The sequence below is a fragment of the Hamadaea sp. genome (assembly GCF_013362815.1).
Lineage (GTDB): Bacteria > Actinomycetota > Actinomycetes > Mycobacteriales > Micromonosporaceae > Hamadaea.
The window spans coordinates 1-57,671 of record NZ_JABFVK010000089.1 but is presented as its reverse complement, the minus strand read 5'-3'; the positions used below and the strand labels follow the sequence as shown (position 1 = coordinate 57,671).

Annotated in this window: 41 protein-coding genes and 2 pseudogenes (1 of these 43 running past the window's edge); 29 read left to right on the top strand and 14 right to left on the bottom strand. The window is 68.9% G+C overall.

The genetic code is table 11. From position 1 onward, the window contains the following. From HOV77_RS30640 to HOV77_RS30615, 6 genes are all read left to right on the top strand, one after another. On the top strand, nucleotides 1–94 hold the 3' portion of the coding sequence (locus HOV77_RS30640; protein ID WP_290868500.1) for an SDR family oxidoreductase. The gene continues 974 nt to the left of window position 1, outside the view; the window shows 94 of its 1,068 coding nt (coding positions 975–1,068); its start codon lies off the left edge, out of view; it ends in the stop codon at nucleotides 92–94. Then, on the top strand, nucleotides 94–1,257 hold the full coding sequence (locus tag HOV77_RS30635) for a class I SAM-dependent methyltransferase (protein WP_290868498.1): 1,164 nt from the start codon (nucleotides 94–96) through the stop codon (nucleotides 1,255–1,257). The genes HOV77_RS30640 and HOV77_RS30635 overlap by 1 nt, the downstream gene beginning before the upstream one ends. Before the next feature lie 49 nt (nucleotides 1,258–1,306). Then, the gene (locus tag HOV77_RS30630; RefSeq protein WP_290868495.1) at nucleotides 1,307–2,344 is read left to right on the top strand and encodes a hypothetical protein; all 1,038 of its coding nucleotides are present in this window, start codon (nucleotides 1,307–1,309) and stop codon (nucleotides 2,342–2,344) included. Beyond that, on the top strand, nucleotides 2,341–3,858 hold the full coding sequence (locus HOV77_RS30625) for an oligosaccharide flippase family protein (RefSeq protein WP_290868492.1): 1,518 nt from the start codon (nucleotides 2,341–2,343) through the stop codon (nucleotides 3,856–3,858). Before HOV77_RS30630 ends, HOV77_RS30625 begins: the two co-directional genes overlap by 4 nt. Nucleotides 3,859–4,301: 443 nt before the next feature. Continuing rightward, on the top strand, nucleotides 4,302–11,201 hold the full coding sequence (locus tag HOV77_RS30620; protein WP_290868490.1) for an RHS repeat-associated core domain-containing protein: 6,900 nt from the start codon (nucleotides 4,302–4,304) through the stop codon (nucleotides 11,199–11,201). Further along, nucleotides 11,186–11,494 (top strand): hypothetical protein, encoded by a 309-nt coding sequence (locus tag HOV77_RS30615; RefSeq protein ID WP_290868487.1) that lies wholly within the window; start codon nucleotides 11,186–11,188, stop codon nucleotides 11,492–11,494. Before HOV77_RS30620 ends, HOV77_RS30615 begins: the two co-directional genes overlap by 16 nt. A gap of 250 nt (nucleotides 11,495–11,744) precedes the next feature. Here the strand turns inward: HOV77_RS30615 and HOV77_RS30610 are convergent, their stop codons facing one another. Genes HOV77_RS30610 through HOV77_RS30600 form a run of 3 tightly spaced genes read right to left on the bottom strand, consistent with a single transcriptional unit; the run spans nucleotide 11,745 to nucleotide 15,282 of the window. After that, nucleotides 11,745–12,626: a glycosyltransferase family 2 protein gene (locus tag HOV77_RS30610; RefSeq protein ID WP_290868484.1), complete on the bottom strand. Its 882-nt coding sequence runs from the start codon at nucleotides 12,624–12,626 to the stop codon at nucleotides 11,745–11,747. Next, on the bottom strand, nucleotides 12,613–14,112 hold the full coding sequence (locus tag HOV77_RS30605; RefSeq protein WP_290868481.1) for an oligosaccharide flippase family protein: 1,500 nt from the start codon (nucleotides 14,110–14,112) through the stop codon (nucleotides 12,613–12,615). Before HOV77_RS30605 ends, HOV77_RS30610 begins: the two co-directional genes overlap by 14 nt. A gap of 57 nt (nucleotides 14,113–14,169) precedes the next feature. Then, nucleotides 14,170–15,282: a hypothetical protein gene (locus tag HOV77_RS30600; protein ID WP_290868478.1), complete on the bottom strand. Its 1,113-nt coding sequence runs from the start codon at nucleotides 15,280–15,282 to the stop codon at nucleotides 14,170–14,172. A 152-nt stretch (nucleotides 15,283–15,434) separates the two neighbouring features. Here HOV77_RS30600 and HOV77_RS30595 point away from each other — a divergent pair, with 152 nt between their 5' ends. Next, nucleotides 15,435–16,505, top strand: a complete 1,071-nt coding sequence (locus HOV77_RS30595) for a glycoside hydrolase family 16 protein (protein ID WP_290868475.1) — start codon at nucleotides 15,435–15,437, stop codon at nucleotides 16,503–16,505. Nucleotide 16,506: 1 nt separating this feature from the next. Here HOV77_RS30595 and HOV77_RS30590 read toward each other — a convergent pair whose 3' ends face one another. Genes HOV77_RS30590 through HOV77_RS30580 form a run of 3 tightly spaced genes read right to left on the bottom strand, consistent with a single transcriptional unit; the run spans nucleotide 16,507 to nucleotide 19,834 of the window. After that, complete coding sequence (locus HOV77_RS30590) at nucleotides 16,507–17,445, bottom strand: TIGR03621 family F420-dependent LLM class oxidoreductase (RefSeq protein ID WP_290868472.1); 939 nt, start codon at nucleotides 17,443–17,445, stop codon at nucleotides 16,507–16,509. Continuing rightward, entirely contained in the window at nucleotides 17,442–18,869 is a 1,428-nt protein-coding gene (locus HOV77_RS30585; RefSeq protein WP_290868469.1) for an O-antigen ligase family protein, read from the bottom strand. Before HOV77_RS30585 ends, HOV77_RS30590 begins: the two co-directional genes overlap by 4 nt. Beyond that, nucleotides 18,866–19,834, bottom strand: coding sequence for a hypothetical protein (locus HOV77_RS30580; RefSeq protein WP_290868465.1), 969 nt, complete (start codon nucleotides 19,832–19,834; stop codon nucleotides 18,866–18,868). Before HOV77_RS30580 ends, HOV77_RS30585 begins: the two co-directional genes overlap by 4 nt. Nucleotides 19,835–20,159: 325 nt before the next feature. Here HOV77_RS30580 and HOV77_RS30575 point away from each other — a divergent pair, with 325 nt between their 5' ends. Genes HOV77_RS30575 through HOV77_RS30555 form a run of 5 tightly spaced genes read left to right on the top strand, consistent with a single transcriptional unit; the run spans nucleotide 20,160 to nucleotide 25,669 of the window. Continuing rightward, nucleotides 20,160–20,900, top strand: a complete 741-nt coding sequence (locus HOV77_RS30575; RefSeq protein WP_363261250.1) for a polysaccharide deacetylase family protein — start codon at nucleotides 20,160–20,162, stop codon at nucleotides 20,898–20,900. Next, a complete protein-coding gene (locus tag HOV77_RS30570) occupies nucleotides 20,897–21,793 on the top strand; it encodes a glycosyltransferase family 2 protein (RefSeq protein ID WP_290868459.1) in 897 nt (298 codons plus the stop codon). The genes HOV77_RS30575 and HOV77_RS30570 overlap by 4 nt, the downstream gene beginning before the upstream one ends. 25 nt (nucleotides 21,794–21,818) lie before the next feature. Next, complete coding sequence (locus HOV77_RS30565; protein WP_290868456.1) at nucleotides 21,819–22,889, top strand: GNAT family N-acetyltransferase; 1,071 nt, start codon at nucleotides 21,819–21,821, stop codon at nucleotides 22,887–22,889. Between the two features lies 1 nt (nucleotide 22,890). Continuing rightward, on the top strand, nucleotides 22,891–24,207 hold the full coding sequence (locus HOV77_RS30560; RefSeq protein ID WP_290868453.1) for a nucleotide sugar dehydrogenase: 1,317 nt from the start codon (nucleotides 22,891–22,893) through the stop codon (nucleotides 24,205–24,207). Beyond that, entirely contained in the window at nucleotides 24,197–25,669 is a 1,473-nt protein-coding gene (locus tag HOV77_RS30555; protein ID WP_290868450.1) for a glycosyltransferase family 4 protein, read from the top strand. The genes HOV77_RS30560 and HOV77_RS30555 overlap by 11 nt, the downstream gene beginning before the upstream one ends. A gap of 207 nt (nucleotides 25,670–25,876) precedes the next feature. Here HOV77_RS30555 and HOV77_RS30550 read toward each other — a convergent pair. Continuing rightward, nucleotides 25,877–26,212, bottom strand: a pseudogene (locus HOV77_RS30550) (glycosyltransferase); the annotation flags it as partial. Nucleotides 26,213–26,323: 111 nt separating this feature from the next. Here HOV77_RS30550 and HOV77_RS30545 point away from each other — a divergent pair. Further along, nucleotides 26,324–27,499, top strand: coding sequence for an acyltransferase (locus HOV77_RS30545; RefSeq protein ID WP_290868448.1), 1,176 nt, complete (start codon nucleotides 26,324–26,326; stop codon nucleotides 27,497–27,499). A 196-nt stretch (nucleotides 27,500–27,695) separates the two neighbouring features. Here HOV77_RS30545 and HOV77_RS30540 read toward each other — a convergent pair. The 4 genes and pseudogenes from HOV77_RS30540 to ccrA all read right to left on the bottom strand — a co-directional run. Continuing rightward, nucleotides 27,696–28,136 (bottom strand): annotated as a pseudogene (locus HOV77_RS30540) (phosphatase PAP2 family protein); the annotation flags it as partial. A 140-nt stretch (nucleotides 28,137–28,276) separates the two neighbouring features. Then, nucleotides 28,277–29,776, bottom strand: coding sequence for a hypothetical protein (locus HOV77_RS30535; RefSeq protein WP_290868445.1), 1,500 nt, complete (start codon nucleotides 29,774–29,776; stop codon nucleotides 28,277–28,279). Nucleotides 29,777–29,932: 156 nt separating this feature from the next. Then, entirely contained in the window at nucleotides 29,933–31,156 is a 1,224-nt protein-coding gene (locus tag HOV77_RS30530) for a cell division protein DivIVA (protein WP_290868442.1), read from the bottom strand. A gap of 216 nt (nucleotides 31,157–31,372) precedes the next feature. Next, the gene (ccrA, locus tag HOV77_RS30525) at nucleotides 31,373–32,716 is read right to left on the bottom strand and encodes a crotonyl-CoA carboxylase/reductase (RefSeq protein WP_290868440.1); all 1,344 of its coding nucleotides are present in this window, start codon (nucleotides 32,714–32,716) and stop codon (nucleotides 31,373–31,375) included. 352 nt (nucleotides 32,717–33,068) lie between these two features. Between ccrA and HOV77_RS30520 the strand changes: the two genes are divergently transcribed. Next, nucleotides 33,069–33,971 carry a DUF559 domain-containing protein gene (locus HOV77_RS30520; protein WP_290868438.1) on the top strand — a complete coding sequence of 301 codons (903 nt, stop codon included), beginning with the start codon at nucleotides 33,069–33,071 and terminating at the stop codon, nucleotides 33,969–33,971. Nucleotides 33,972–34,088: 117 nt separating this feature from the next. Here the strand turns inward: HOV77_RS30520 and mce are convergent, their stop codons facing one another. Beyond that, complete coding sequence (mce, locus tag HOV77_RS30515) at nucleotides 34,089–34,547, bottom strand: methylmalonyl-CoA epimerase (protein ID WP_290868436.1); 459 nt, start codon at nucleotides 34,545–34,547, stop codon at nucleotides 34,089–34,091. Between the two features lie 50 nt (nucleotides 34,548–34,597). On the opposite strand from mce, the gene HOV77_RS30510 reads away from it, so the two are divergent. From HOV77_RS30510 to HOV77_RS30485, 6 genes are all read left to right on the top strand, one after another. Beyond that, the gene (locus HOV77_RS30510) at nucleotides 34,598–35,788 is read left to right on the top strand and encodes an acetyl-CoA C-acetyltransferase (protein WP_290868434.1); all 1,191 of its coding nucleotides are present in this window, start codon (nucleotides 34,598–34,600) and stop codon (nucleotides 35,786–35,788) included. A 23-nt stretch (nucleotides 35,789–35,811) separates the two neighbouring features. Beyond that, the gene (meaB, locus tag HOV77_RS30505) at nucleotides 35,812–36,774 is read left to right on the top strand and encodes a methylmalonyl Co-A mutase-associated GTPase MeaB (protein ID WP_290868433.1); all 963 of its coding nucleotides are present in this window, start codon (nucleotides 35,812–35,814) and stop codon (nucleotides 36,772–36,774) included. Nucleotides 36,775–36,861: 87 nt separating this feature from the next. After that, nucleotides 36,862–39,885, top strand: coding sequence for an FtsX-like permease family protein (locus HOV77_RS30500; RefSeq protein ID WP_290868432.1), 3,024 nt, complete (start codon nucleotides 36,862–36,864; stop codon nucleotides 39,883–39,885). Next, the gene (locus HOV77_RS30495; protein WP_363261244.1) at nucleotides 39,885–40,877 is read left to right on the top strand and encodes an ABC transporter ATP-binding protein; all 993 of its coding nucleotides are present in this window, start codon (nucleotides 39,885–39,887) and stop codon (nucleotides 40,875–40,877) included. Before HOV77_RS30500 ends, HOV77_RS30495 begins: the two co-directional genes overlap by 1 nt. Further along, nucleotides 40,877–41,530, top strand: coding sequence for an ATP-binding cassette domain-containing protein (locus tag HOV77_RS30490; protein ID WP_290868430.1), 654 nt, complete (start codon nucleotides 40,877–40,879; stop codon nucleotides 41,528–41,530). Before HOV77_RS30495 ends, HOV77_RS30490 begins: the two co-directional genes overlap by 1 nt. Nucleotides 41,531–41,690: 160 nt before the next feature. Next, nucleotides 41,691–42,320 (top strand): Asp23/Gls24 family envelope stress response protein, encoded by a 630-nt coding sequence (locus HOV77_RS30485; protein ID WP_290868428.1) that lies wholly within the window; start codon nucleotides 41,691–41,693, stop codon nucleotides 42,318–42,320. Between the two features lie 123 nt (nucleotides 42,321–42,443). Here HOV77_RS30485 and HOV77_RS30480 read toward each other — a convergent pair whose 3' ends face one another. Continuing rightward, a complete protein-coding gene (locus HOV77_RS30480) occupies nucleotides 42,444–44,120 on the bottom strand; it encodes a methylmalonyl-CoA mutase family protein (protein ID WP_290868426.1) in 1,677 nt (558 codons plus the stop codon). Nucleotides 44,121–44,346: 226 nt separating this feature from the next. Here HOV77_RS30480 and HOV77_RS30475 point away from each other — a divergent pair, with 226 nt between their 5' ends. The 9 genes from HOV77_RS30475 to HOV77_RS30435 all read left to right on the top strand — a co-directional run bounded on the left by HOV77_RS30475 (nucleotide 44,347) and on the right by HOV77_RS30435 (nucleotide 56,470). Beyond that, nucleotides 44,347–47,451, top strand: coding sequence for an FtsX-like permease family protein (locus HOV77_RS30475; RefSeq protein WP_290868425.1), 3,105 nt, complete (start codon nucleotides 44,347–44,349; stop codon nucleotides 47,449–47,451). Continuing rightward, nucleotides 47,448–50,318 carry a hypothetical protein gene (locus HOV77_RS30470; protein WP_290868422.1) on the top strand — a complete coding sequence of 957 codons (2,871 nt, stop codon included), beginning with the start codon at nucleotides 47,448–47,450 and terminating at the stop codon, nucleotides 50,316–50,318. Before HOV77_RS30475 ends, HOV77_RS30470 begins: the two co-directional genes overlap by 4 nt. Beyond that, nucleotides 50,315–51,157: an ATP-binding cassette domain-containing protein gene (locus HOV77_RS30465; protein WP_290868420.1), complete on the top strand. Its 843-nt coding sequence runs from the start codon at nucleotides 50,315–50,317 to the stop codon at nucleotides 51,155–51,157. Before HOV77_RS30470 ends, HOV77_RS30465 begins: the two co-directional genes overlap by 4 nt. Before the next feature lie 19 nt (nucleotides 51,158–51,176). Continuing rightward, nucleotides 51,177–52,094 carry a tetratricopeptide repeat protein gene (locus HOV77_RS30460; RefSeq protein ID WP_290868418.1) on the top strand — a complete coding sequence of 306 codons (918 nt, stop codon included), beginning with the start codon at nucleotides 51,177–51,179 and terminating at the stop codon, nucleotides 52,092–52,094. 89 nt (nucleotides 52,095–52,183) lie between these two features. After that, entirely contained in the window at nucleotides 52,184–53,167 is a 984-nt protein-coding gene (locus HOV77_RS30455) for an arginase family protein (RefSeq protein ID WP_290868416.1), read from the top strand. A gap of 206 nt (nucleotides 53,168–53,373) precedes the next feature. Continuing rightward, nucleotides 53,374–53,643 (top strand): SHOCT domain-containing protein, encoded by a 270-nt coding sequence (locus HOV77_RS30450; RefSeq protein ID WP_290868414.1) that lies wholly within the window; start codon nucleotides 53,374–53,376, stop codon nucleotides 53,641–53,643. 16 nt (nucleotides 53,644–53,659) lie between these two features. After that, the gene (locus tag HOV77_RS30445) at nucleotides 53,660–54,628 is read left to right on the top strand and encodes a histidine kinase (protein WP_290868412.1); all 969 of its coding nucleotides are present in this window, start codon (nucleotides 53,660–53,662) and stop codon (nucleotides 54,626–54,628) included. Further along, the gene (locus HOV77_RS30440; RefSeq protein WP_290868411.1) at nucleotides 54,625–55,293 is read left to right on the top strand and encodes a response regulator transcription factor; all 669 of its coding nucleotides are present in this window, start codon (nucleotides 54,625–54,627) and stop codon (nucleotides 55,291–55,293) included. Before HOV77_RS30445 ends, HOV77_RS30440 begins: the two co-directional genes overlap by 4 nt. A gap of 76 nt (nucleotides 55,294–55,369) precedes the next feature. After that, nucleotides 55,370–56,470, top strand: coding sequence for an N-acetylmuramoyl-L-alanine amidase (locus HOV77_RS30435; protein WP_290868408.1), 1,101 nt, complete (start codon nucleotides 55,370–55,372; stop codon nucleotides 56,468–56,470). A gap of 82 nt (nucleotides 56,471–56,552) precedes the next feature. Here HOV77_RS30435 and HOV77_RS30430 read toward each other — a convergent pair. Beyond that, a partial coding sequence (locus HOV77_RS30430) for a tetratricopeptide repeat protein (protein WP_290868406.1) occupies nucleotides 56,553–57,671 on the bottom strand: 1,119 nt, incomplete at its 5' end.

The window sequence follows — 57,671 nt, the reverse complement described above, 5'->3', positions numbered from 1 at the left end:
GGAGGCGTTCCGCGGCAAGTTCCAGCGGATCCGGCGCATCCAGCAGCTCACCGCGGACGGCCGGGTCGACGGCGAACTGCGGTGGAGCGCCTGATGACCGACTGCGTCGCGTGCGGCGCGGGCACCCTGGTCGAGTTCGCCGACCTGGGCGGGATTCCCGTCCTGTGCGGCGTGCACTATGCGACCCAGGACGAGGCGGTCGCCTCGCCGCTCGGCCGGATGCTCCTCGGCTACTGCGAGAACTGTGCGTACGTGCGCAACCTCGGCTTCGATCCGCAGATCATGGTCTACGACACCACGATGGACACGAATCTGCACCACTCGGCCGCGTTCCGCAGCTTCTCGACCGATCTGGTCGAGGGCCTCGCCGAGCGGCATGAGCTGGCCGGGCGCCGCATCCTCGACATCGGCTGCGGGCAGGGCGAGTTCCTACGCGAGCTGTGCGAGCACACCGGCGCGACCGGGTTCGGCTTCGATCCGATGTACGCCGGAACGCCCGGCTCCGACCCGTCGGGGGCGTTCTTCGTCTCCGGGCGGGCGCCGCTCGACGAGCCGGACCAGCTGCCGGACTTCGACTTCGTGACCTCCCGGCACTGGTTCGAGCACGAGGACGACCCGGGAACCTTCCTCTCGGCGCTGCGTGAGCGCGCCGGCGATCATGAGGTACGCGGCTACCTCGAGGTGCCCGATGCCGGATACGACCTGGCCACGGCGGGCTGGGAAGTGATCTACCCGCACGTGTCGTACTTCGACTCGGTGGCGCTCGCCGCGATCGTCGAACGGTCGGGCTGGCACGTGATCGCCGAGGGGACCTGGTTCAGCGGCATGTTCCGCTACATCGAGTTCTCGACCCGCCCGGGCGACTTCGCCACACCCGACCGCACGGCGGCCCGGGATCGGCAGCTCGTCGCGGTACGCGGCTTCGCCGAACGGCATCGCCAGGAGCTGGACCGCTGGCACTCGACCCTGGCGGCGCTCCGGGACGCCGGTCAGCGTCCGGTGCTGTGGGGTGCGGGTTCCCGGGGCGTGCAGTTCCTGACCCAGGTCGACCCCAAGGTGGAGCTGTCGGCGGTGGTCGACGTGAACCCCCGCAAGTGGGGGCGGTACCTGCCGGTCACTGGTCATCGGGTCGACCCGCCGGAGAGCCTGCGCGAGATCCGGCCGGGCGCGGTCGTCATCACCAACCCGGCGTACACCGCCGAGATCGCGCGGTCGCTGGCCGAGCTCGGTCTCGACGCCCAGATCCTCACCGCGTAGGCCGCCGTCGTCCTGCGCCCTAATGCCTTTCCAACCAAGGAGCGCCGCCATGCAGGCAAGCTCAGCCAGCACCGAGAAGACCACGGAATATCGGGTCGGCCAATGGGTCGAGGTGCGTACCGCCGAAGAGATCATGGCGACGCTGGACGACAAGGGTGACGTGGACGCCCTGCCGTTCATGCCGGAGATGCTCCAGTACTGCGGCCGCCGTCTCCGGGTGGGCAAGGTCGCCAACAAGGTCTGCGACACGATGACCCGGAGCGGGATGCGCCGCATGGAGAACGCGGTTCACTTGATGGGTGTCCGGTGCGACGGTTCCTCCCACAGTGGATGTCAGGCTGCGTGCCTCATCTACTGGAAGACCGATTGGATCAAGCCGGCCGACGGACCGGGCGACTCGGCAGAGCCGATCGAGGCCGATCACAAGGTCTTCGTGCAACTCACCGAGCGCGCTCAGGTGATCGCGCCGGACGGCAGTGACGTCTATCGTTGTCAAGCGACGGAGATCCTGCGCGCCGCGCCCGAAGTCCTCCCGTTGCTCGACTTCGGGCAGTACGCCCAGGACATCCGTACGGGCAACGCCGGAATCCGGGCGGTGAGCCGGGCGTTTCTGGTCGGGTTCTTCAACCGGTACCAGCAGTTCAGCGCGCGGAAGCTGCCGAAGTGGCTGCGGATTCGAGGCGGCCTCACGTGGGGCTTCCTGCGTGGTTCCGAGGGGCCCACGCCGACCGGGCGCACCGACCTCCAGCCCGGCGAGCTCGTCCGGGTGAAGTCGAAGGAGGAGATCATGAAGACGCTGAACACCGATCTCCTCAACCGCGGCCTGGGCTTCGATGCGGAGATGGCCCGGTTCTGCGGGCAGACCGCGCGAGTGCTGCGCCGGATCGACACCATCGTCGACGAGAACACCGGGAAGATGTTGCGGATGAAGAGTCCCTGCATCGTCTTGGAGGGCGTCGTCTGCGAGGGGGCGTTCAGCGCCAACTGTCCCCGGGCGATCACCGCGTACTGGCGCGAGATCTGGCTCGAGCGGGTGGAGCCGGCCGAGCCGGTCCGCGGGCTCGAGCGGGAGGCGGCGACGGCATGACCACGACGGTGTCCGAGCAAGAGCAGCCGGGCGGCCTGCGCCGCTTGGCTGGTAAGGGCCTGAGCTGGAGCCTGCTCGGCACCGTCGGCACGAAGATCGCGTCGTTCGGGGTGGGGCTGATCCTGGCCCGCCTGCTGACCCCGGCCGACTTCGGCGGATTCGCAGTCGCATCGGCCGTCGCGTTCTTCGCCACGCACATCAGCGACATGGGCATCATTGCCGCCGTCGTGCAATGGCGCGGCCTCAAGACCGATTCGACCCGGGACGAGCGCGCTCAGCTGCTTCAGGTCGCGCCCACCGCGACCAGCCTCGCCCTGCTGTTCAGCGTCGTGATCTACGGCGCGGTCTGGGTCGGCGCGCCCGCCCTCGGGGCCCTCGCCGGTGGCGACGTCGACGCGGCCAACCTCATCCGGCTGCTGAGCCTGGCCGTGCTGATCGACGGACTCACCGCCGTCCGGGCGGCTGCGCTGATGCGGCAGTTCCAGCAGGACAAGCTGACCAAGGCCAACTTCGCCGGCTTCGCCGCGTCGGCCGTGCTGTCGATCGTCCTGGCGCTCGCCGGGTCCGGGGCGTACGCCTTCGCCGTGGGGCAGGTCGTCGGAGCGGCGGTCACCGGCGTCATGGTGCTGGCGTACGCGAAGGTCGGCTACGGCATCGGGTTCGACCGGAAGATCGTCGGCGCGTTGATGAAGTTCGGCCTGCCGTTGACCGCCAGCATGGGCGTGGAAGCCGTCGTCACGAACGCCGACTACATCATCGTCGGCCGATACCTCGGTGGTGTCGCGCTCGGGTACTACCTGCTGGCCTTCAACATCTCAGGCTGGGCGCAGGGGATCGTCGGCTCGGCGATCCGCTACGTTTCCATCGCGGCGTTCTCCCGGTTGGCCGGTCGCGGCGACGACTCGTTCGCGCGAGGAGTGCAGAAGTCGTTGCGGCTGCTGATCCTCGGCGTGATCCCGATCTGCGTACTGATGGCAGTGCTCGCGCCGCAACTCGTGCACGTCCTGTACGGGCCGAAGTGGCTGCCCGCCGTCATCGTGCTGCAGTTCCTCACCGTTCTCACCGGCGTACGCCTCGTGACGTCGTTCGCGCTGGACTCGCTGGCCGGAGCCGGCATCAGCCGCTCGGCCCTCTGGGTCAACCTGGGCTGGACCGTCGCCCTCGTCCCGACGTTGATCATCGCCACGCAACTCGGGGGCACCCGGGGAACGGCGATCGCCCATGGGGTGGTCAGCGTGCTGGTGGCCCTGCCCTTGTGCGCGATCGCCCTCCGCAAAGCCGGCGTACGCGTCTGGCCGGTGATCCGCTCGGCCGGCCGGCCGCTGCTGGCCGGGGCCATCGCCGGGCTCGCCGCGCACGCCGTCGTCGCGACGACCGGGTTCCAGCCCGTCGTCGACCTGATCGCCGCCGGGATCGCCGGCCTCACCTCCTACGTCGCCGTCGCGATCGCGCCCAGCACGCTGCGGCGATGGGCCCTGCGCCTGTCCCGGAAGACGGCACCAGCCGTCAGTTAGCTCCGTTCCCTGGTGTTCGGCCGTATCTCGGCCCGCGCTCTGACGCCGATCTGCTCAAGAGTCGGTGACCTCCCGTGCTTCGTAACACAGCAAAGATCTCTAAACGTCACTGTCTGGAACCCGACAGTCCGTCTCGTACGAATGGATGATCGCCATAGAGATTGGCATCCATCAAGATCTCTACCACATATTTGAATACTCACGGGGAGGTCGCTGTGTTACACAGCCCTGTCGTTGTCGTATCCGCAGGTAGACGGTCGAGGTGGCGCGGGGCTCTGGCTGCCGCGATGTCTTTGGCCCTGACGGTTTCGCTGGGCGTGTGGGTGCCTGAGCAAGCGAAAGCCGTAAACGCTTCCGCACCGAAGAAAGAGTGTCCAGTGTCGCGGCCGGATGAGGCAGCCGCGCATGCTACGGCCAACGTTTGTGGCGGCAAGGTGGAGATCTTGTCGTTGACGTCGGAGACGCAGCGGGTGTGGGCGAATCCGGACGGCTCACGGTCGGTGGAGCAGACGGCGGTGCCGGTACGCACCCAGAAGCCGGACGGCTCGTGGGCCGACATCGATCTGACCCTCGTCGCGGGCGCGGATGGGACGGTCGCGCCTCGGGTGCATCCCGGTGATCTGCGGATCACGGGTTCTCAGCCGGCGGGGGAGCACACCCTCGCCGCGTCGGGCAAGGGCGACGACCGGGTGGCGATGCTGTACACCGGGGCGCTGACGACACCGACCCTGGAAGCGAATCGGGCCACCTACGCCGATGTCCGCCCCGGGATTGATCTGGTGGTGGAGGCGACCCGGACCGGGTTCGAGCAGCTGTTCGTGGTGCACGACCGGGCCGCCTTGGCCGAGGTGGCCAGCCTGTCACTCCCGGTGGTCGGGGCTGGCCTGGCGTCGCACAAGCTGCGCGCCGACGGCGTGACCGAGCTGCGGAACAAGGCGGGCAAGGTGTTCGCGACGGTGCCGCCGGCGCGGATGTGGGACGCCGCGACGGACGCACGTGGGCTGCCGAAGAACGAGAAGGTCGTAGCGACCAGCGTGTCGAAGCGGGTGGCGGGCAAGCGGGCCGGTGCCGGCGATCAAGCGCTGACTGCCAAATCCGGCCTGGCGTTGGGGCTGAAGCCCGATGCTGCTTGGCTGGCTGACAACTCCCGCCAGTTCCCGATCACGATCGACCCGTCGCTGTCGTTGCAGTACCCGTCCAGTGACCTGTTCTGGGTCGAGGGTTCGTCGACCGCGCACACCGGGGACAACAATCTGCAGGTCGGGTTCCTTGACACCGATTCGAAGATCCGCCGGTCAGGGATCGCCTGGTCGTCGTCGGCGTGGACGCACTCGTACATCACCGGGGCGACGATGTCGCTGTACAACTACTGGTCCGGTGCCTGCGCCGCCGCCTCGTGGGAGGTGTGGCGGCTGACCGGCGCCTTCGGCACAACCTGGGCGACGATGCCGACGTGGTCGTCGCTGGAAACGTCGTCCACTCTCACGCGTGGCTATGACCCCGCGTGCGCCAACGGGGCGGACGGCTATGTGACCGTGGACGTGAAGTCGTTCTTCCAGAAGGCCGCCAACGCCGGTGAGACCACTGCGTACATGGGTTTGAAGGCCACCAACGAGACCAGCGTCTCGGCCTGGAAGCAGTACCGGTCCACCGAATGGTCGGCGTCGTCGGCCTGGCCCTACATCAACATCACCTACTGGCCGCTGTCGAAGGTCGCCGCGATGGGCACCACCCCGTCGACCGCGTGCGCCACGTCCGGCACCCTGCCGCGGGTCAACACCCTGACCCCGACCCTCGCCGCGACGATCAGCAACCCGAACGGCGGCAGCATGTACGGCCGGTTCGAGGTCCAGACCGCCGACGGCACCAGCACCGTGATCCCGACCGTGACCACTGCCCCGGCAACCTCGGGCGCCACCGTCACCTACGCAATTCCAGCAGGCAAGCTGACTGAAGGAGCATCCTATCGGTGGCATGCCGCTGGCGACGACAACCACATCTGGTCCGGTGACGGTCTCACACCGCAAACCTGGTCCGCGTGGTGCGCGTTCACCGTCGACACCACACCCCCATCCAGCGTGTCCGTCACGAGCACCAGCCACGCGTCGCCAGCCAACTGGTACGCCGCCAGCACGTTCGCGGGCACGGCATCAGCGTCGGACGCCTCGGCGATCGCCGGATACTCGATCGTCTGGGACAAGGTTGCCACCACCCTGCCCGGCACGACCGTGACGCAGACCTCGGCGAGCATCACCAAGACAGGTCTGACCGACGGCACGAACTACGTCCACGTCCGGGCGATCGATGCGGCCGGGAACTGGTCGGCGACCGCGGCGCACTTCGCGGTCAACGTCGACACCACCGCTCCCGGCGTACCCGGATCGCTGGCCTCGTCGACGCATCCGATCGCGACCCAGTGGTACAACTCCCGGACTGTGACAGCTACGTGGACCGCGCCGACCGACACGTCGGGCATCAACGCGTACGCGGTCACGATCGACCAGAACGCCACGACGATCCCGTCCTCGACCGGCTCCGGATCCACCCTTCTCGGCTCCGGTACGCGGACGTTCACCAACACGGTGGCCTCTGACGGTGTCTGGTACGTGCACGTGCGGGCCAAGGACAACGCCGGAACCTGGTCGGCGTCCGCAGCTCATTTGAAGGTGCAGATCGACACCGCTTCCTTGTTGGGTGCGGTGATCACCTCCAGCACCCACCCGGACCAGACCGCGGCCTACGACGCGACCAGCTTCACCGGCTCGTGGACACCGCCCAGCGGCACCATCGTGGGCTACTCGGTCGCGATCGACCAGACCGTCGGCACCGTCCCGGGCACCACCGTCACGCAGACGGGCACCAGCTACACCGGCACCTACGCCAGCGGAACCTGGTATCTGCACGTGCGCGCCAAGACTTCGGCGGGCAACTGGGGCGTGACCTCGACGTTCATGTTCACAGTGGACACCGTCGCTCCGGTCGCCCCGACGATCACCTCCGACACCGTGACCGCCAACGCCTGGACTGGCGGCGCCGGCGAAACGGGCACGTTCACCGCAGCCCCCGGCACATCGACCGACGTCATCCACTACTACTACGGCCTCGACACCGACCCGTCCGGTACGCCGGTCGACGTGTCCACCGGTGAATCAGGAACGATCACCCTCGCGGGGTTGACCATAGGCGAACACGTCCTGAAGGTCGTCTCCGTCGACAGGGCCGGCCACTGGTCACCCGTCACCTCGTACGGGTTCGCGATCGGCTCACCGGGCACCGTCACGTCCCCGACAACCTCCACCACCACGGCGGGAACCACGCTGGTCAAGGTGACCGGAGACGCGGCGACAACCGGGCTGACCCTGCAATGGCGGCGTGCCGACGCCGACACGTGGCAGACGGTCCCCGCCACCGACGTACGCCTCAACACCGGTGGCACAGCGGTGACCTGGCCGGTCGCCACCACCGGAAGCGGCGCTTACCCGGCGTTGAAATGGGACCTCGCCGCCACCGTCAACGCAGCAGAAACCGGAACGGATCCAGTCGACGGCCCGCTTCAAGTACGCGCCCTGTTGACCACCGCGGCCGGAAACACCGGGGGCAGTGATGGCGTCAAGTTCGCGCTGGATCAGGCGATGGGCGACGCGGCCAGCGCGTCCGTCGGACCGGCCTCGGTCAACCTACTCACTGGCAACGCCACACTCTCTGGTGCCGACGTGTCGCTTGCTGGCTTGGGTGTGACCCGGTCCTTCAACACTCGTAAGGCGTCTCTCGCCGACGGGACTGGCATGTTCGGTCCGGGGTGGACCGCTGGGTTCGGCACGATGTCCGCTCCCTATACCGACCTGTCGCGCAACGGTTCCATGGTCACGGTGACGCTGCCGGACGCCACGACCTTCGCGTTTACCGAGAAGTCAGACGGCACCGGCTACGCTCCGCAGCTCGGCTACGAGAACCTCTCGCTGACCTACGACAGCGCCGCCAACACTTACACGATCACCGACAAGTCCACAGCGATCACCGTGTTCAAGCGGCAGACGCCCGACCCGGCCGACACCTGGTACCCATACGTGGTCACGCCAGCTGGATCGAAGGACACGGTCAGCTATTCGTGGGAGAAGACCACGGTCGACTCCGCCACCGTGGTCCGCCCGACGCGGCTGCTAGGCCCGATCCCCGGCAACATCGCCTGTGACGCAACCTTGACCGCCGCGTCGAACCGGGGCTGCCGAGCAATCTGGTTCACCTACGCCACCTCCACGACGGCCACGTCCACGAGCGAGTCGGGCTGGGGCGACTACACCGGCCGGGTCAAGAACATCAGCTTCACCGCCTGGGACCCGGCGACTTCCGCAATGGTCACCGTCGAAGTCGTCCACTACACGTACGATTCCAACGGACGCCTGCGTGTCGCCTACGACCCCCGACTGGACCACGACGGCGGCCAGCACCTGGTCACCAAGTACGGCTACGACGGCGATGGGATCCTCAACCAGATCACACCTGTCGCTCAGGAACCGTGGAACCTCGCCTTCACTACGCTGCCGGGCGACTCCGGCAAGGGCCGTCTCGCCTCGGTCTCCCGCAGCGCGCTGACGGCCGGCACCGCGGTGTCGACGATCGTCTACCGGGTGCCCACCTCGGGCAGCGGTGCACCCTACGACCTGTCCTACGACCAAACCAAGCGCTGGGCACAGGACATTCCGCCGGTCGCCGCGACCGCGGTCTACCCACCCACCCAGACTCCCAGCGGCAACCAAGCCAGCGGGACAATGCCCGGCTCCTACGAGCGCGCCACCATCACCTACATGGACGCCGACGGCCGAGAGGTCAACACTGCGGAGCCCGGCGGCGGAATCTCTACTACCTGGTACAACGCAAAGTGGGGCGCGGTTTCGGCGGAGTTGACTGCGGGCAACCGGCAGGCTGCTCTCGACGCCTCGCCTTATGATGACGCGACCAGCGAGTATTGGCAGGCGATCTTCCGGCAGACGATCAACGAGTACGATGACTTCACCGGATGGCATGTCTCGGAGATTCAGCCTCGTCACTGGGTGCTGCTGACCAACGGTACTCTGGTGTGGGAAAACGTCCGTACTCACGACACCCATCAGTATGAGTTGTTGGTCGAGCAGCGGACGGCGGTCATGCAGTGGGACGCCAGCGGCTACCACGAATATGACGCCCGTATCAACACTACGGACTACGACTGGGCGCTCAAGCAGCCGATCAGTCAGGTCACGGATCCGGACGGGCTCGCACTGACGACCCGCTACTCCTACGACAGCGCTGGCCGGGTCGTGTCCCAGACGAACCCCGCTGGAGGGTCGTCTGATACGACGCCATCCACGCGGATCACCGTTTACTACACCGCGATCGACAATGAGACCTACCCCCAGTGCGGCGGCCACGCCGAATGGGACGGCCTAGTCTGCATCACAAAGACCGGCGGACAGCCTGCTTCGGGCCCCGAGTTGCCGATCACGACCACTACCTACAACTTCTACGGCAGCCCCGTAACGACAACCGAGTCGACCAATGGCGGGACGTTGCGTACTGCGACGGTCGTCTATGACACCGCTGGCCGGGCGGTCGACACCACAATTAGCGCACCGGGTCTCGGCCAGGCTCTGGAGAAGCGCCGCGCGGTCTACGACGCATACAGCGGACAGGCGGTCCGCAGCCAGACCCTGGACGGCTCGGGAACAGTGACGGCGCAGATCATCCGCACTTTCGACACCCTCGGGCGTCAGACGTCATACACCGATGCCGACGGCAACCTGTCTACAACCACCTACGACATCGCGTCCCGAGTCGCTACGACCAACGATGGGCTTGCAACGCGGGCCTACACCTACGACGGCGGTTCGGAGCGCAGGGGTCTGCCGACACAGGTCGTCGACTCGCTTGCTGGGACCTTTAGCGCCGCCTATGACGCCGATGGCAAGGTGACGAGTCAAACCTGGCCGAATGGGGTGCTTGTCGAGACCGTCTACAACGAGGTGGGAGACGGAACCGGAATGACCTACAGACTGCCTAGCTGCGGCACATCCAACTGCACCCTCTACGCGGAGTCTGTACAGCCCGGCGTCCATGGCCAATGGCTGTCCCGCAGTTCTACCCTCTCTAACCAGGATTTCGCGTACGACGTTGCCGGCCGACTCGTTCAGGTAAAGGACACCGTGAGCGGGCAATGCACCGTGCGGGCATACTCCTATGGTGCGGGAACGAACCGTACGGGCCTGACAACCTATGGCCCCGGTTCGAATGGAGAGTGCCAGACTTCGACCGCGGCTGGAACAACTAATTGGAATTACGACGCGGCCGACCGGCTCGGCACCAACGGCTATGCGTACGACGATCTCGGTCGGACAACGACGATGCCCGGCGTTGACACGGCCATCCCAAATCAGGGATCTGCGACCATGACCTACTACGTGAACGACATGACTCACACAGTCGGCCAGGGCAACCGTACGACCACCTATACGCTCGACGTCGTCTCCAACCGGATCAGGTCCTGGACTGATGACGTTGCAGGGACGATAACAGCGAAAGGTAACCACTATTCAGAGGATGGCGATCGTCCTATCTGGACTGACGAGGGTAATGGCTCGATGTCACGAATCCTGGTCAGCATCGGCGGAATGGTCGGTACGCAAAGCAGCAGCGTCAACCGAACCTGGATGATTTCCAGTTTGCACGGTGACCTCGTGGCTGGCATTGCCGAGGGCGCCGTCGGGTTGACCTACACCGGAGAATACGATGAATCGGGGAAGCCGAGGAACGCCAGCGATGCTGGGACCCGGCGCTATGGCTGGCTGGGATCGGCACAGCGCGCAGCCGATAACCCTGCTGGTCTCGTGCAGATGGGCGCGCGATTGTATGCGCCAGGCAGTGGACGCTTCCTGTCGACCGACCCGATATTCGGAGGAAACGCAAACCCCTACGAGTACTGCGCGGGTGACTCATTGAACTGTGCGGATACATCTGGTAAGTGGAGATATCTCTACAAGCACAAGCACTGGTACTGGGTGCCGTTCTTCGGTTGGGCGGGCTATGGCGATGTGGCCATCAAGCTTACCAAGAAGGAGACGTTCGAGGTCTACGACTGGGGTCAGGTCACTCTGTTCTGGCTTGGCGTGATCGGCGGATTGGTCGGGGCATTCACGGCAGGTATCGGAGCTATCATCTACACGATGATCATGGGTATGCTCGGCTGGATCTGGACGGTTGCCTGGTACGCACAGAAGCGTGGCAAATGCGAAGTAATCTGGGCCTACGGAGCCAAGGCTCCGGCTAATGCGGCCGTCTATGGTGGAGGCGCCTGGTGGACGAGCTGCTGATTCGCGGGCCAATCCTGCTCGCCGGGTTCATGGGCGTGATTGGCGTGGTCGTCGGCGCGGTGGCGATTGTACTCGGGCGTACGCCGCGGGTTCCCTCTCGCCTGGGTCAGCCAACCCCGCGACAATTCGGCACGGCTGTGATCCTGTTCGGCGGTGGAGTCGCGGTTCAGTCCGTCGCATTCACTGTTGTTCCTCGCGAATCCGTTGCGGTTGTCCTGATGTGGCTGGTCGGAATAGCTGCGATCGTGGCTGCTCTGGCGGTGATTTCGGTGAAGTGGGGCAACCGCGTGTAAGGAGACCGCTGCTCGGTTCACGCCTTGGGTGAGAACCGAGCAGCGGCATTGAGCTTCCCGGCCGATGCAAAGCGGGGCGCGCCGATGGATTGCGGCGCGCCCCGCTGCTCGCGGCGGTGATCGCACGGCACCGATTCCTTGCGGATCGACAGTGTTGGGTTCCGTCTCCTGCTGCACAGGCAGCGGATTAGTGACGGAGCGTAGCGACGCGAGGCATGCTTGACAGAGCTCGGCGGTACGCGTCCTCCTATCAGCGGAGTTGGGCGAGGCGTACGAGCTTGCGGCTTCGGCGGCCCCAGTCGTTCCGCTGCCGCCCGGCGTACCAGCGATAAACCAGAGCACGGGCGCGCCGGCGCTGGTCCGGCTCGAGGTCGTCGAGGGAGTTGACCCACCGCATCAGTTCGACGCCCTGCAACGTCGTTGCTGCGTGCGCCGTCCATCCGGGTACGCCAAGACGGCGCGCCAACACCCGGCGGCTTTCGCCTCGCCAGCCTCGTCGTGCCAGTACCTCGCGAGTGTGGCCCCACGGCCCGGCGAGCGCCATTTTCGAGGCGAAGACTTCGTCCTCACGGAGCATGTTCCGGCGCGGAATCGGGATGATGGCTTCGCGGCGCATTAGCCCGTACAACGGGTCGATCAGCTGATAACCGCTGTTGAGGAGCCTCAGCATTTCGGCCAGGCGCTCGATCGGGTCGTCGGAGGTCAGTGCGGTGCCGTGGTAGGGCGTCGTCTCGCTCGCGCCGTTCTCGAGATCGTAGAGCACGCCCATCGTGACAAGGACCAGCCGATCATCGGCTTCGAAGACCTTCAGGCACGAGGAGAGGCAGTTGGGCGCGAGCCAGTCGTCGTCACCGACCCAGCGGAAGTAGGTGCCACGGGCCTGACGTCCGGCGAACACGAAGTTGTTGAGTAGGCCGATGTTCTCCGGCTGGCGGAAGTAGCGGATGCGGTCATCGGCCGAAGCCAGATCACGGCAGACACTCTCGGTGTCGTCGGTCGAGGCGTTGTCGGTGATGACCAGCTCAAGGTCGGAGTGATCCTGGGCCAGGATCGAGTCCACTACTGCCGTGATGCGCTCGGCCCCATTGCGGACGGGCAGGCATACCGAGATCAGCGTGCTACTCGGCGGCATGAGCTTCCTTTCCGGAGGCGGGGCGCAGCATGCGGCGTACCTGGCTGAGGTCGACCGCTGTCACGGCGTACGCGATCAGGCCGGCGATGCCGCCGACGAGGAGTGCGACCAGCGGAACGCCGAGGAAGTGTGTGGCGAGCCAGGCCAGCACTCCGGCGAGGAGACCGCCGAGCACCGGACGAACCAGTTTGGGCAGGACCGGTCGCAGGCGTACGCCGAGTCGGTGCAAGGCGATGATCGTTGTCGGCAGGGCGACGAGCACGGCCGCGGCGGCTTGCGCGATCGCAGCGCCGGCGATTCCACCGCGATCGGTCGCGAGAAGGAGAACCGGGATCAACGCGGTTGCCCAGATCAAGTAGAGGCGCAGCGCCGCCTTGGTCGCGCCCGAGCCGATCAGGATGTCCAACGCGAATCCGGTCAGCACCCGGACCACAGTGAGGACCATCAGGAAGGGCAGCACCGGAGCGGCGGCGGACCATTTCACGCCGTACAGGACGGCGATCAGCGGGTTGGCGAGAATCGCCATGAGCACCGCGACCGGCACGAGGACCGTGACCAGAATCGGCAGCGACGCCTGTACGCCGGCCGAGAGAGTCTCGGTGTCCACTTCGGATAGACGGGAGAAGCCGGCGACCGAGACGTATCGGACAGCGGTGCTGAGGATGCTCAAGGCCCAGGTCGAGATGTTGAAGGCGAGCAGGTAATAGCCGAGCTCGGTGGCCCCGGTGATGTGGCCGACGATGATGTACGCCGCGTTGATCAAGATAGCTTCGACGCCGAGGCTGGCCGCGAGCGGCAGGCCGAACGCCAGGAGCTTCCGGGCGATGGCGCGGTCGAAGCCGATCCGCAGTGGCAAGGCTGTCCACACGAAGACGAGTACGCCGGTGATGGCGGTGCCGGCGACGAGGCCTCCGGCGAAGGCGTACGCCCCGGCCCCCGACACGGCGAGTGCGATCGCGACAGCTGCGTTGACGAGCATTCCAACGAGGTTCGCCTGGATGAGCTTGTCCTGCCGGAAGGTACGCATCAAAGCCGCGCTGCGGACGGCGGTGGCTCCGTCAATGAGGATGACGACCGTGAGCAACCGGATCACGCCTGTTGCTTGAGGAACGGCGGACACCTCGGCGATCACCGGCGCGGCAAGCCAGAATCCCAGATAGATCACCGCGCTGAACGCAATCGCCATGGTCGTCGCGGTCGCCGAGATCTCCTCCAGCTCTCCGCGCCATTGCACAGTGGCCGCGATGAGGCCGACATCGTTGATGACCATGACCAGCTGCATCGTGGCGAAGGCGACCGCGAAGACGCCGAAGTCGGCCGGGGCCAGCAGCCGTGCGAGGGCCAGTCCCAGTGCGAAGGAACCGGCCTTGTTCAGCAAGGTCCCGGCCAGGCTCCACTTCAACCCGCGCGTCGCCTGCCGTCCGATCGATTGGGTGGCGGATTCGGCGGTTTCAGTATCCTCAGCGGCGATGTCTGCGGTAGTCATAGCGTCGCAATTCTCCCGGGCCAGTCGCTCCGGCCGTCCGGACTGACGGATGTGCGACTAGTTCTGCGGCGGAACCGGGCTGCCGTCATCCCATTTGTTGTTGGCCCACCGATTTCCGGTGCCGTTGACGTTGAAGCCGGTGACCGCGCCGTAGGCGGCGCACTTGCGATTCGGGCCGCGTTGAAAAACGTTGTTGGTGATGACGACGTACGTGGCGCGTGGGTACGGCTTGCTGGGCGCGTCGCCGCCGTAGAGGCAGTAGGACGAGGTCTTACTCCACGGGAAGTAGTTGCTGTCGATCACGACGTCGGTGATGGGGCCGAAGTCGCCCAGGAGAGCTAGATCGGCCGTGCAGCCTTCCCCGGGGGGAGCGGTCGGCGGATCGCAGGCGATCGTGTTGTGCCTGATCCGGATGTTGCGGCCGCCGTTGGAGAGGAAGCCGTCGAGGTGCCAATTGGCGTTGTCGGGGATGAGCTGGCTGTGCAACCACGAGTCCTCGACGGTGCAGCTGATCGCATGTTCGCCGCACTGCACGCTGGCCCCGCCGCCGCGTACCTCGGTGCGGATGACCTTCATGTTGCCGTAGCTCACCGCGGGATACTGCCGCAATCCGGCGTCGACCTCGGAGTCGACCAACGTGTACGACCATTTGCTCGATCCGGAGGCGTCAGTGTCGAGGCTTACGGCACCGTTGATCTTACTGCGCTTGATGGTCACGTTCGCGGCGCGAATGTCGAGGCTGTCGCAGTTCACGGTCTTCGCGTCGATGACGGTTCCCGCCGACGTGATCGTGCACGGGCCGGTGTAGGTGGTGAGCTTGGTGCCGCTGGGAACCCCGGTGTTGGCGGCATTGGGCCAGGGTCCGCCCGCTGCCGGGGGAACCGCCGACGAAGGGCTGGGCTTCGGCGTGGCGGTAGCGGAGAGTGACGAAGACGCGGAGGGGGCTGGTGTCGCTGAGGCCGACGATGGGTCGGACCCTGCGCCAGAGGAAGCCGGACCAGATGCGGAGGCGCCGGTGTCCGCTCCCGTGTCGTCGTCCGGCCGTTGGACGGCGTACGCGACGCCGATCACCCCGATCACGACGAGCGTGATGCCACCGGCCAGAACCGCTCGGCGGTACCGATCGAACCAGCGGATACGACGATGGGGTGGCGGTTGCGGCGGGCGCACGGCGGCCACGATATCCCCCCGGCAGATCGACGACGCCGGACTGCTTGTCCGGCGACTTAGGAAACTACATCGCAGGCTTCGGGGTACACGTCCAGCCGAAATCCGACAGGAAAGAATGATCATGATGAATTGCTGGTACGGTCGGCGACGTCATGTCACCCCTTAAGCCGCAGCGGACTCCGCGCCGTCTTTGGTGGGCGGTTGCTGCCGCCACCGCTGGGACGCTGCTCCTCGGCGCTGGCGCATACGCGCTCACGCGTTCGTCGTCCGGCCTGGAGGCCTCGCCGTCGACCTCAGCAGCGGCCAGCGATCCGGCGATCTCGCCGTTGTCACCGCCGTCGCCGAGTATCAGCGCGAGTCCGTCCCTCACGGGAGCACCGTCTCGATCACCATCGAAGTCTTCGGCCGCGAAGCCAGTGGGGCCTCCGGTTGCGGCGGCCGCGGGCAAGTCCTGGCGGCTGGCCTTCAGTGAGGAGTTCACGGGATCTGACTACGACCACGGCAAGCTGAGTCCGTGCTTCGACTGGAACACCGGCGACTGCACGTCGACCTTCAACAACGGCCGTGAGCACTATCAGCCGTCGCAGGTGACGGTCTCCAACGGGACGGCCAAGCTGACCGCCGCTCCGCTTTCCCCGGCGTTCGCTGATGACGCGTGCCAGAGCGGGAAGTGCACGTACAAAGCGGGTCTGTTGTCGACGGCCCGGCCGAGCGCCCAGAACGGAGCGAAGTACCTCTACGCCTTCACCTACGGCTACGTCGAGGCGCGGATCAAATTCCCGGCGACTCAAGGCTTCTTCACAGCCTTCTGGATGCTGCCCGCGAAGACCGACTACCAGTATCAGACCGAGCTCGACATCCTCGAACTGCTGGGCGACGACCCGTCGACGATGTACATGACCTACCACTACGCCGGTCGTGATACGTCGTACACGCCGAATTCCGGCAAGCACAACAACGGTGCCTGCGCGGTCAAGGACTACTCCAAGAACTTCGTCCGGATGGGCGTCGACTGGCAGCCTGACCACATCGCCTGGTACATCGACGGAAAGAAATGCGGGCAGTTCACGAACAAGGCGCAGATCGCCAAGGAGCCGATGCAGCTCATCTTGCACATGATGGTGGACAACGACTGGCAACGACGCTGGAATGTCGGCCTGAAGGACCCGACCCTGACCCGGCGGCTGGAGGTCGACTACATCCGGGTCTTCCAGCAGGTTTGAGCTAGAGCCGAGCGAGGACGGCGGCGGCGGCGATCGGGTCGCCCCCGAGGTGGAACTGGTTCAGGCCCAGCACTTCCCGCCATTTGTGCAGCTGCTCCGCGCAGTACGCGGCCGGCCCGTGCAGGACCGCGGGACTGGCCGCCAAGACCTGGGGATCGACCCCCTGTGCGAGGCTGGACGTCCACCGTTGGGCACCCGGTACGTCGGTGACGTCGAGCGACAGCACGCTGAGCTGGAAGTCCAGTTCGGACGGATCGCGACCGGCGGCGACCGCGCCCGCGCGGGCCCACGCGATCTTCTCCGCGACGCGATCCTCGGTCAGGTCGAGCACAGCGGCACCGGGAGCGGCCTCCGGCTTCAGACTCGGGTTCACCCCGACGATGTCGGCCAGCCGCCCGGCCAACCCCAGTACGCGACGGCTCCCGCCGCCGATCAGGATCGGCGGATGCGGCTGTTGCACAGGTTTGGGCAATCCGTCGAGGTCGGTGATGCGGTAATGCTCCCCGGTGAAGGTCAGCGGTTCCACGCCGAAGAGCCCCTTGACGACCTGCACCGACTCGGCCAGCCGCGCTATGCGTACCCCTGGGGCGTCGAGCGGAAGACCCGCGGCCTGATAGTCGCCCGGGAGCCAGCCCGCCCCGAGGCCGATCTCCACCCGCCCGCCGGACAGGACGTCGAGCGTGGCCATGGCCTTGTGCAGCAGCACGGGATGGCGGTAGTCGTTGCCGAGCACAAGGCTTAGCACGCGCAAGGTGGTTGTGGCCTCGGCCGCCGCGGTCATCGCGACGATCGGCTCCATCAGCCACCCCTGGGTGAAGTGATCGGAGACAGCGACTGTGTGAAAGCCCAGGTCCTCCAGGCGGCGCAGCTCGTCGCGCCAGTGCGGCGGAGCAACAGTGAGGCGCGGCATGGGGGCGAGGAAACGGAACGGGCGGGTCACCGCGTCACCTCCGACCGGTACGCGCCGCCGAGGAACCAGCGCGGCGTCGACGTCCTGATCTGCGGTTCGGGATGGGTGAGTCGCCAGGCGGCGCCGCAGAAGCCAAGCGAGAGAGCCATGATCACCGCATAGGTCGTGAATCCGAGTGAGTCGAACGTCCCAGCGACGAGCAGCGCCATGAGCTGCGTGGACAGCGCGACCGTGCTGAAGTGTCTGTACTCGTCGGTGGTCGCGCGCTTGAGCGCCCGATATGCCAGGACCATTCCGGTGATGTGGAGAGTGGCCAGTGCCACCACCCCGAGGACCCCGTTGGTCAGAAGCGTGACCAGCCATTGGTTGTCGAGGATTTGATACTGCGGAGGCAGCCACGTGCCGGTGCCTCTACCAAGCCATGGATGTTGCCCGACGTATGCGAAGACCATGGGATAGCGCTCATAGCGGGCGGAGACCGACGTATCGGTCCCGGCATCGGAGAACATCGCGAAAATGCTGCGATAGAGTCCCGGGCTCACCGCCGCCAGAACGCCGAGCATGATGACGCTGAGCACGGCCACGTTGAAGCGCATTCGCCAGTTCCAGACCGGGAACAGGCACAGGAACATGACGCCGATCGCGAGGATTCCGGTACGCGAGATCGTCGTCCCGACGCCGGCGGCGATGACTCCTGCCGCCAAGAGTGCCAGCTGGCGATGGCGGCGGCGCTCGGCGAACCGGGCCACGTGCACGGCGTAGGGGAGGACGAAGGCGAGCACTGTCGCGAGCTCGATGTAGTGCGCGGTCGTGCTGGCGACCCGGTAACTGCTGCCTCGTGCCATGAAGCCGAGCGCATCAAGCTTCGACTGCAATCCCGGTATAGCGATGTACTGGGTGACATCCAGATGGAACACGTACTGCATCAGCCCGATGATCGCCATCACGGTGGCGACGAAGACGAGCACGTTCACGACGACTCGGATGCGTTGCCAGTTCGGCAGGCCATCGGCGGTCATCAGGATGACTCCCGCCAGTGCGCAGAAGAAGAGCAGCGCTCGGTCGGCGCCGTTCGCCTCGATCGTGGTCAACCCGCGGATGAAGCCGACGGCGTAGGAGATCAGCACGCTCATCATGAAGAAAAGCAACGCCCAGCGCAGCGGTTGCGGTCCTCGCATGGACAGATGCGTGGTGAACCGGGAGATGAACCACCAGCCGAACAATCCCAAGGCCACGATGATGCCCGGTCGCCCGAGGTCGGTCATGCCGGGCACGATCAGGTTGAACGGGATGAGCCCGATCGTCACGATCACGAGGCAGAGGACCAGCGCGGCGTCCACCTTGCCGACCCGGCGGCGAGTGGCGTACGTGCGCCGGGAGACGAGCGACGGTTCCAGATCCGCTCGGTGGCCGGCGACGTCGGTCACTTGCCGCTCGGCCAGGCCGTCGGTCACTCTTTGCTCGGCCAGGCCGACGGGCGCGGGATCTCCACTCCGTTCACGGGAGTGAACGACGGAAGCACCAGCGTCGCGTCTTCGACCTCGGGCTTCTCCTCGTCCTCAGTGGCCTCCGCGATGTCGGCCGGCTCGATCACCTGGTCGACGGTCCGGTAGACCACCGTTTGATCGGCGCCCGACCAGGCGGACCCGTCCTCCGGCGGAGAACCGCCGGACGGTCCGGCCGTTGTGATGGCGCGGGGTCGGTAGAGCGTGCCGACGCTGCTCAGCCGAACGCCGGAGGCCATGCCGACGGCGCGTTCCCGGGCTGCGGCCAGGTCGGCGGCCGACATCGTCCCGGCCCGGCGGCGAGCCCGCGAGCGCAGCAGCGCGTCGAAGCCGACGGTGGCGGCCACGGTCAGCATCAGACCGGCGACGAACACCGCGACCAGTGCGCGCTTGACGTTGGAGTTCGACTTCTCGACGTTCGTCCCCCGGTCGAGGCGACGGGCGGCGATGAGGTCGGCGTCGATCACGCGCTCGTTCTTCTGCAGCGTGGTGACGCTCTCGGTGTAGCGGGCGACCAGCTCGTCGGCGGTGCTGGAGGCCTGCGCCTTCGACTTGCCGACGGCCTCGATCTTCACCATCGGGCTGTCGCCGCCCATTTCGAAGGTGAAGGAATCGGTGTAACCCGCGGCCTTCATCGACTCCACGACGGACTGTTCCTGCACAGTCACGATGGCGGCGTTGCCGAGCGTCTGCAGACCCTGGCCCAGCCACGGATTCACCTGTACGCGAGCCGGTTCGCCGACCTTGGCCGGCACGGGCGTCGCCGGCGGCACGAGCTGGACGAAGGCGGTGGCGACGTAGTCGGGCTTGATCGCGCTGAAGGTCAGAACCGTCAGCCCCGTGGTCAGCAGCAGCATCGGCACGGCGACAACCCAGTTCCGGAAGAGCACCTTCGCGAGGTCCCAGAAGTCCACCGTCTTCCTTCCATAGATCGGCATAGATTGAATCAGGTCGCATCCGCGAGCGGCGCTGCTTGCGTCTTGGGTCGCGGCCGAGGTGAGCGGGTGTTCAGCAGCTCGATCGTAGATGAGCGGGGCCCATGATGGCATGGCCCGACCAGGCGTGAGGCAATCTTGGCCGTGTCGGCTTGCGGACATTCGGTCCGCCCGATTCGCCGATGGCCCGTTGAGACGACGAAACCCCACGATCTAACGGTCCCGGTCGGCTGTGGCCCGACCTGAGCGAAGAACGATAGGCGATTCATTGCACAGCTCAGATGCCCTCGATGCATCGATCACCATGATTAACGTGCACGGTGTCGGGCCGACCGACCGCGTCCTCGCGCCCGGCGAGGACCGCACGTGGGTGAGCGTGGCGCAGTTCGAGCAGATGCTCGACCTGGCGGTTCAGCGTGAGCACGTCCGGATCACCTTCGACGACGGCAACGCGTCCGATCTGGAGATCGCGCTGCCGCGGTTGCTCGAACGCGGGCTGACCGCCGAGTTCTTCGTGCTCGCCGGGTTGCTGGGCGAACCGGGCCGGCTCGACGCCGACGGCGTACGCGAGCTGGCCAAGGCCGGGATGCCGATCGGCTCGCACGGCTGGGCGCATCGGGACTGGCGGCGCATCGACGACGTCCAGGCGCAGGAGGAGTTCACCGAGGCCCACCGGGTCATCGGCGAGATCGTGGGCGAGCCGGTGACGACGGTGGCCATCCCGTTCGGCTCCTACGATCGGCGGGTTCTGCGGCGACTGCGGCAGACCGGGGTGAATCGCGTACTCACCAGTGACGGCGGAACGGCGCGGACCTCGGCGTGGTTGCAGCCGCGCAACAGTCTTCGGCACGACATGGACGCCGTTTGGCTTACCTCTGTCATCGACGGTCGGCCAGCTTTTCAACAGCGCGCGCGTTCCTTCGCGGCGCGTGCGGTGAAGAGGCTGCGCGGCGGGCCTCCCATGATCAGAGTCAATTCTGCGGTGCCATCACCCCACGAAACTGACTCTGATCATGAAGGTGTCAGCGAGAAGAGCGCCCGATGAGGATCGCCGTCGTCATCGTCACGTACAACAGCGCAGACGTCCTCGCGGGCTGCCTGCGCTCGCTCGAACACCAGCGGGGTGTCGAGATCGTTTCCGTGGTGGTCGCCGACAACGCCTCCCGGGACGACTCGCTGGCCGTCGCGAAGGACGCCGATCTGCCGGTCATTCCGCTCGCGGTGGGCCGTAACGGGGGGTTCGCCGCCGGGATCAACGCGGGTGTCGCCGCAGTGGACGCCGCGTACGACGCGGTCATGGTGCTGAACCCGGACTGCCGGCTGCGGCCGGACACCCTCGCCCGGCTCGCCGCGACGTTGCAGCGCGCCTCCTGCGGGATCGCCGTGCCGAAGCTGCTGAACTCCGACGGCTCGTTCCAGCCGTCCCTGCGGTACGCGCCCACCCTGCGAAGGGCGTTCGGTGAGGCGTTCCTAGGCCGGGCGGCCAGCCGTCTGCCCGGGTTCGGCGAGCTGATCACCGATCCGCGTGAGCGCGACCTGCCCGGCGCGTACGCGTGGGCGACCGGAGCGGCGATGCTCATCTCGGCGTCGACGCTGCGCGAGGTAGGTCCCTGGGACGAGAGCTTCCTCCTCTACAGCGAGGAGACCGACTTCGCGTTGCGCGCCGCCGACCACGGCTGGACCCTCTGGTACGAGCCGTCCGCCGAGATCACTCACATCGGCGGTGAGCAGCAGGTCAATCCCACCCTCAACGCGCTCAGCGTGGTGAACAAGGTGAAGCTCTACCGCCGTCGCCACTCGGCGCTGGCCGGTGGGGCGTACTTCCTGATCGTGCTCGCGGGTGAGGCGATGCGAGCCGCCCTCGGCCGGCGGCGTGCGTGGGCGGCTGTCGTCGCCCTGGTGCGGCCGTCCCGCCGACTTCGAGCGCTCGCCACCTGACCGGGCAGATCTGGGGGGAACGGAAATGCCGATCACGAATCTGAGCTTCGACGAGCTGACCGCGCGGCAGCTCGACGCCTGGCATGCCTTGCGGGCGGCGAATCCACGGTTGGACAGCCCGTACTTCCATCCGGGTTTCGCGGCGGCGGTGCACGCTGCGGGCGTACCGGTGCGGGTCAGCGTCGTCATGGACGCGTCCGGCGAGGTGCAGGCATTGCTGCCCGCGCATCGGGACGGCGCGGAATTGCGGCCCGTCGGCTGGCCCGGTGCGGACTTCCAGGGCCCGATCCACGCGCCCGGCTTCCGGTTCGCGCCGCTCGATCTGCTCACCGATGGGGTACGCGGATACGCGTTCGACCATCTCCTGGAGTCCGGTGACGAGTTCACGCCGTGGATCGAGTCCCGGCGTCCGTCGCCGTTCCTCGACGTCACCGGTGGTCTCGACGGTTACCTGGGCCGGGTGTCCAGCAGCGGCAAGAGCAACATGGGGCAGGCACGCCGGCACACCGCGAAGGCGGAGAAGGCGTACGGGACGGTGCGGTTCACCGCCGACGTCGTCGACGATGCGGCTCTCGACCAGCTCATCGAGCTCAAACGCGGTCAGTACGCCGCCACCGGCGCACCCGACTACTTCGCGGATCCGCGCCGGGTGGAGCTGTTGCGGTCGTTGATGCGTACGCGGACCCCGGAGTTCTCCGGCGTTTTGTCGACTTTGCACGCCGGGCAACGCTTGGTGGCAGCGCATTTCGGACTGCGTTCGCCCGGCGTACTGCACTGGTGGTTCCCGGTCTACGACCCCGAGTTCGCCCGGCTGGCCCCCGGCTGGATGTTGCTGCGCGAACTGGTGGCCGCCGCGCCCGGCCTCGGCGTCGACCGCATCGACCTCGGCCGGGGTGAGGACGAGTACAAACGCCGGGCCAAGACCGGCGAAGTCTTCGTCGCCCAAGGTCTCGTCACCCGAAGTTCGGCCCGCCGCGCGCTGCGCCGCCTGCACGGCACCGTCGTCGGCGCCGCCAAGTCGTCTCCGCTCGCTCCCGGTCTGCGCCGCGCCGTCCGGGCTTTCAAAGGGACTGCCGTCTCGAAGGAAGGCAAGTGATATGAGGATCAGCGTCATCGGCCTGGGCTACGTGGGCAGCGTCTCCGCCGCCTGCCTGGCCGCGCGGGGCCACGAGGTGGTGGGCGTCGACGTCAGCCCCGTGAAGGTGGAGCTCATCAGCCGGGGCCAGGCGCCGGTCGTCGAGGAACGGATCGGTGAGCTGACCGCCGAGGTGGTGGCCTCCGGGGCGCTGCGGGCGACGGTGGACCTCGCGTCGGCGATCCGGGCGACCGACGTGTCGCTGATCTGCGTCGGTACGCCGTCCGCGCCCAGCGGCAGCCTCTCGACGGAGTACCTCGAACGAGTGTCGACGGAGATCGGCGAGGCGCTCGCCGAGCTGGACCGCTGGCACACCGTCGTCTTCCGCAGCACGATGTTGCCGGGTACCTGTGAGTCGCTGCTCGTCCCGCTGCTGGAGAAGTTCTCCGGACTTACCGCCGGGGTCGACTTCGGCGTCGCGTACAACCCGGAATTCCTGCGCGAGGGCTCGAGCGTCAAAGACTTCCTGGACCCGCCGAAGACCGTGATCGGCGAGTACGACACGGTGAGCGGCGACGTGGTCGTGGCGCTCTACGAGGGTCTGCCCGGCGAGGTCTTCCGGGTGCCGGTGGCGGTGGCCGAGATGGCCAAGTACGCGGACAACTCGTTCCACGGCCTGAAGATCGCCTTCGCCAACGAGATGGGCGCGATCTGCCGGGCGCTGGGCGTCGACTCGCACCGGATGATGGACGTCTTCCTCGCCGACCGCAAGCTCAACATCAGCCCGGCCTACCTGCGCCCGGGGTTCGCGTTCGGCGGGTCCTGCCTGCCGAAGGACCTCCGGGGCCTGGTGTACGCCGCCCGCCGGGCCGACGTCGCGGTCCCGCTGCTCTCGCACGTGCTCCCGTCGAACGAGGAGCACCTGAAGCGGGCGGTGGAACTGGTCATGAGCACGGGGAAGCGCAAGGTCGGACTGTTCGGGCTGTCGTTCAAGCCGGGCACCGACGACCTGCGCGAGAGCCCGCTCGTCGAACTGGCCGAGCGGCTCGTCGGCAAGGGCTACGAGCTGCGGATCTACGACGCGAACGTGGCTCTTTCCCGGCTCGTGGGAGCCAACCGCGAATACATCGACAGCCACCTGCCGCACCTGGGTGAGCTGCTGAGCGACTCCGCCGACGACGTCCTCGACTTCGCCGAGGTGTGCGTCGTCGGCTTCGCCGACCCGGCGCTGAGTCCGGTCCTCGACCGGGCCGGCGACCGGCCGATCATCGACCTCGTCCGCCTTCCCGACGCGGAGACGCGCCGGGCGCACCCGGGATACGTGGGCCTTGGCTGGTAAAGCGCTCATCCTCGTCGAGAACCTGTCCGTGCCGTTCGACCGGCGCGTGTGGCAGGAGTGTTGTGCCCTGCGTGACGCGGGCTGGACCGTGAGCGTGATCTGCCCGATGGGCACCGGCCGCGACACAGAGTCCTATGTGGAGCTGGACGGCGTACGCATCCACCGGTACCCGTTGAAGGCGGCGACCGGGGGACCGCAGGGCTACTTGCGGGAGTACGGCGCGGCCTTGTGGCATACCTTCAAACTGGCGCGCAAGGTCGGCCCGGTCGACGTGGTGCACGCGTGCAACCCACCGGACCTGTTCTTCCTGCTCGCCAAGCGGTTCAAGCGGCGGGGCGCCCGGTTCGTCTTCGACCAGCACGACCTCGTTCCGGAGCTCTACGAGTCCCGGTTCGGCCGGGGCCGCGACTTCCTCTACCGGGTGGTGTGCTGGCTCGAACGGCGTACCTATCGGGCGGCCGACATCGTGATCGCCACCAACGAGAGCTACCGGCAGGCGGCGCTCACCCGCGGCGGCAAGCGCGAGGACCAGGTCTTCGTCGTCCGCAGCGCGCCCAAGGTCGAGCGGTTCCACCAGGTGCCGGCCGAGCCGGAGCTGCGCAAGGGCAAGCCGTACCTGCTGTGCTACCTCGGCGTCATGGGACCGCAGGACGGCGTCGACTACGCCCTGCGGGCACTGGCGAAGCTACGCGACGAACAGGGGCGGACCGACTGGCACGCCGCCTTCGTCGGCGGCGGCGACACCTTCGAGGCCATGAAGGAGCTGGCGGTCGAGCTGGGCCTGGCCGACGACGTGACGTTCACCGGCCGGATCAGTGACGAAGACCTGCTGCGTTATCTGTCCACTGCGGACGTATGTCTTTCGCCCGACCCGCTCAACCCGTTGAACGACGTCTCCACGATGAACAAGATCATGGAGTACATGGCGATGTCCCGCCCGATCGTCTCGTTCGAACTCCGCGAGGCGCGGGTGTCGGCCGGTGACGCGGCGGTCTACGCCCCGGCCAACGACGAGTCGGAGTTCGCCAAGCTCACGGCGTACCTCCTCGACTCGCCGGAGGACCGCGAGCGGATGGGCGAGATCGGCCGGGCCCGGGTCGCCGGTCCGCTGTCGTGGGAGCAGTCGAAGATCTCGCTGCTCGCCGCGTATGAAGCGGCGGTGGCGGGGCTAACCGTTCCCCGTCCCCGGGTGCACGCGACTGCTGAGATCCAGACCCCACGTCGTTCCGCCTCGCCGGCCGCGCAGGATCGTCCAGCCCCGGTCGAGGAGCAGGACGGCCAGGTAGCAGCCGGCATCCAGCGGGCGTACCTCGCGTCGCGCAACGAGCGAGAGCAGGGCTCGCGGTCCGAGACGGCCCTCGGCGGCGACTCGGCCCAGCTCGGCGAGCTGCCGGTTGCCGGCCCGGACGCGGACCCGGCGACGCAGGTACGCGGAGACGGTCCGGGCCGGGCGCACGAATGAGCGCGCCTGCCGCACCACGACGCGTTCGCCGGGAGTGAAGCTGTTATGGACGTAACCATCGTCGGAGAGCACCTCCGGCATCGGGAAGACCCGGGCGTGGCCCGCCTCGGTCAGCACGTAACAGCCCGCTCCGGCGAGCGCCCGGGTCGGCGCCATCAGCCGGTCGTGCACCGTATGCACCCGGCGCATCACGAAACCCGTCCCGTTCAGGTCGAACTCCGGGGCGGGGGCGCAGGCGAGCACACCCTCCTCGGCGCAGGCCGCGACGAGTGCGCGGACGGAGTCGGCGGTCAGGCGTACGTCGGCGTCGAGGTAGATCCGGGGAAACGTCCGGCACTCCCGATCGGCGAGGCCGATGGCGTGCACCTTGCCCGGCACGGGCGTCTCGACGACGCGTACGCCGGCCCGCCGGGCCGCAGCGGCGGTCTCGTCGGCGCACGCGTTCGGGACGACGATGACGTCGAACTCGCCCGGGGCCGAGTCGCCCAGGAGGATCCGCAGGTTCTCCTCGATCACGGCCGCCTCGTTGTGGGCCGGGATCACGATGCTCACAACCGCTTCGCTCACGCACCGAGGATAGGGGCCTAGCCCGGCCCGCCGCGCCGCCCGGAACCGTCGGCAACCCGTCAGTCCGCCAGCAGAGGAGATCGCGAGATGACCGCGCAGTCCGTGCGCACCGTGCCCGCTTCCGACGCCGGGCCCGAGGCCGCCGACCGGCCGCGCCGGGACCGGCTGTCCGGGCTCGACGGCATCCGTGGTCTCGCCGCTCTCTTCGTCGTGCTGCACCATTGCTACCTGGTCAGCTTCGGGGGCTATCCGAAGATCACCGGGCCGGGTTGGGCAGGCTGGCTCATCTACGGTCATTTCGCGGTGGTGGTGTTCATCGTGCTCTCCGGCTTCTCGCTGGCCGTCTCGCCCGCCCGCCACGATTGGCAGCTCGGAGGCAAGGCCCGGTTCGCCTTCCGCCGAGCCTGGCGCATCCTGCCGCCGTACTGGGCCGCGCTGGCGTTCAGCCTGCTCATCGCGTGGACGATCGTGCCGCAGCCGGGGGAGGGCGAGCCGACCGCCAAGTCGGTCGCGGTCTTCGGCCTGCTACTCCAGGACGTCGTCGGATCGCCCAGTCCCAACGGCGCGTTCTGGTCCATCGCCGTCGAAGCCCAGCTCTACCTCGTGCTCCCGATCCTGCTCGTGATCATCCGCAAGGCGGGGACCGCCACCATGCTCGCGGCGGTCGCGGTCCCGGTCCTGCTCGTGGGCATCTTCGCGCCGAGCGTCTCGCTCGTCGCCAAACTCACGCGCTTCACGCCCCAGTTCGCGATCCTGTTCGCGGCGGGTGTCGCGGCCGCGGGGGTCATTGCAGCTTCTGATCGTGTACGCCGAATGCCGTGGCACTGGTTCGCGGGTGTGGCCGCACTTCCCGTCATCGGCATGATCGTCGTCAAGGGTTCGGAGTGGACGGTCGAGCACTTCTTCTGGGTGGACGTCTCGTTCGGCCCGGCGACCGCGATGTTGCTGGCGGCGGTGGCCGTCCGGCGTCCCCGGCCGTTGGTACGTTTCCTCGACACCCCACCCGTACGCGGACTGGGCTCGTTCTCCTACAGCCTTTACCTGATCCACGCCCCGATCGTGGTGGCCGTCGCCGATCAGGTGGTCGATCCGCACATCGCGCCCGGAGTGCCGTCGTTCCTCGTCACGCTGGCGGTAGCGGCTCCGTTGTCGGTGCTGAGCGCGTGGATCTTTGCGTCGGTGTTCGAGATCCCGTTCCAGCGTCATCGGGGCTGGCAGGAGCTGAAGGCGGCGTACTCGGGTCGAGATCGACTCCGTCCATGAGGGCGAGCAGCGTCGTCAGTGTCCCGACGGCGGCGGCGAAGACAAGCGCCCGGCTGATGCTGAATCCCGAAATCCCGGTGATCAGCAGACCGACGATCACCGCGGCGACCAGCACGCCACCCGCCACCGCCACGACGCGTACGCCGCGGGGCCGGGTCGTCTGGCGTACCCGGCCGGTCCGGGCGAGCAGGAAGACGGCGGCACCGGCGTAGGCGAGCACGATCAAGTCGCTGCCCAGGGTGTCGCTCGGCCGGTGCCATCCGGCGGTGACGGTGGCGACCCCCATTCCGAGCGACCACGGGGCGAGCACGACGGCGGCCATCAGCCGATATCGGGCCGGCACGACGAGCACCACTCCGGCAAGAATCGCCATTGCCGTCGCGGTGTGCCCGCTCGGAAAGCTCTGGTCCTCTCGGCGTACGCCCCCGGCCAGCAGCACCGGCCGGGACACCACCTTCTGCAGCACCTCCGTCGTCAGCGCCGACGCGGCGATCACTGCGGCTGCGAGCCCGCCGAGACGCGTACGCCCCCGGACCACCCCGAGGACGAAGACGCCGACCAGAGCCACCGCCAGCGTCTTGAGGCCGACCGTGCTGAGCAGGCGGATGGCCAGCGCGGCCTGATCGGTGCCGGGCATCTTGGCGGCGGCCGCCCCGAGGACGGCGTCTTCCAGCGACTGTCCAGTGTGTGTCCACAGTGCTGTCAGGTAGACCAGGCCGAGCAGCGCGGTGCAGGTCAACCCGACGATCGCCGAGCGTCGGGCGAGCCTGCCGTCCACTAGCGCGGCGCCGGTGCGGCGGCCTCGGTGTCGGCCGCCTCCGCTTCGGCCTTCGGCTCCGCCTTCAGCTCGGCTTTCGCGTCGGACTTCTTCTCCGCCTGCTTGTCCAGCTGAGGTGGCGCCGACTTCTTCGGCGTCTTCGAGGCCAGGTCGACCGTCTGCTCGGCTTCTGCCGCAGCGGTCGTGATGACGGTCGTGGTCTCCGGCTCGTCCGCCTTCGCGGGTGCGGACTCGGCCGTCGGCACTCGGAGGACCGTCGTCTCCTCCGGGTCGGCTTGCGGCTGAGCCACCGCAGGCTGGGCCACCGCAGGCTGGGCCACTGCAGGCTGGGCCACTGCAGGCTGTGCCGCCTCAGGCTGTGCCGCCTCAGGCTGTGCCGCCTCAGGCTGTGCCGCCTCAGGCTGTGCCGCCTCAGGCTGTGCCGCCTCAGGTTCTGCCACCGCAGGCTGGGCCAGCTCGATCCGAGTGGTCTCCTCGATCTTGGCGGCTTCGAGTTCGGCGGCTTCGGCGCGGGTGGCGGCCAGCCGGCTCTCCGCCTCAGCGGCGGCGCGTTCGGCGTTCTCGGCGTTCTGCTTGGCCGCCTTGGCGTTCTGATACGCGTCGTGCAGCTGCCGGCGCGCGCCTTCCAACTCGGTCTGGGTCTCGGTGAGACGGGCCGTCGTGTGGTCGGCTTCGGCGCGGGCGGCGGCGATCTTCTGCTCCAGCTCGACGAGCGTGGCCTGCGCGGCGGTGGCGGCCTGACGTTCCGCCTCGGCCAGCTGCGCTGCGCGTACCCTCTCCTGTTCGGCAGCCTCGGCGCGCGACTTCGCCTCCGCGACCTCGCGCTCGGCGGCCTCGCGAGCTGCGCGGACGTCTTGCGCGGCGGCCTCCTTGAGCGCCGTGATCTCCTGCGTGGCCTGAGTCCGCAGCGCGGCGAGCTCCTGCTCCACGGCCGCGCGCTGGTCCGCCGCCTCCTTCGCCGCACGATCGCGGAGGTTGGTGGCCTCCTGCTGGGCGGCCGCGAGCGCCCGGGCTGACGCGGTCCGTCGTTCCTCGTCAGCGCGCTGCTCGTCGGCTCGCCGGGCCGACAACGCGGTCTCGAAGTCGCGGATCGCGGCGGCGGCGCGCTCGCGGGCGTCGGCCAGTACGCGCTCCGCCTCGCCATGGACGTCGGCGGTCTGCCGGTGCGCCATGCGCGTGATCTCTTCGGCCTGCTCCTCGGCGAGTTCCAGGATTTGCCCCACCCGAATGCCGAGATGCTTGAAGGAGACCTGAGCCGGTAGCTGCGACTTGCGACGGAGGTCGGCGAGCTCGTCCTGCAGCAGCTGGACCTGTCCGGCCAGCGCCTGGACCTGCTGGTACGCCTGCTCGCGTTCGGCGGCCAGGGTGGCGATCTCCGCCTCGGCCTGCGCGACGTAGTCGTTGACCTGGCTCTTCTTGTAGCCCTTCAGCGCATCGTCGAAACTGGGCTGACTGGCTACGCCCTCACCGAGCGCGAAAAGATCTCCGCCTTGCGACATGTGCCCCATCCTCACATGTCTCGTCCGCTCTCGCACCACGCCCCACCGCAGTCACAGCAGATCCGCAGGAAACCCTTGAGCCACAGTGGATACGTTTGATCGGGCCCGCCGGACGAGAATCGCCTGACGGACCCGATGTGCCCCGGTTGTTCAGGATCAGGCCGAAGCCTTCTCCTCCTCGGACTTCTTGCCCTTGTCGGCCGGCGCCTGCACCGGCACGATGCCGGCCAGACCGGACAGCATCTGACCGAGCTGCGAGGTGACCGCGTCCTTCTGGCGGGTCAGCTCGTCGACCTCGCGGCGGGCCGCAGTCGTGGTGAGCTCGGCCTCGTTGCGGGCCTCGGTGACCATGCGGTGCGCCTCGGCCTTGGCCTCGCCGACGGCCTTCTCGGCCGCAGCCTTCGCCTTCTCGACGGTCTCGGTCGCGCTGCGCTCGGACTCGATGCGGCGGGTCTCCGCGCGCTGCTCGATCTCCTTGGCGCGGTCCTCGGCAGCGCGAGCGCGCTCCTCGGCCTCGTTGACCATCTTCTGCGTCGCGGCGACCTGAGCGGCGTGCCGCGCAGACTCCTCGCGCTCGGTCTTCTCGCGACGCTCGGCCAGCTCGAGCTGCAGCGCCTGGAGGTCCTTGTCGCGCTTGTCGCGGGCGTCGGCGAGCATCTTGGACGCCTCGGCGCGCTTCTCCTCGGCCTCGCGGGACGCCTTCGCCCGCAGCTGGGTGATCTCCCGCTCGGCGGTGGCCCGGAGGGTCGCGACCTCGCGCTCGACGGTGGCCTTCAGCTCGGCGACCTCGTGCGCGGTGGCGGTACGCAGCGCCTTGGTCTCCCGCTCGGCGTCCGCGCGCAGCGTGTCGGCCTCGCGGCGAGCCTGCACCCGAACCTCGGCGGCCTCCCGCTCGGCGGCGGTACGCACGTTGCCGGCCTCGCGCTCGGCGGTCGCCTTCATCGCGGCGGCCTCGGCGCGGGCCTTGTCGGTGATCTCGCGTGCTTCCAGCCGAGCGGCGGACAGGATGCCCTCGGACTCCCGCTTGGCCTCGCCGCGGTGGTCGTTGGCCTGCTCCTCGGCGAGCCGCAGGATCTGCTCGACGCGAGTGCCCAGGCCCGACAGGGTCGGCCGGCTGTTCTCCTCGAGCTGCTTGTTCGTGTCGGTCAGCTTCTGCTCGACCGAGTTGAGGCGCTGCTCGGCCTGGCGAAGCCGGCGCTGCGCGTCGTTCATCCGCTGCTCGGCCTCGGTGCGGGCCTGCTCGGACTGGATCAGCTGCGCGTTGATACGGCCCAGATGGGCCGTGACCTGCTCACGGTCGAAACCGCGGAGCACGACCGTGAAGTCTGCTTGAGTGTTCGCGCCGTCGAAGAAGGCGACGTCAGATTGCGGCTGGGGCATTGGGACATCCTGACAGACGTACCCCGGTGCTTCGCAAGAGCATGGGGCCTGTTTCGCCGACAAAGGCATGGTCAACTTGCGGGGCTTGCTGTATTGGCGGCGTTTATTCCGATTTGTAGCAACTTGCTAGGGACTCACGGGTGACGAAAAGCGGCGCAGGCGCGCCGTTGCGCCTGCGCCGGGTCACCCGCTCGGAGGAGGTCACGCTGGTGTGGTTTACGCGCCACGGAAGCGGTTGATCGCTTCTTCGTGCCGTGACCGCTTCTCCGAGTCGTAGATCCCGAGCCCCTCTTGGGGAGCCAGAGCGAGTACGCCCACCTTGCCCTGATGCGTGTTGCGATGCACCTCGTACGCCGCCTGCCCGGTCTGCTCAAGAGTGAACACCTTGGACAGTGTCGGGTGCACGAGACCTCTATCGATCAAGCGGTTCGCCTCCCACGCCTCGCGATAGTTCGCGAAATGGCTGCCGACGATCCGCTTGAGGTGCATCCAGAGGTATCGGTTGTCGTAGTGGTGATCGAACCCGCTGGTCGACGCACAGGTCACGATCGTGCCGCCGCGCTTGGCGACGAAGACGCTGGCCCCGAAGGTCTCCCGGCCGGGGTGCTCGAAGACGATGTCAGGGTCGTCGCCGCCGGTCAGTTCGCGGATGCGCGCGCCGAACCGCTTCCACTCGTTCGGGTCAGGAGTGTTCTCGTCCTGCCAGAACTGGTATCCCTCGGCGCTGCGATCGATGACCAGCTCCGCGCCCATCCGCCGGCACAGCTCGGCCTTCTGCGGGCTGGAGACGACGCACACGGGGATCGCTCCGCCGTTGACCGCCATCTGGGTGGCGTAGCTGCCGAGGCCGCCGCTGGCTCCCCAGATCAGCACGACGTCGCCCTGCTTCATATCGGCGCCGTGATGCGACACGAGTTGCCGGTACGCCGTCGAGTTCACCAATCCCGGTGACGCCGCCTCCTCCCAACTCAAATGGGCCGGCTTCGGCATGAGCTGGTTCGCCTTGACCACGGCCAGCTCGGCGAGCCCGCCGAAGTTGGTCTCGAACCCCCAGATCCGCTGCTGAGGATCGAGCATGGTGTCGTCGTGCCCGGCCGCGTCCTCCAGCTCGACGCTGAGGCAGTGCGCCACGACCTGGTCACCGGGCTGCCACTTCGTCACCCCCGGACCGGTACGCAGCACGACGCCGGCGGCGTCCGACCCCACCACGTGGTACGGCAGATCATGCCGCTTGGTCAGCTCGGACAACTTGCCGTACCGCTGGAGGAAGCCGAACGTGGACATCGGCTCGAAGATGGACGTCCACACGGTGTTGTAGTTGATCGCACTCGCCATGACCGCGATCAGCGCCTCGCCCGGACCCAGCTCCGGAGTGGCGACTTCCTGCACATGCAAGGACTTACGCGGATCCTTGTCCTTCGTCGGAATGTCGTCGAACATCGTCGCCTCGTCGGCGCGTACGACCACGCCGCGGTAACTCTCCGGGACGGCGAGCTGCCCGAACCCCTCGATCCGGCCCGCGCCCTCGGCCGCGTTGATCGCTTCCAGGATGTGGTCCATCTCCCGCTCCTTCGCCTGACTACCGGGGATGCTCCCGGGTGGGCCGTGCCGGATCTATGTGGGTCACCCCCTGAACGACCGTTGAGGCGGTGTTGTGCGGAGGTTACTGCCCAGTAGCTTCGGCCGGGAACGCTTCTGTGAAATAGTCCACCGGCTTTCGGCATACCGTGCTCGTCCGTGCTCGGTGGCGCGCTCCCGTGGGCGCTTTCGCGCTCCCGGCCCTTCCGCGCTCGGGGCGCTTCGGTCGGTGGTGCGCCATCGACGTGATCATGGCGGCGATAGGTGCATGGCGTACCACTCGGTTATCCACAGCCCCTGTCGCGCGGAGCCGCCGGCGCGCATCGTTGGCGGAATGCCGCGTCCAGCTCGCATCCCGCAAGCGCTCGCCGTCGCACCGTTTCGCGGGAGCGACGCGGTCCGGGCCGGGTTGCTGACCCACCGCCAACTGTCCGGCCCGACGTGGACCCGGCTGTTCCCCGATGTCTATCTGCTCGCCGAGAACCCGGTGGATCACCGCGTTCTCTGCGAGGCGGCAGCTCTACTGCTTCCCGAGGGCGGCGCTATCGGTGGGCTCAGCGCCTTACGTCTCTGGGGTCTTGCGCCGCTCGGCGAGCCTGACGCCGTGACGTTGCTGGTTCCTCGTGGACAGCACATGAGGCGCCACGACGGACTGGACGTCCGGCGTGGTCGGCTGGCTTCCGACGAGGTCACTGGAGTACTCGGGCCACCCGTGACCACGTCGTTGCGGACCGCCTTCGACATCGCGCGCCTCCAGCCACGGACGCATGCGCTGATCTGCCTCGACTCCATGCTCAAGCAGAAGAAGGTCTACCTGGACGGGCTGACGGCCTTCTTCGCAGCGCATCCAGGCTGGCCCGGGCGACGTCGAGCCGACGCGCTGTTGACCGAGGTGGAGCCGCTCACCGAATCCCCCATGGAGACCCGGCTTCGACTGCTCATCCTGGATGCGGGTCTGCCCCGCCCGGCCGCGCAGTACAAGATCATGAACGGAAAGCGGTTCGTCGCCCGGGTCGATTTCGCGTACCCGCAGTACCGGATCGCGATCGAGTACGACGGGGACCACCATCGTGAGCTGGTGACGCATCGCTTCGACATGGAACGGCAGAACGAGCTGAGCGCCCTGGGCTGGACCGTGCTCCGGTTCCACGCCGACGACGTCCTCCGCCGACCAGCCGAGACGGCCGCCAAGATCCGGGCCGTCGTGGAACGGACCGCGCGGAAGGCATCCCGCTAGAGGGTGTCGGTGGTACGCCATAGACCTCACCGCGTCATGATCACGTCGATGGCGTACCACCGAGCCCGGCCGACCGCGCGGCCGCCCGGCGCCGACCGCGCGCCGGACGGCGGCCAGTCAGCGAGCGGGTTCCACCAACTCGACCAGTACGCCCCCGGCATCCTTCGGATGAACGAAGTTGACGCGTGAATTCGACGTCCCCCGGCGAGGCTCCTCGTACAGCAGCCGCAGGCCACGAGAACGCAGTACGGCGGAGGCATGCTCGACCGATTCGACCGTGTACGCCACTTGCTGAACCCCGGGTCCGTTTTTGCCCAAGAACTTGGCGATTGTCGAGTCGGGCGACAAGGGTGCCAACAACTGGACGCAGCCACCCTCCGGGGTAGGCCCGACGGACATCATCGCCTCGCGTACGCCCTGCTCTTCGTTGGTCTCGACGTGCACGCAAGTCATGCCGAAGACGCGCGTGTAGAACTCGATCGCCTCGTCCAAGTCGGCCACGGCGACGCCGACGTGGTCGATGCGGAGGAGGCCGATACCCTGTGACAAACCCGACTGCTCCGGATGCTCAGACATACGGCATAGTCTGACTGAACGATAGCTAAGCCGAGTCGGAGGGCCTGGAGATGAAGAGTTCGGTGATCGTCGCCGGTGCGCGTACGCCTATGGGCCGGTTGCTCGGCAACTTGAAGGACTTCAAGGCGACGCAGCTCGGTGGTGCTGCCATCTCCGCTGCGCTGGAGCGCGCCGGAGTCGCCCCCGACCAGGTTCAGTACGTGATCATGGGTCAGGTGCTGCAGGCGGGTGCGGGCCAGATTCCGGCCCGGCAGGCCGCGGTCGAGGCGGGCATTCCGATGACCGTGCCGGCGCTTACGATCAACAAGGTGTGTCTGTCCGGATTGGACGCCATCGCGCTGGCCGACCAGCTCATCCGGGCCGGCGAGGTGGACATCGTCGTGGCCGGTGGCATGGAGTCGATGACCAACGCGCCGCACCTGCTCATGGGTCAGCGGAGCGGATACAAGTACGGCGACGTGACGGTCAAGGACCACATGGCGCTCGACGGGCTCACCGATGCCTGGAAGGGCATCCCGATGGGTGAGGCCACCGAGTACGACGGGCAGAAGTGGGGCATCTCCCGCGAGGAGCAGGACGCCTTCGCCGCCGCGTCGCACCAGCGGGCCGCGGCCGCGCAGAAGAACGGCGTCTTCGCCGAGGAGATCGCGCCGCTGACCATTCCCCAGCGCAAGGGCGACCCGATCGTGCTCGCCGAGGACGAGGGCGTACGCCCCGACACCACGGTCGAGGTGCTGGCCAAGCTCAAGCCCTCCTTCACCAAGGACGGCACGATCACGGCCGGTTCGAGCTCGCCGATCTCCGACGGAGCCGCCGCGGTGGTGGTCATGAGCAAGGAGAAGGCCGAGGAGCTCGGGTTGACCTGGCTCGCCGAGATCGGCGCGCACGGCAACGTCGCGGGGCCCGACAGTTCGCTGCACGCGCAGCCGTCCAACGCGATCAAGCACGCGCTGAGCAAGGCCGGGATGACCGTGGCGGACCTCGACCTGATCGAGATCAACGAGGCGTTCTCCGCCGTCGGCATCGCCTCGACCCGGGATCTCGGGGTCGACCCGTCGATCGTGAACGTCAACGGCGGTGCCATCGCGCTCGGCCACCCGATCGGCATGTCCGGCGCTCGCCTCGCCCTGACCCTGGCCCTGGAGCTGAAGCGCCGTGGCGGTGGCACCGGCGCGGCCGCGCTGTGCGGCGGTGGCGGCCAGGGCGACGCGCTGATCATCAAGGTCCCCGCGCAGCAGTGAAGCCGGAAGGTCCCCGCGAAGCAGTGAACCAAGTAGCAGGGCAAGACGTCCGGAAGCTGGTCGACGCAGCGCGGAACGGTGATCCGCGCAGCGTCGCCCGGCTGATCAGCCTGGTCGAACGCAATGCCGCCGAACTGGCGGAGATCGCTGCGGCCTTCGGGGCGGACGCCCAACGGGCGCACGTCGTCGGCCTGACCGGTTCGCCCGGCGTCGGCAAGTCCACGACGACGAACGAGCTGGTCGCGGCGTACCGGCGACTGGGCAAGCGGGTCGGCGTACTGGCGATCGACCCGTCCAGCCCATTCACGGGCGGCGCTATCCTCGGCGACCGCGTACGCATGCAGGACCACGCCACCGATCCGGGCGTCTACATCCGGTCGATGTCCAGCCGGGGGCACCTCGGCGGGCTGTCGGCCGCGACGGCGGCGGCGGTACGCGTACTGGCCGGAGTCGGGTGCGACGTCGTCCTGGTGGAGACGGTCGGAGTGGGGCAGGCCGAGGTCGAGATCGCGAGCCTGGCCGACACGACGCTGGTGCTGCTCGCGCCGGGGATGGGCGACGCCATCCAGGCCGTCAAGGCGGGCATCCTGGAGATCGCCGACGTCTTCGTGGTGAACAAGGCCGACCGTGAGGGAGCCGACGCCACCGTACGCGACATCAACGGCATGATCGCGCTCGGCGAGCGGGGAGCGGGCCAGTGGCGGCCGCGGGTCGTCAAGGCGGTCGCCGCCCGGGGCGAGGGGATCGACGACGTCGTCAAGGCGATCGACGAGCACCTCCACCACCTCGAGAAGACCGGCGAGCTCCGCAAGCGCCGGGAAGAACGGGCCGCAGCCGAGATCGAGGCGTTGGTCCTCGGCCGGATGCGCGCCCGCATCGGGTCGCTGCGCGGCGGCCACAGTCTCGGCGAACTCGCCGCGAAGGTAGCGGAGGGCGTCCTCGATCCTTACCGCGCGGCCGACGAGTTGCTGTCTGGTCTCGGCTGATTCTCCGGTCTTCTCCCGGTCGGCCGTTCTGGTTAAGGTGTTCCGCGGCCGTCACAACGGCCGGGGAACTACCGAGGGGACGAGACCGTGACGGGTTGGACCGTGCTGTTGCGCGGCGTGAGGCACCGGACCGGGCGATCCCTGGTGGTGCTGCTCCTGGCCGCGATCGCCGTTACCGCCGCCGTGCTGACCCCGGCGTACGCGCGGGCGGCGCAGCAATCGGTGCTCACCGACACCCTGCGCGACGCTCCGGCGTACGCCACGTCGGTGACCGTGAAGGCGAGCGGCAGTGACAGCCCGGCGTTCGAGCCGGCGCTCGAGTCCAGCCAGAAGGCCGACGCCGCGCTCAAGGCGCGCCCGTTGCTGCACAGCCTGGTGGGCCGCCCAGTCAGCACCGTCGAGACCGAGGCGATCGTCCCCACCGGTGAGCTGAAGGCGCGCTACGTCTTCCGCAGCGACCTGTGCAAGCTCGTCACCGTCACGGGGGACTGCCCGACCGACAACGACCAGGTCATCGTCAGTGACCGGACGGCCAAGGCGCACGGCCTGGACGCCGGGGACCGGATCACCCTGATGATCGGCGGCAAGCCGCAGCAGCGGGAGATCGTCGGGCTCTACACGCCCCGGGACGCCAACGCGCCGGCCTGGGGCGCGCACGGCTACTTCCGGGAGGGAGCCCCGGCGGACGAGCTTGAGCGCACACCGGTCGACGCGATCTTCGCGGGCAGCGAGGAGGATCTGAAGTACGTCCCGGCCGCCCAGGTCACCCTCGAACTGGTCTACCCGGTACGGATCGATGACATCCGGCTCGACGACGCCGACAAGCTCGCCAAAGACCTCGAAGGCGCTTCGCTCGGCCTGCTGCAGCAGGACCTGAGCCTGTCGTCCGCGCTGCCGGGCCTGCTCAACGACGCCAACACCGACTCCGACGCGATCGCCAAGACCATTCCGGTGGTCGCGGTTCCGTTGCTGCTGCTCGTGGTCGGCGTACTGATGCTGCTGGTCGCCTCGCTGACCGAGGAGCGTGGGCCGGAGATCGCGCTGGCCAAACTGCGCGGCTACCCGTCCGGCAAGGCCGCCCGGTTCGGCCTCGCCGAGGTGCTCTTCCTGATCCTCCTGGCCACACCGATCGGCCTCGTCGGCGGGCTCGCGGTCGCCGAGTTCGCCGCCCGCGCCGTGCTGGCTCCCGGCGTACACGTCGAGGTGCGCTTCGAGCCGTTCGCCGCGGCGGCCGCCGCGCTGGTCGTCGCCTTCCTGGCCGCGTGGGCGGGCTCCCGGCAGACCGTGCGCTCGGGCGTGCTCAGCCTGCTCCGCCGGGTGCCTCATCGGACCGGCTGGCGTGCGGGTCTCGGTGAGGGCATCGCGGTGGCGCTGGCGGCGGCCGCGCTCGTGGCCGCCTGGCAGGACCGATCGTCGGCGCTGGCGATGCTGGCCGCGCCGTTGCTCGCGCTGGTCGCCGGGATCGCGATCGCCCGGCTGCTCAGCCTGGGCGCCGGGGCTCGGCTCGCGCTCGCGCGGCGTACCGGCAACGTGGCCAGCATGTTCGCCGCGGCCCAGCTCGCCCGGCGTCCCGGCCGCCATCGGGTGGTCGCGGTGGTCACGGTCGCTCTCGCCCTGCTCGGCTTCTCGGCCACCGCCTGGGACGTCGCGGCTCAGGCCCGGCAAACTCATGCCGAGCTGGAACTCGGCGCGGCCCGCGTCTACACCGTCGGGTCCGTGGATCCGCAGCTTCTGATCTCAGGGGTACGCACAGCGGCGCCGGACGGGTCGGCCATGCCGGTGTTGCGCCGAAACGGCGAGCGGTACGCCGGCCAGCCCCTCGACATCGTCGCGCTTCCGGCATCGCAGCTGGCGAAGGTGGTGACTTGGCCCGGTCACTCCGCGGCGGACCTCGCGGCGCTGGCCGACCGGCTGCGTCCGCAGGCCGCCCCGGCGGCGCCGGTCAGCGGTGAGCTGACCGTGCGGGTGAACGTCAGCCAGCTCGGCAAGAGCGGCGTACGCCTGGCCGCGATCGTGGCGGTGCCCGGAGCCGAGCCGAGGTACGTGACGCTGGGGACGCTCAAGTCCGGGCTGCGGGCGTACTCGGCGACCGTTCCGGCCGGCCGGTTCGTCGGGCTGGCCCTGATCCGCCCGGCCGCCGACAGCAGTGCGATCACGGCCAAGCTGGAGATCCTCGACATCAAGGCGGGCGGCTCGCCGGTCGTGTCGTTCAGCGACGACAAGGCGTGGAGCGGTGAGCAGCGTGGCGGCGTCACGGGAGTGACCGTCACGACCGGGGACACCCTGAAGGTCGATGTTCAGGCCGAAGGCAACGCCGACCTCCTGGTGACGTATGTCGATACGCCCGCGGCCCTGCCGGTGGCGCTGGCCGGGGAGACGCCCGATGACAACCGGTCGGGCGACTCGTTCAGCTTCCTCGCGTACGCGGAGGAGCCACAGCCCTTCGGGGTGGTGGAGCGAGCCGGCGAACTGCCGAGCGTCGGCGATCGCGGCTTCCTCGTCGACCTCGATTACGCCGTCTCGCGGGCCGAGGCGACGACGGGCATGCCGGACGCGAGCCGGTTCAGCGCCGAGGTGTGGGCGAACGCCAACGCCCCCGCCGACTTGCCGAAGCGGTTGGCAGCGGCCGGCTTGACGGTGCTGCAGACGCGGACGGTCGACGCGACGGTGGATCAGCTGGGCCGCCGCGCACCGGCGTTGGCCTGGCGGCTCTACCTGCTCGCCGGGGTGGTCGCCGCTGCGCTGGCCCTGGGGCTGGTGCTCCTGGTCGCGCGGCTGAACGCGGCGGCTCGACGGCACGAGCTGGCGGCGTTGCGGGTCACCGGCGTTCCCGCCCGCACCCTGCGTCGCGGCGTACGCCGTGAGCATCTGGCCCTCATCGGTCTGCCGGTGCTGACCGGATTCGGTGTCGGGATAGGCAGCGCCTGGCTGATGTTGCCTGGCATGCCCCTGGTGGCCGTCGGGCAGACCGCCGCGGTCAGCTGGACTCCGCAGGCCGGCGCGCTGCTCTTCGCGGCCGCGGCGGGGCTGTTGTGCCTGCTGCTGGCCGTCTTCGTCGCGGTGCGGCTGGTCCGCCGGGCCGCTCCCGAACTGCTGCGAGGTGATGCGTGATGGCCGCGATCGGGGTGTCCTGCCGCGGACTGGTCTCCATCTACCGGCTGGAGGGATACGACGTCGTCGCCCTGGCCGGGGTCGACCTCGACATCGCGCCGGGCGAGTCGGTGGCGCTGCTCGGCCCGTCCGGTTCGGGCAAGTCCACTTTGCTCTCGGTGCTCGCCGGGCTGCTGCGGCCGGCGGCCGGCCGGGCGTACGTGGGCGACGTCGACCTGGCCAAAGCGTCGGAGGCGGAGCTGGCCCGGATGCGGGCGACCGACGTCGGCGTGGCACTGCAGGGCGCGCGCCGCAATCTGCTGCCGTATCTGACGGCGGAGCAGAACGTTCGGTTCGCCCAGCGCGCGGGACGCAGCCCGGACGGGCTCAAACCGACCGCACCGCGCGAGATCCTGTCGCTGGTCGGCCTGGCCGTACGCGGCCGGATGCGGCTGAAGCCGGGCGCGTTGACGCCGGGCGAACGGCAACGGCTGGCGTTGGCCGTCGCCTTGGCGAACCGGCCCGGCCTGCTGCTCGCCGACGAGCCGACGAGTCAGTTGGACACGGGTGCTCGCGACGAGGTGCTGGCGGCCCTCGAATCCGTACGCCGCTTCGGCACCACCGTCGTCGTCGTGACCCACGACCCCGACGTCGGCGGGCGGATGGCCCGCACGGTGACCATCCGGGACGGCCGCGTCGGCGGGGAGGGCCATTCCGGCGAGGAGTTCGCGGTCGTCGGCCGGGACGGTTCGGTGCATCTGCCGCCGGACGTGCTCGAGGCGCTGCCGCCCGGCACATACCTGCGAGTGGAGCTGCAACCGGACGGCAGCGCGCTGCTCGTCCCGGCCACCTCTCCGGGGAACTCTGCCAACGGAGCAACCACTGTGCCGGTCCAGAGCGTTCCATCGCAGTGGAACGGGTCGACCCGGGCCTTGGGTTCGTCCGTTCCGATCGTCGGAGACGGGGTGCACCTCGGCCGCAGGCCCGGGGACTATTACGGAGAGGATCGCTGATGGGCTCGTCGGTGCAGGTCGACCGGATCACGGTGGCGTACGGCAAGGATCGCCCGGCGCTTCGGGACGTGACGGCGATGGCCGTTCCGGGGCGGGTGCTCGCGGTGACCGGCCCGTCCGGTGCGGGCAAGACGACGCTGCTGTGGGCGATGGCCGGGCTGGTGAAGCCGCAGAACGGCGCGGTGACCGTCGACGGCAGGCAGATCGGCGACCGGGATCAGGCCGTCGCCGGGGGCGTCGTGCTGGTGCCTCAGGAGAACGGGCTGGCCGCCATCCTCACCGCCAGCGAGAACGTGCAGGTGGCGTTGATCGCCAACGGGACCACCCCGGCCGAGGCCCGGCGTCGCACCGCCGAGGCGCTCGACCAGGTGGGCCTGACCGGGCAGGCCGATCAGCTGGTCGAGGAGTTGTCCGGTGGCCAGCAGCAGCGTACGGCGATCGCCCGGGGGCTGGCGTTGCGCGGGAACGTGCTGCTCGCCGACGAGGTCACGAGCGAACTGGACGCGGCCAACCGGCAGAAGGTGCTCGACCTGCTGCAGGCCGAGGCCCGCCGGGGCGCGGCGGTCGTGTTCGCGACCCACGACCCGCAGGCCGCGGCCGCCTGTGACGGCGAAGTCCACCTCGTCGACGGTGTGGCCACCGTCGTCCGTTGATCATGAACCTATGGTCCGGCTCATCGGCGTGTCGGCCCCCTCAGGTTCATGATCAACCGGCTGCCCGGTGCTGTCCGGTGCCCGGCTGGACCATCGTCGAGTTCGCCTCCAACGGCTATGCTGCCCGCGTTACCGCACTTGACCAGGGGAGCACCGAGAAATGAGCGAGAACACCGAGGCGCCCGCGACGGTCGTCGCCACCGCGCCGGTCCAGCCGTCGTCCACTATGGAAAACTTCAAGGCCGGCGCGAACGAGTTCGCCGACCAGGCCGAGGCGAAGTTCGCCGTGGCCGCTGACGCCGTCAGTGACGCCGCCGACCGGGCCGTCGACGCCACGCGTACCGCCTTCGACAACGCCGCGCGCCGCATCCGCAACAACGCCGAGCTGGCCGCCGACCGGGGCAAGACGCACATCCGCCACGAGGTCGTCGAGAAGATCGCCGGCATCGCCGCTCGCGAGGTGCCCGGGGTCTACGACCTCGGCGGCGACGTCGCTCGCATGTTCAGCGCGGTCAAAGAGCGGATCGGTCTCGGCGACGCCGACGCCGACCAGGGCGTGAAGGTGACCCTCGAAGGGCGTACCGCTCAGATCGACGTCACCATCGTCATCGAGTTCGGCTATGTCGTGCACTCGGTGACCGACACCGTCCGGGTGAAGGTCATCAACTCCGTCGAGAACCTGCTCGGTCTCGAGGTCACCGGGGTGGACGTCATCGTCGACGACGTCCACGTGGCCGACGACGGCCCGGTGGGCGACGACGAGTCGCGGGCCGCCGACTACGTCGCCTGACCAACTCAGCCAGCCCCGTTGATCATGAACCTAGGGGGTCCGACGCGCCGGCTGACCGCACTCCTGGCGGCTCGCGCAAGCGCTCCCCGGCGCCGGAACCCTAGGTTCATGATCAACGGTCACTCAGAAGCGCGCGGGCTCCCGGTATACGCCCCAGACGTCGCGGAGAGCGTCGCAGATCTCGCCCAGGGTGGCCTCGGCCCGGCAGGCGTCCAGCATCACCGGAACGAGGTTGGCGGTGCCCTGCGCGGCGGTGGACAGCGCCGCGAGCGCGGTGTCGACCGCGGCCTGGTCCCGGGCGGCCCGCCGTTCCTGGAGCAGCTTGACCTGCTCGGTCTCCACCTCGTGGGAGACGCGCATGATCTCCAGCGGCTTCGCCAGGGTGTCGGTGTTCCGGGTGACGCCGACGATGTGCTTCACGTCGTTCTCGAGCGCACGCTGATACGTGTACGCCGAATCGGCGATGGCCGAGGTGAACCAGCCGTTCTCGATGCCACGCAGGATGCCGGCGGTGAACGTGCCGTCCTCGCCGAGCGCCTTGATCCGGGTGAAGATCTCCTCCGTCTCGGCCTCGATCTTGTCGGTCAACGCCTCGACGTACCACGATCCGCCGAGCGGATCGGCGACGTTCATGACCCCGGTCTCGTGCATGATGACCTGCTGCGTTCGCAGGGCGATCTCGGCCGACTCGTCGGTGGGCAACGCCAAGGTCTCATCCAGGGCGTTGGTGTGCAGCGAGTTGGTCCCACCGAGGACTGCGGACAACGCTTCCAGCGCTGTGCGTACCACATTGTTGACCGGTTGCTGCGCGGTGAGCGAGACGCCCGCGGTCTGGGTGTGGAACCGGAGCCATTGCGCCTTCTCGCTGGTCGCGCCGTAGACGTCGCGCAGGTAGCGGGCCCAGATGCGGCGCGCGGCGCGGAACTTGGCGATCTCCTCGAAGAAGTCGACGTGGGCGTCGAAGAAGAAACTGAGGCCGGGCGCGAACGTGTTGACGTCGAGCCCGCGGGCCAGCCCGAGCTCGACGTAGCCGAAGCCGTCGGCGAGGGTGTACGCGAGTTCCTGCGCGGCCGTCGACCCGGCCTCGCGAATGTGGTAGCCCGAGACGGACAACGGCTTGTAGCGGGGGATGCGCTGAGCGCAGTACTCCATGAGGTCGCCGATGAGCCGAAGGTGCGGTTCGGGGGCGAACAGCCACTCCTTCTGGGCGATGTACTCCTTGAAGATGTCGGTCTGGAGCGTGCCGTCGAGCACCGCGGTGTCGGCGAGGCCCTGCCGTTCGGCGGCGACCAGGTACATGCAGAAGATCGGCACGGCCGGGCCGCTGATCGTCATCGACGTGGTGACCGCCGCCAGGTCGATGCCTGAGAAGAGCACCTCCATGTCGGCGACCGAGTCGATCGCGACGCCGCAGTGGCCGACCTCGCCGAGCGACCGGGCGTCGTCGGAGTCGCGGCCCATCAGGGTCGGCATGTCGAACGCGACCGAGAGGCCGCCGCCGCCCGCGTTGAGGATCTGGTGATAGCGCGCGTTGGTCTGCGCCGCGTTGCCGAACCCGGCGAACTGCCGGATGGTCCAGGTCCGCCCGCGGTACCCGGTGGGGTAGAGGCCGCGGGTGAACGGGTACTCGCCGGGCCAGCCGATCCGCTCGAAGCCGGGCACGGTGGCGCCCGCCGGCGGGCCGTAGACCGGCTCGACCTCGGTCCCCGAGAGGGTCGTGAAGTCGGCGTGCCGGGTCTTGGCGGCGTCGTACCGGGCCTGCCAGCGGTCGCGGCCCGCCCGGATCTCGTCTGCGTCCATGGCCCGATGGTATGCGACGCGCCTGAACGATCGCTAAGTCGTCTCGTACCCGCTGGTAACCGCGCTTACATTCGATGCAGATCACGGTTACGCATGTGATCATGGGCCGGTTTAGCCTGCGTATCCATGATCTGCATCGAACGGGACGTACGCGGTGTGGATCACGAAAAGATAACGATCACCTCGGATTGACAAAGGAAAGGCGCGGCAAGGCTGTCCTTCCGGCGTGATCCGACTCCTCTGGGACGCGGTGTGGGGCCGCCGGGCTCAGGCGCTCACCGTAGGCGTCCTGACCGCGCTGGCCGTCGGGACGGCAGCGGCCGCGCCGTGGTACGTCTTCGCCTCCGCCGAGCAGCTCGCCGCGCGCATCGTCGCGGGAGCGTCGACCCAACAGCGCATGGTGCATGTCAACGCGTACGCCCGGACTTCCGACCTGCCCAACGGCCGGGTTCCGGCGGCCAAGGTCCTGAAGGTCGTCGAGAAGGCGACGGGCACCGATCACGCCCCGCCGATCACCGGCCTGCGGTTGACCGGACCGGTGCTGCGCCCGGGCGCTCCGGCCAAGGGCGCGCTGGTGGCTCGCGAGGGGATCTGTGAGCATTCCGTCGTCGAGGGCGCCTGCCCGGCCGCGCCCGGTCAGATCCTCATCAGCGACGGAGTCGCCCGGTTGCTGGCCCTGGCGGTCGGCGACAAGTTCTCGATGAAGATCGACAACTCGAGCGAGGTCGCCGAGTTGACGGTCACCGGCCTTTACCGTCCGGTACGCGCGGACGACCGCTACTGGTCCGGCGTGTGGGACCACGACGCCCGGGTCATCGACCCCTTCGTGACGGCGGCGTCGACCTTCGACCACCTGCCGAGCGCTCGTCCGCAGACCACCGTCGACCTGGAGCTGGGGCTGGGGGCGTACACCCCGGGGCTGGGCAGCCGCCTCGGCGCGCTGGAGTCCGGCGAGGCGAGCTGGACGTTCGACTGGTTCTCCGGGGCCGGTGAGGTCCCCAACGTCATCAACTCGGTCCAGAACGAGATGAGCGCCGGAATCGTCGCCGCCACCGGCCGGTTCGTGCTGCTCGCCTGGTTCGCCCTGCTGGTGGTGGTACGCCAGACGGTGGGCGCCCGGCGTACGGATCTGGCGTTGGTGAAGCTGCGGGGCGTACGCCGTTGGCGCGTGTGGATGGCGACGATGGGGCAGACCGTCGGCGTGATGCTCGGCGGGGCGGTGCTGGGCGCGGCCGCCGGGTACGCCTGGGTGCGCGCCGTCATCGGGCCGGTCGTCTTCCCGGACGATCTCGATCTGGCGGTGACGCAGAGCGCCGAGCTGTTCGGCGGGGTGCTGCTCGCCGCCCTGGCGTTGGCGTGGCTCTCCGAACTGCGGTCGCTGCGGTCGCCGGTCGTCGAGTTGCTGCGCAACGTGCCGCCGCGCGTACGCGGACGGGCGGTCGACGCCGCCGAACTCGTGATCGTCACGCTGCTCGCGGTCGGCGTCTGGCAGCTGACCACGGTCGAGTCCCTGCGTACCGGGTCGGTGACCGCCACGATGGTCCCGGCGCTGCTGGCCATCGCGGTCGGCCTGCTGGCGGCCCGCTTCGTCCTGTGGTTGTCCGGCCGAGCCGGGTCGGCCGCGATGCGGGCCGGGCGTCTCACGATGGCGGTCGCCGGTTTGTCGGCCCGTCGCCGCCCGACACTGCGCTGGGTGGTGACGTTGCTAGTCGTGGCGGTCGCCGGGCTCACCACGGCGATGGGCGACATGGTCCGGGGCGAGGAGGCGGTGACCGCCCGAGCCGAGCAGCATCTCGGCGCCGACCGAGTGCTCCAGGTCGAAGGGGTCAGCCGCCGGAACCTGCTCGACATCGTGAACGACATCGACCCGGCCGGGACCCGGGGCATGGCGGTCAGCTACTTCGGCAGCACCGTCGGCTTCGCACCGCAACTGCTCGCGGTGGACACCTCCCGGCTGGCCGCCGTCGCCGACTGGCTGCCGGAGTACGGCCCGCTGCCGGCATCTCCGTCCGTTGTGGAGGATTCGGTCCGGGTCGCCGACGGCGCGCTGGAGCTCACGGCGTCGTTCGACCGCAAGGTGTACGCCCTCGGCGATCGAACCCAGCCGGTGAAGTCGGAGAACCCGGACTTCCCGCCCTACGACCAGACCGTCCCGCCGCCGACCGAGATCACCGGCGACGTCTTCGCCCAGGTCGCGCTGACCTCAGCCACGGGTATCCGGACGATCGCCCGGTTCGGCCCGCTCCAGGAAGGCCGGCACGACTACCAGGCCACCGTCGCGGGCTGCGCGGCCGGTTGCCGGGTGACCTGGCTGGGACTGTCCGCCAGCCGGGACGGCTCGGCTCAGGCGGCCCTGCTCTGGGGCACCCGGGTGAAGCTGCACGCCGTCCGGCAGGAGGGCCGGGAACTGCTGGACGCGGCCAAGCTCGGCGATCGTCCGAAGTGGATGGGCAGCTCGAACACCCGGGTCCTCGGTCCCATCCTCGACGGCTCCGCCGAGGGCATGACGCTCACTGTGCCGCCCGCATGTGACGACCCCAATCACACCCGCGGCGTCTGCGAGATGCGGGCGTACCCGGCGCAGCCGGTGCTGAAGGCGGTGGCGACCGGCGTACTGAGTCGCGGCGGCCGCAACAACCGGCCGCAGCTCGACCTCTCCGGCGCCGACCCGGCCGACGTCGAGCTGACCGGCGTCGTGGCCCGGCTGCCGCGCTTCGCCGAGGACGGCTCGCTGGTCGACCTGGCCGACTTCGACCGGGTGGTCGGGGTGTCGGTCGCCAACGAGCAGCTGGAGGTCTGGCTGTCCGACGCCGGGGACGAGGCGTTCGTCGCCGCGCTCAAAGAGCACGGAGTCAAGGTGCGCGCCAGTTCCACGGTCGACGCCGAACGCGCTGCGCTGAACCGGCAGGGGCCGGCCGGCGTACGGCGATTCCAGCTCGGCGTCTTCGGACTCGGCGTGCTCATCTCGGCCGTCGCGCTGCTACTTCTCGCGGGGGTCGAACGGCGTACGCGGGCGTCCGAGCTGTCCGCGCTGCGCCGGCAGGGCATGCCGGCCAAGACGGTCCGGCGGATCAGCCTCCTCGGGTACGCCGTCCCCACGGCGGTCGCCGTCCTCGCCGGGTTGGCCGCCGCGGCTGCCACCGCCTGGCTGCCCGTGCCGAAACCGGCGATCTTCTCCGACGGCTGGAAAGTGCTGGCGCCACCGGACGGCTTGTCCACCATTCCGTTCGTCCTCTCCGCGTTGGCCGCGGCCGCTCTCCTGGCCGTCGTCCTCCTCTACGCGGCTCGCCGCCTGGCCCGCCAGGCCCTGATCGACGGAGGCGCCCGGTGATCGCGCTGCTGATGTTGGCCTTGCGGGAACGCCGCCGGGCGTACGCCGCGATCGCGCTGCTGTGCTTCGCGATCGGGGCGCTGGCCGCGCTGGGGGCGGCGTACCCTCGCGCGGTCGCCGACGGGATCGCCGACGACGAGATCAAGACAGCCGCCGCGAACGAGCGCATGTTCCAGATGTCCGGCAGCGACGACACCTCCGGGGCCGCGGTGCTGGCGGTGGCCGAGGCGACTCGGCGGCTGCCCGACTACACCACCGTGTACGCCGCGGGCGTGTCCGTCATGGGCTTCGGCGCTGAACGCAGCGTGCTGACCTACCGCGAGAACGCCTGCGCCCACGTACGCCTCGTGTCGGGCCGGTGCCCGATGGGTTCCGGTGAGGTCATGGTGCCCGCCGGCCTCGTGCAGCAGACTCGCGGCATCGAGGTCGGCACCCGGCTCTTCCTGGTCGAGGCGATCAAGCCGGATCCGAAGAATCCCTGGATGGCGTCCAATCGGGGCCGGGCTCCGATCGACGTCGTGGGCGTGTATCAGCAGTCGAATCCCGGCGAGGATTACTGGGGCGTACGCACCTCCGAAGACGCCGCCGGCGTACCCGTCGTCCTGACTCGTCCCGAGACGCTGAACTCGCTGCCCCACGAGACCGAGGTGCTCACCGTCACCGCCATCCCGGCCCGGCCGCTGCTGAAGACCGGTGACTACGACGCGATCCTGCGGTCCAAGCTGGATCCGAACATCATCAAGAGCAGCCCTGACGTCAAGGGGATGCTGGATCGGATCGCCGCCAAGCGGAAGTACGTCGAGACGATGACCCCGGCGGTCGTGCAGCCCGTGCTCGGGCTCGCCTGCTGGGCCCTGTTCCTGCTGGTCTCCGGCCGTCTGCAGCGGGACCGGCCCGAGGTCGGCATCCAGTCCTTGCGCGGTCTGCCCCTGGCTCATCGGTGGGTGCTGGCGGCCGGGGTCTCCGGGTTGCTTGCGCTCGTCGCCACTCCGCTCGGCGGGCTTGCGGTGACACTAGCGACCCCGGGTGCGGGCGGCTCCTCGATGAGCGCCGCGCTGATCATCCTCGCGGTCGAACTCGCCGTGATCGCCCTCACCGCGTTGGGGCTGCTGCGCCTGCGGCCGCTGGATCTGCTCCGCCGGGTACTGCCGACCGGCAGCAAGGTGCCGTTGATCGAGATCGCCGTGCTCACCGTGGCCGGTGCGGGCTTCGCCCAGATGAAGTCGGGCGACCGCAGCGGGCTGGGCATCCTGGCCGCGAGTCTGATCGCGGTCGCCGTGGCCGTGGCCGTGGCCCGCGTACTGCCGTTGGCGTTGCGCCCGGCCGCGCGGCGGCAACTGCACCGCGGCCGGATCGCCAGTGGCATCGCGCTCGCCCTGGCGACCCGCCGGCCCAGCGGGCGGCACCTACTCGCCCTCGTCTCGACTGCCGCGGCACTTTTCACCCTGGTCGTCGGAGCGACGGACGTGTCGAGCACCACCCGGCATACCCAGATCGACCTCACCTTGGGTGCGGACCGGGTGCTGATGGTGCAGAGCAGTCCGGCACAGGCCTTGGCGGCGGTACGCCAAGCCGACCCGGATGGCGCGTGGGCGACCGTCACCGGGCGGCTCGCCGTCTCCGGAACCGACGTCCTCGCCGTCGACTTGAGCCGGGCAGCCGTGATGCGCTGGCCCGAAGCGACGGCGGTAGCCGCGGCCCTGAAGCCCGGTGGCCCGGCTCCGATCGAGGTGAGCGCGGGCAAGCTGGAGGTCTTCATCGACGCCACTGTGCAGGCCATCCCCGTTCAAGGCGAGCTGCCACCCGGCGCCTACGCGCCGAAGGCGCGGGTGTTCGCCGTCGTCGAGTTGCCCGGGGGCGAGTTCCAGGAGCTGGATCTCGACAACGGGATCGAGCCCGGCGTGCACCCGTACGCCGTCACGCTGCCGCCCGCCTGCGCCGAGGGCTGCCGGCTCGCCGGGTTGAGCCTGCTCGCGTTCGGAGCGGAGCGAGGCAACCTGGCGATCCAGCGGATCACCGTCGACGGCCGGCCGGTGGCCGACGGCAAGGGCTGGCACACCCCCGGCACCGACGCCGGGCAGTGGTCGATCGACCCGGCGATGACGATCGGTCAGCCGACCTATCTCCTGCCGCCGGACGTGCCGGCGGGGCTGCCCGCCGCGTACACCCGGGACCTGGGGGACAAGGGACCGACTTCGGCTTCCTTCAGCCTCCGGGGCTACCAGCGAGCACCGATCAAGCCCGCGGTCGCCACCGACATCGTGCCCCGCGTCGGGCACAAGGCGATGGTGGTCGACCTGCCGAGCGCACTCCGGGCGACGCTGGGGTCGACGACGCCGAGCAAGATCGAGGTCTGGTTGTCGGCGGGAGCTCCGGCCGACGCTCAGCGGAAACTGACGGACGCGGGGCTGGCCATCGTCGGCACGGAGAGCCGCGCGGACGCGGTGGCCCGCGCCGACCGGACGCCGCCCGCGCTCACGCTGCGGATGCAGCTCGGTGCGGCCGTCGCCGGCGTACTGCTGCTGCTCGGCGTACTGCTGGTGGTGTCATCGGGGGACCGGCGGACCACCGAGCTGGCCGGTCTGCGGCAGGCGGGCGTACGCGCGGCGACACTGCGCCGGGCCACCCGGATCACGTACGCCATGATCAGCTTGCTCGGCGTGCTGATCGGCGTGGTGGCCGCCGCCGTCGCCTGGGCGGCTGCCCAAAGCGTGCTGCCCATTGTGGACGGTACGCCGTGGCTGCCACCGCCGTCGTGGCCGAGCCCGCTGCCGCTGGCGGTCGGGGCGGCCGGAATCGCGGTCTTGCTGATCGTGGGAACACACCTGATATTCGTGGGAGATCGGAGAGGGAGGGGCCTGGAGTGAGTGAGCACGCTGGTCTCGCTGTCGCCTGCCGGCGAGTCGTGCAGATCTACCGGGGCGAGGGCGGTGACGTTGTCGCGCTCTCCGGCGTGGATCTGACCATCTCGCCGGGCGAGATGGTGGCGCTCGTCGGCCCCTCGGGTTCCGGCAAGTCGACCCTGGTCGCGCTGCTCGGCGGCCTGCTGCGGCCGTCGGCCGGGCGGGTCACCGTCGGGACGTACGACATGGGGCGGCTGAGTGACCGGGAGATCTCCCGGCTACGCGGTACGCGTATCGGCATCGTCCTGCAGGGCGCGGCCCGGAACCTGTTGCCGTACGCGTCGCTCTACCGCAACGTGTGGCTGGCGCAACGGCGTGCCGCCTCGACGTCGGGCATCGCGCTCGAGGACCCGGAGCGGGTGCTGGACCTGGTCGGGCTGCCCGGCCAGGGCAAGACGCGGCTGCACGAGCTGGCCCCGGGCGCCCGGCAGCGAGCAGCGCTCGCGGTCGGCATCGCCGCTTCCCCGGGTCTGCTGCTGGTCGACGAGCCGACGAGCCAGCTGGACACCGGCGGCCGCGACGAGGTGATCTCCGCCCTGGAGACGATCAACGCCGAGCGTGGCACCACCGTGGTCGTCGTCACACACGACGGCGACGTCGGTACGCGGCTCGGGCGGGTGGTCACCATCCGGGACGGCCGGGTCGGCGCGGAAGGCCGTAACGGCCAGGACTTCGCGGTGGTGGCGGGCGACGGCACCGTGCAGCTGCCGCCGGAGGTTCTCGAGGAGTTCCCGCCCGGCACGCTGTTCACCATCGACCACGCGGAGGACGGGAGCGTGACGCTCGTCGTCGGGTCGTCATGAGCCTGCCTAAACTAAGGGCATGACGGATCCCCGAGACCCGAGCCGCGGGCAGTCGATCTTCACCCGAGGTGCGGTGGACCTCAGCGCGCTGCGGTCCACCGCTTCGCAGCCGGAGGCGGAAGCGCCGCCTGCGGCGGGCGCGCCGGACGGCGGCGACACCGGGATTCCGCGGTTCGCCGGGGCCAACGCGCCGGTCGACGTCACCGTTCAGACGTTCCAGCGGGACGTCGTGGAACGGTCGCGGACGATTCCGGTCGTCCTGGAGTTCGTCGCGAGCGGGCAGTACGCCGGCGACCCCGCGCTGGAGCAGTTCGCCGCGGACGGCAGCTTCGTGCTGGCCCGGTCGGATGTGCGTACCGACCCGCAGCTCGCTCAGGCGCTTCGCATCCAGGCGCTGCCGACGATCTTCGCGTTCGTCGGCGGGCAGCCCATCGACGGCCTGCCCGGTCAGCTCCCCGAGGCCCAGCTGCGGCAATGGCTCGACGCGGTGCTGCGCGCCGGTGGCGTCGAGGTGGAGACACCCGAGGACCCCCGGCTCGAAGAGGCCGACGACGCCCTGATGATGGGCGACCTCGACGCGGCCGAGCGGGCGTACCAGAAGATCCTGTCCGAGTCGCCCCGGGACGCCGCTGCCGAGGCCGGTCTGGCCCAGGTCGTCGCGAACAAGCGGATCAAGGGCCACGATCCCCGGGAGCTGCTGGCCGCCGCCGCGGCCGCCCCGGACGACCTGGAAGCCCAACTGCTGGCCGCCGACGTCGAGGCGCTGAGCGGTCAGGCCGACGAGGCGTACGCCCGGCTCATCGCGCTCGTCCGCCGGGTGTTCGGTGACGATCGGGAGAAGGTACGTCAGCACCTAGTCTCTTTGTTCACCATCGCGGGGCCGGACGATCCGGCTGTCGTCGCCGCTCGGCGGGCTCTGGCCAGCGCTCTTTATTAGGTTGGTATAGATCGCTATCCTCGGCCTGCAGGCATCGGTCGCACAACAGGGGGTTCACGCGACGCGTACGCGAGGGGGGAGGGCGGCAGATGAGACGGATCGCGGTGCTCGACGCACCGACCAATCTCGGCTTGCGCCCACCCACGGCCACCTCGGTTCCGGGGTGCGCCAAGGCACCCGGCGCACTGCGTGACCACGGACTGGTCGACCGGCTCGCCGCTCGGGACGCGGGTTGTCTCACTCCGCCGCGCTACGACCCGGGCGACTGGCGTCCCGGCGACGGCGTCGCTCAGGCGGCGCAGATCTCGGCGTACTCCCAGCGGCTGGCCGACCGGATCGGCGCGATCGTGGACGCGGGGGAGTTCCCGCTGATCCTCGGCGGTGACTGCTCGGTGCTGCTCGGCTCGATGGTGGCGATGCATCGGCTCGGTGACGAGGTGGACGGCCGGGTCGGGCTCGTCTTCGTCGACGGGCACTCCGACTTCCGTCATCCGGGAAACGCGCCGTACGTCGGTGCCGCCGCCGGTGAGGACTTGGCTCTGGTGACCGGCCGGGGCCAGATCGAACTGGCCGGGATCGAGGCACGCCGTCCCTACGTCCGCGACACCGACGTGGTCGTCCTCGGCATCCGGGAGCACGACGAGTACCGCCTCGACCTGGCCGCCGGTGGATTCTCGGTACGCCCGGTGACCGCACTGCGCTCCGCGGGCGCCGCCCGCAGCGCGCAATGGGCTCGCGACCAGCTCGCCCAGTGCGCCGGCTTCTGGCTGCACGTCGACGTGGACGTGCTCGACCCGGCGGTGATGCCGGCGGTGGACGCCCCCGACCCGGGCGGCATCGCCTTCGCCGAGCTGGAGATGCTGATCGCCGGGCTGGTCGGCACGCCCGAGTGCCTCGGCATGGAGCTGACCGTCTTCGATCCGGATCACGACCCGGAAGGCTCGTACGCGCGCGAGGTCGTCGAGATGCTGGTCGCCGGCCTGGCTCCGCTGGTGCAGCAGCCCCGCCCGGTGGCTCGGAAGAAGGCCGTGCCCCGGCCGCGCAGGTCGAGCGACCAGACGCAGTCCGCCTGACCGGCACCGGCCCGCGGACGGGACAAGATCAGGGTTCTGGGTCGAATACCGCCCAAGATTCGACCCAGAACCCTGATCCAGCGCCAAAAGGCGCGAGCGCCCAAAGCGAGTACTCCCGGGGGAGTACGAGCAAGTGTCGCCCACGGTGCGATGAAAAGAAGGCGGCGAAGAACCACCCTCGAGGTAAGAGATGAGGGAGGGAAGAAATGGTTCTCGCACATGCAGGTTACTGGGGCGGCTGGTGGTTCTTCGGGCCCTGGCTGTGGATTCCGTTCTGGATCCTGCTGTTCGTCGTCATCCGGGGGCTGTTCTGGCGGCGTCACTGGCGAAACGGCCACGGCCCGCACGGTCACTGGCGTTTCGGCGGAGACAGCGACCCGCGCGTCATCCTCGCCCAGCGCTACGCCCGGGGTGAGATCAACGAGCAGGAGTACCGCGAGCGCATGTCCGTCCTGGACGCTCCGCGTACCCCGTGATGGCAGGATGAGGGCGATGGAGCAACCGGAACGGTGGCACGGGCGGCGGCGTGGCTGGCCGCTCGGGCTCGCCCTGATCCAGGTCTTCATCGCCCTCGCGGTCAGCGGCGTCCGGCAGGTCCCGGTGACGGCGGTCCAACTCGGACTGCTCGTCGCCGGGCCGCTGGCGCTCGTGCTGCTGCGCCGGTGGCCCGTCGTCGCCAGCACGGTCACCGGCTTGGTCAACGTCGCGTACCTGCTGCTCGGGCTGCCGTTCCCGCCGATCATCCCGAGCACCGTCGTCGCCATCGCCAGCCCGTTCGCCCGCGCTCGCCGCGAGGCGTACCGCCGGTATCAGGCCGAGGAGCGGCGGCGGCGCAGTGAGCAGGAGAAACGCCAGGCCGCGGACGAACGCGTCCGGATCGCACGCGAACTCCACGACGTCCTGGCTCACAGCTTGTCGCTCATCAATGTCCGCGCGTCGGTCGCGCTCGAGGTCATGGATGTTCAGCCACAGGAGATACGCCCAGCGCTGCAGGCGATCAAGGAGGCGAGCCGGGACGGCCTGGCCGAGGTGCGGTCGGTGCTGGCGAGCCTTCGTTCCGACGAGGCGCCCCGGTCACCCAACCCGGATCTGTCCCGAGTGGACGATCTGATCGAGCAGGCCGGAGCGGCCGGATTGAAGGTCGAGGTGGAGACGCTCGGCCCCCGGCAGACGTTACCGGCGACGGTAGGGCTTTCGGCGTATCGCATCATTCAAGAGGCCTTGACCAACGTGATGCGGCACAGCAGCGCGCGGACCGCGACCCTGGTCGTGCAGTACGCGGACCGTGCGGTGACGGTGGGGGTGGCCGATCCCGGGCCGGCGAGTCCGAAGCCCGACGGGCATGAGGGCGGGCGCGGTCTGATCGGCATTCAGGAGCGGGCGGCGTCGGTGGGGGGCCTGGCCACCGCGCAGCCGGACGGGCGCGGCGGTTTCGAGGTGATGGCGGTGTTTCCCCTGTGATCCGAGTGGTTCTGGCCGACGATCAGGCGCTTGTGCGCGCAGGTTTTCGCGCTCTGCTGGACGCGCAGCCGGACGTCGAGGTGGTGGGAGAGGCGAACGACGGCGCGGAAGCCGTGCGGGTGACTCGCGAGACGCGGCCGGACGTCGTGCTGATGGACATCCGGATGCCGCAGCTGGACGGCCTTGCGGCGACTCGGCGGATCGCGGACGACCCTGAGCTGGCCGACGTGAAGGTCATCATCCTGACGACGTTCGAGCTGGACGAGTACGTATTCACCGCGTTGCGCGACGGCGCGGCCGGTTTCCTGGTCAAGGACACCGAACCGGCCGACCTCGTACGCACGGTGCGGGTGGTCGCCGCGGGTGACGCCCTGCTGTCGCCGGGCGTCACCCGCCGGCTCATCGCCGAGTACGCCACCCGCTCCCGAGCGCCGTCCCCACCCACCGGCCAGCTTGCTCAGCTCACGGAGCGGGAGCGGGAGGTGGTGGCCCTCGTCGGGCTGGGACTGTCCAATGAGGAGATAGCGAACCGGTTGGTGGTGAGCCCGCTGACCGCCAAGACGCACGTCAGCCGGGCGATGGTGAAACTCGGCGCCCGCGACCGGGCGCAGCTGGTGGTCACGGCGTACGAGGCGGGACTGGTCCGGCCGGGCTGGATGGATTGACTTCGCTATTCGCGGATGCTACGAATTGCTGGCTGCGCGGGACCCCTCATCCCATCTCCCTCCCCGGAGGAACACGATGTCGGTCCCCACCTCACCGAATCCGTTCGATTCGGCCGTCTCCCGGCGCGCGATGATGCGCGGCGCGGTCCTGCTCGGAGTCGGCGCCACCATCGGCGGAGTCGAGCTGCTCTCGGGCACCCCGGCGTTCGCCGTCACCACGCCCACCATCGCCAGCTGCGCGACTTGGGGCGCTCGGAACCCCTCGTCGACGTTGACCCAGATCTCCACCAACCCGGACAAGATCCTGATCCACCACACCGCGACCGCGAACTCGACCGACTACACGCAGTCGCACGCGTACTCGCTGGCCCGGACGATCCAGAACTACCACATGGACTCCAACGGCTGGTCGGACACGGGGCAGCACTTCACCGTGTCCCGGGGTGGCTACATCATGGAAGGCCGGCACTACAGCCTGTCCCACCTGACCTCCGGCAGCGGCATGGTCGTCGGCGCGCACTGCCCCGGGCAGAACGACAAGGCGATCGGCATCGAGAACGAGGGCACCTACACCAGCGTGACCCCGACGACCGCGCTCTACAACAACCTGGTGCAGCTGTGTGCGTACATCTGCAGCAAGTACGGCATCTCCGCGACGAAGATCTACGGTCACCGCGACTTCTACTCGACCGAGTGCCCGGGTGACGCCTTCTACGCGATGCTCCCGCAGCTGCGGTTGGACGTCGCGGCCGCGCTGGGCAGTACTCCGGCGTTCACCGTGACGGTCGACAACACCTCCAGCTCGTTCCGCGCCTCGGCGAACTGGGGCACCTCCACCTACTCGACTCAGCGCTATGGAGCCGACTACCGGTACGCCGACCCCGTGGCGGCCAGTGACGCGGCGTACTACAGCGCCACTTTGCCGAGCGCCGGCAACTACAAGATCGAGACCTACTACCCGGCGAACACGGGCTACAACGCCACCACGCCGTACGTCGTCTTCTCCTCCTCCGGCAACCAGACCGTCACCGTGAACCAGCAGGCCAACGGCGGCAAGTGGAACACGGTCGGCACCTTCGCCTTCGGTGCCGGTGCGCAGGACGTCGTCGCCGTGAGCCGGTGGACCTCCGGCACCGGTTACGTCATCGCCGACGCCATCCGGATCACCCAGGTCTAATTGCGCTGCAGATCACGGTTACGCATGCTTCCCACCCCGGTTTTAGCCTGCGTAACCGTGATCTGCATGCATCAGGCGAGCGTCAGAGTTGGGCGCGCAGCCGCCGAGCCTCGTCGAGGTACGCGGCGGCGAGCTCCCGCTGACCGGCAGCGCCGTGCAACTGACCGAGCCGTTCGGCCGTGTCCGCTTCCGCCCGCCGATCCCCGAGCCGCTGGTAGATGTGCAGCGCGCGGGTCAGCCGGTCGGCCGCCTCGGCCGGGGTCTGTTCCAACCGGCCCAGTTCGACGAGGGCGTACGCCTCGCCGTGGATGTCGCCGATCGTCGTGAACCCCGCCAACGCCTGATCGAGCAGCCCGCGGGCGTCCTGTTCGCGGCCCTCCCGGCGGGCGACCGAACCGAGCGCCTGCCGCAGATGGGCGGTGCGATGGCGATCGCCGATGGAATCGGCGAGTTCGAGGGCGCTGGAGAGCCACTCCTGCGCCCGGCCGAGGTCGCCCCGAGCCAGCCAGACCTGGCCGATCGCGCCGCGGGCGTACGCCTCTCCGGAGGGTTCGGCGCACTCGACAAACGATTCCAGCGCACGGCTGTAATAGTCGACGGCGAGATCCAGCTCTCCGCGTACGCGATGCACCGCCCCGAGCCCGGACAGTGCGGCGGCCACTCCGGCCGGCTGCCCGAGCTGGGCGAACAGCAGTCTCGCTCGGCCGAACGCCGCGTCGGCCATGGCGTACTCGTCGCGATAGAGGTGCAGCTGGCCGAGGCCGCGGAGGGTGACGGCGACGCCGAGCTGATCGTCGAGGCGACGGCAGATGGCGAGGGCGGTCTGATGACTGGTCTCCCACACTTCCGGATGGCCGGCCAGATCGCACCAGGGCACGAAGGCCAACGCCAGCTCCCAGGCGAAGTCGGAGCGGTTGAGCCGTCCGGCGACCTCGATGCCGGTGAGCAGCGTGTCCTGCTCGGTGACGAACCAGGCCACCGGGTCGTCCAGCCCGATCGCCGGGGGTTTCCAGCGAGGTGCGACCGAGCGCCCCGGCCCGAACGGGCTGTGCGGCAAGGCATGCCCGGCCTCCTCGGCCAGACTGAGCAGGCCACCCAGTACGCGCACCAGCCCCGCCTCGTCGGGCTGCGGCCAATTGCCGGACTGGGCGTCGGCGAGCATCCGCACCAACACCGGTACGCGATACCGCCGTTGCCCGAG

What these genes read in the sequence shown, in the direction of transcription:
- HOV77_RS30635 (WP_290868498.1), top strand. Translation starts at nt 94, where the DNA reads ATGACCGACTGCGTCGCGTGCGGCGCGGGCACCCTGGTCGAGTTCGCC.
- HOV77_RS30630 (WP_290868495.1), top strand. Translation starts at nt 1,307, where the DNA reads ATGCAGGCAAGCTCAGCCAGCACCGAGAAGACCACGGAATATCGGGTC.
- HOV77_RS30625 (WP_290868492.1), top strand. Translation starts at nt 2,341, where the DNA reads ATGACCACGACGGTGTCCGAGCAAGAGCAGCCGGGCGGCCTGCGCCGC.
- HOV77_RS30610 (WP_290868484.1), bottom strand. Translation starts at nt 12,626, where the DNA reads ATGCCGCCGAGTAGCACGCTGATCTCGGTATGCCTGCCCGTCCGCAAT.
- HOV77_RS30605 (WP_290868481.1), bottom strand. Translation starts at nt 14,112, where the DNA reads ATGACTACCGCAGACATCGCCGCTGAGGATACTGAAACCGCCGAATCC.
- HOV77_RS30595 (WP_290868475.1), top strand. Translation starts at nt 15,435, where the DNA reads ATGTCACCCCTTAAGCCGCAGCGGACTCCGCGCCGTCTTTGGTGGGCG.
- HOV77_RS30575 (WP_363261250.1), top strand. Translation starts at nt 20,160, where the DNA reads ATGATTAACGTGCACGGTGTCGGGCCGACCGACCGCGTCCTCGCGCCC.
- HOV77_RS30570 (WP_290868459.1), top strand. Translation starts at nt 20,897, where the DNA reads ATGAGGATCGCCGTCGTCATCGTCACGTACAACAGCGCAGACGTCCTC.
- HOV77_RS30565 (WP_290868456.1), top strand. Translation starts at nt 21,819, where the DNA reads ATGCCGATCACGAATCTGAGCTTCGACGAGCTGACCGCGCGGCAGCTC.
- HOV77_RS30560 (WP_290868453.1), top strand. Translation starts at nt 22,891, where the DNA reads ATGAGGATCAGCGTCATCGGCCTGGGCTACGTGGGCAGCGTCTCCGCC.
- HOV77_RS30545 (WP_290868448.1), top strand. Translation starts at nt 26,324, where the DNA reads ATGACCGCGCAGTCCGTGCGCACCGTGCCCGCTTCCGACGCCGGGCCC.
- HOV77_RS30535 (WP_290868445.1), bottom strand. Translation starts at nt 29,776, where the DNA reads ATGTCGCAAGGCGGAGATCTTTTCGCGCTCGGTGAGGGCGTAGCCAGT.
- HOV77_RS30530 (WP_290868442.1), bottom strand. Translation starts at nt 31,156, where the DNA reads ATGCCCCAGCCGCAATCTGACGTCGCCTTCTTCGACGGCGCGAACACT.
- ccrA (WP_290868440.1), bottom strand. Translation starts at nt 32,716, where the DNA reads ATGGACCACATCCTGGAAGCGATCAACGCGGCCGAGGGCGCGGGCCGG.
- HOV77_RS30520 (WP_290868438.1), top strand. Translation starts at nt 33,069, where the DNA reads ATGCCGCGTCCAGCTCGCATCCCGCAAGCGCTCGCCGTCGCACCGTTT.
- mce (WP_290868436.1), bottom strand. Translation starts at nt 34,547, where the DNA reads ATGTCTGAGCATCCGGAGCAGTCGGGTTTGTCACAGGGTATCGGCCTC.
- HOV77_RS30510 (WP_290868434.1), top strand. Translation starts at nt 34,598, where the DNA reads ATGAAGAGTTCGGTGATCGTCGCCGGTGCGCGTACGCCTATGGGCCGG.
- HOV77_RS30495 (WP_363261244.1), top strand. Translation starts at nt 39,885, where the DNA reads ATGGCCGCGATCGGGGTGTCCTGCCGCGGACTGGTCTCCATCTACCGG.
- HOV77_RS30490 (WP_290868430.1), top strand. Translation starts at nt 40,877, where the DNA reads ATGGGCTCGTCGGTGCAGGTCGACCGGATCACGGTGGCGTACGGCAAG.
- HOV77_RS30485 (WP_290868428.1), top strand. Translation starts at nt 41,691, where the DNA reads ATGAGCGAGAACACCGAGGCGCCCGCGACGGTCGTCGCCACCGCGCCG.
- HOV77_RS30480 (WP_290868426.1), bottom strand. Translation starts at nt 44,120, where the DNA reads ATGGACGCAGACGAGATCCGGGCGGGCCGCGACCGCTGGCAGGCCCGG.
- HOV77_RS30460 (WP_290868418.1), top strand. Translation starts at nt 51,177, where the DNA reads ATGACGGATCCCCGAGACCCGAGCCGCGGGCAGTCGATCTTCACCCGA.
- HOV77_RS30455 (WP_290868416.1), top strand. Translation starts at nt 52,184, where the DNA reads ATGAGACGGATCGCGGTGCTCGACGCACCGACCAATCTCGGCTTGCGC.
- HOV77_RS30450 (WP_290868414.1), top strand. Translation starts at nt 53,374, where the DNA reads ATGGTTCTCGCACATGCAGGTTACTGGGGCGGCTGGTGGTTCTTCGGG.
- HOV77_RS30445 (WP_290868412.1), top strand. Translation starts at nt 53,660, where the DNA reads ATGGAGCAACCGGAACGGTGGCACGGGCGGCGGCGTGGCTGGCCGCTC.
- HOV77_RS30435 (WP_290868408.1), top strand. Translation starts at nt 55,370, where the DNA reads ATGTCGGTCCCCACCTCACCGAATCCGTTCGATTCGGCCGTCTCCCGG.